The sequence below is a fragment of the Massilia consociata genome (assembly GCF_042432755.1).
Taxonomy (GTDB): Bacteria; Pseudomonadota; Gammaproteobacteria; order Burkholderiales; family Burkholderiaceae_D; genus Telluria; species Telluria consociata.
In genome coordinates, this window is the sequence record NZ_JBHLWP010000001.1 from 171,957 (window position 1) to 228,715 (window position 56,759).

General features: G+C 68.7%; 49 protein-coding genes and 1 tRNA gene (2 of these 50 cut by a window edge). 34 read left to right on the top strand and 16 right to left on the bottom strand.

The features are described from left to right. A protein-coding gene (locus tag ACFFJK_RS00780; RefSeq protein WP_379677319.1) for an indolepyruvate ferredoxin oxidoreductase family protein crosses the window boundary here: on the top strand, positions 1-2,243 show its 3' portion. It extends 1,333 nt beyond the left edge of the window; the window shows 2,243 of its 3,576 coding nt (coding positions 1,334-3,576); its start codon lies beyond the left edge, outside the window; the stop codon is at positions 2,241-2,243. A 225-nt stretch (positions 2,244-2,468) separates the two neighbouring features. After that, entirely contained in the window at positions 2,469-2,720 is a 252-nt protein-coding gene (locus ACFFJK_RS00785) for a hypothetical protein (protein WP_379677159.1), read from the top strand. Positions 2,721-2,741: 21 nt separating this feature from the next. Here the strand turns inward: ACFFJK_RS00785 and ACFFJK_RS00790 are convergent, their stop codons facing one another. The 6 genes from ACFFJK_RS00790 to ACFFJK_RS00815 form a co-directional block, all read right to left on the bottom strand. Beyond that, positions 2,742-4,673, bottom strand: coding sequence for a gluzincin family metallopeptidase (locus ACFFJK_RS00790; protein ID WP_379677160.1), 1,932 nt, complete (start codon positions 4,671-4,673; stop codon positions 2,742-2,744). A gap of 12 nt (positions 4,674-4,685) precedes the next feature. Continuing rightward, on the bottom strand, positions 4,686-7,628 hold the full coding sequence (locus ACFFJK_RS00795) for a caspase family protein (protein WP_379677161.1): 2,943 nt from the start codon (positions 7,626-7,628) through the stop codon (positions 4,686-4,688). Positions 7,629-7,932: 304 nt separating this feature from the next. Then, a complete protein-coding gene (locus ACFFJK_RS00800) occupies positions 7,933-8,832 on the bottom strand; it encodes an alpha/beta fold hydrolase (RefSeq protein WP_379677162.1) in 900 nt (299 codons plus the stop codon). Between the two features lie 163 nt (positions 8,833-8,995). Continuing rightward, positions 8,996-9,601 (bottom strand): redoxin domain-containing protein, encoded by a 606-nt coding sequence (locus ACFFJK_RS00805; protein WP_379677163.1) that lies wholly within the window; start codon positions 9,599-9,601, stop codon positions 8,996-8,998. 45 nt (positions 9,602-9,646) lie between these two features. After that, on the bottom strand, positions 9,647-11,824 hold the full coding sequence (locus tag ACFFJK_RS00810; RefSeq protein WP_379677164.1) for a protein-disulfide reductase DsbD family protein: 2,178 nt from the start codon (positions 11,822-11,824) through the stop codon (positions 9,647-9,649). Between the two features lie 291 nt (positions 11,825-12,115). After that, positions 12,116-12,460 (bottom strand): four-helix bundle copper-binding protein, encoded by a 345-nt coding sequence (locus tag ACFFJK_RS00815; RefSeq protein WP_379677165.1) that lies wholly within the window; start codon positions 12,458-12,460, stop codon positions 12,116-12,118. A 174-nt stretch (positions 12,461-12,634) separates the two neighbouring features. Between ACFFJK_RS00815 and ACFFJK_RS00820 the strand changes: the two genes are divergently transcribed. Continuing rightward, positions 12,635-12,708: transfer RNA gene (locus ACFFJK_RS00820), tRNA-Cys, on the top strand. Positions 12,709-12,860: 152 nt separating this feature from the next. Here ACFFJK_RS00820 and ACFFJK_RS00825 read toward each other — a convergent pair. The 4 genes from ACFFJK_RS00825 to ACFFJK_RS00840 all read right to left on the bottom strand — a co-directional run bounded on the left by ACFFJK_RS00825 (position 12,861) and on the right by ACFFJK_RS00840 (position 17,180). Next, on the bottom strand, positions 12,861-13,271 hold the full coding sequence (locus ACFFJK_RS00825) for a hypothetical protein (protein WP_379677166.1): 411 nt from the start codon (positions 13,269-13,271) through the stop codon (positions 12,861-12,863). 27 nt (positions 13,272-13,298) lie between these two features. After that, a complete protein-coding gene (locus tag ACFFJK_RS00830; RefSeq protein WP_379677167.1) occupies positions 13,299-13,706 on the bottom strand; it encodes a hypothetical protein in 408 nt (135 codons plus the stop codon). Positions 13,707-13,790: 84 nt separating this feature from the next. Then, entirely contained in the window at positions 13,791-16,643 is a 2,853-nt protein-coding gene (locus ACFFJK_RS00835; protein ID WP_379677168.1) for a hybrid sensor histidine kinase/response regulator, read from the bottom strand. Positions 16,644-16,715: 72 nt separating this feature from the next. Continuing rightward, the gene (locus ACFFJK_RS00840) at positions 16,716-17,180 is read right to left on the bottom strand and encodes a MarR family winged helix-turn-helix transcriptional regulator (RefSeq protein WP_379677169.1); all 465 of its coding nucleotides are present in this window, start codon (positions 17,178-17,180) and stop codon (positions 16,716-16,718) included. Between the two features lie 96 nt (positions 17,181-17,276). Between ACFFJK_RS00840 and ACFFJK_RS00845 the strand changes: the two genes are divergently transcribed. After that, on the top strand, positions 17,277-19,274 hold the full coding sequence (locus ACFFJK_RS00845; protein ID WP_379677170.1) for a glycosyltransferase: 1,998 nt from the start codon (positions 17,277-17,279) through the stop codon (positions 19,272-19,274). A 21-nt stretch (positions 19,275-19,295) separates the two neighbouring features. On the opposite strand, the gene ACFFJK_RS00850 is transcribed toward ACFFJK_RS00845, so the two are convergent. After that, the gene (locus ACFFJK_RS00850; RefSeq protein ID WP_379677171.1) at positions 19,296-20,516 is read right to left on the bottom strand and encodes a metal-dependent hydrolase; all 1,221 of its coding nucleotides are present in this window, start codon (positions 20,514-20,516) and stop codon (positions 19,296-19,298) included. Between the two features lie 161 nt (positions 20,517-20,677). Between ACFFJK_RS00850 and ACFFJK_RS00855 the strand changes: the two genes are divergently transcribed. From ACFFJK_RS00855 to ccoS, 6 genes are all read left to right on the top strand, one after another. Then, the gene (locus tag ACFFJK_RS00855; RefSeq protein ID WP_379677172.1) at positions 20,678-22,252 is read left to right on the top strand and encodes a methyl-accepting chemotaxis protein; all 1,575 of its coding nucleotides are present in this window, start codon (positions 20,678-20,680) and stop codon (positions 22,250-22,252) included. Between the two features lie 200 nt (positions 22,253-22,452). Continuing rightward, on the top strand, positions 22,453-23,457 hold the full coding sequence (locus ACFFJK_RS00860) for an oxygen-independent coproporphyrinogen III oxidase (protein ID WP_379677173.1): 1,005 nt from the start codon (positions 22,453-22,455) through the stop codon (positions 23,455-23,457). Positions 23,458-23,603: 146 nt separating this feature from the next. Next, the gene (gene hemN, locus ACFFJK_RS00865) at positions 23,604-25,046 is read left to right on the top strand and encodes an oxygen-independent coproporphyrinogen III oxidase (RefSeq protein WP_379677174.1); all 1,443 of its coding nucleotides are present in this window, start codon (positions 23,604-23,606) and stop codon (positions 25,044-25,046) included. An 8-nt stretch (positions 25,047-25,054) separates the two neighbouring features. Continuing rightward, positions 25,055-25,849, top strand: a complete 795-nt coding sequence (locus ACFFJK_RS00870; RefSeq protein WP_379677175.1) for a sulfite exporter TauE/SafE family protein — start codon at positions 25,055-25,057, stop codon at positions 25,847-25,849. Then, complete coding sequence (locus tag ACFFJK_RS00875) at positions 25,846-28,296, top strand: heavy metal translocating P-type ATPase (RefSeq protein ID WP_379677176.1); 2,451 nt, start codon at positions 25,846-25,848, stop codon at positions 28,294-28,296. The genes ACFFJK_RS00870 and ACFFJK_RS00875 overlap by 4 nt, the downstream gene beginning before the upstream one ends. Before the next feature lies 1 nt (position 28,297). Beyond that, a complete protein-coding gene (gene ccoS / locus ACFFJK_RS00880) occupies positions 28,298-28,495 on the top strand; it encodes a cbb3-type cytochrome oxidase assembly protein CcoS (protein WP_379677177.1) in 198 nt (65 codons plus the stop codon). Positions 28,496-28,548: 53 nt separating this feature from the next. Here the strand turns inward: ccoS and ACFFJK_RS00885 are convergent, their stop codons facing one another. Further along, positions 28,549-28,947 (bottom strand): TraR/DksA family transcriptional regulator, encoded by a 399-nt coding sequence (locus ACFFJK_RS00885; RefSeq protein ID WP_379677178.1) that lies wholly within the window; start codon positions 28,945-28,947, stop codon positions 28,549-28,551. Between the two features lie 198 nt (positions 28,948-29,145). Between ACFFJK_RS00885 and ccoN the strand changes: the two genes are divergently transcribed. From ccoN to ACFFJK_RS00915, 6 genes are read left to right on the top strand one after another with little or no spacing between them, the layout of a single operon-like run. After that, positions 29,146-30,615, top strand: coding sequence for a cytochrome-c oxidase, cbb3-type subunit I (gene ccoN / locus ACFFJK_RS00890; protein ID WP_379677179.1), 1,470 nt, complete (start codon positions 29,146-29,148; stop codon positions 30,613-30,615). Positions 30,616-30,630: 15 nt separating this feature from the next. Then, positions 30,631-31,245 carry a cytochrome-c oxidase, cbb3-type subunit II gene (gene ccoO / locus ACFFJK_RS00895; RefSeq protein ID WP_379677180.1) on the top strand — a complete coding sequence of 205 codons (615 nt, stop codon included), beginning with the start codon at positions 30,631-30,633 and terminating at the stop codon, positions 31,243-31,245. A 1-nt stretch (position 31,246) separates the two neighbouring features. Then, positions 31,247-31,426, top strand: a complete 180-nt coding sequence (locus ACFFJK_RS00900; protein ID WP_379677181.1) for a cbb3-type cytochrome oxidase subunit 3 — start codon at positions 31,247-31,249, stop codon at positions 31,424-31,426. Beyond that, positions 31,419-32,390 carry a cytochrome-c oxidase, cbb3-type subunit III gene (ccoP, locus tag ACFFJK_RS00905; RefSeq protein WP_379677182.1) on the top strand — a complete coding sequence of 324 codons (972 nt, stop codon included), beginning with the start codon at positions 31,419-31,421 and terminating at the stop codon, positions 32,388-32,390. Before ACFFJK_RS00900 ends, ccoP begins: the two co-directional genes overlap by 8 nt. Further along, a complete protein-coding gene (gene ccoG / locus ACFFJK_RS00910) occupies positions 32,387-33,778 on the top strand; it encodes a cytochrome c oxidase accessory protein CcoG (protein ID WP_379677183.1) in 1,392 nt (463 codons plus the stop codon). Before ccoP ends, ccoG begins: the two co-directional genes overlap by 4 nt. A 34-nt stretch (positions 33,779-33,812) precedes the next feature. Continuing rightward, the gene (locus ACFFJK_RS00915) at positions 33,813-34,331 is read left to right on the top strand and encodes a FixH family protein (RefSeq protein WP_379677184.1); all 519 of its coding nucleotides are present in this window, start codon (positions 33,813-33,815) and stop codon (positions 34,329-34,331) included. A gap of 71 nt (positions 34,332-34,402) precedes the next feature. Here the strand turns inward: ACFFJK_RS00915 and ACFFJK_RS00920 are convergent, their stop codons facing one another. Beyond that, a complete protein-coding gene (locus ACFFJK_RS00920) occupies positions 34,403-35,173 on the bottom strand; it encodes a ThuA domain-containing protein (protein WP_379677185.1) in 771 nt (256 codons plus the stop codon). 21 nt (positions 35,174-35,194) lie between these two features. Beyond that, on the bottom strand, positions 35,195-36,304 hold the full coding sequence (locus tag ACFFJK_RS00925) for a S41 family peptidase (protein ID WP_379677186.1): 1,110 nt from the start codon (positions 36,302-36,304) through the stop codon (positions 35,195-35,197). Positions 36,305-36,557: 253 nt separating this feature from the next. Between ACFFJK_RS00925 and ACFFJK_RS00930 the strand changes: the two genes are divergently transcribed. From ACFFJK_RS00930 to ACFFJK_RS00940, 3 genes are all read left to right on the top strand, one after another. Beyond that, complete coding sequence (locus tag ACFFJK_RS00930; protein WP_379677187.1) at positions 36,558-38,390, top strand: DUF885 domain-containing protein; 1,833 nt, start codon at positions 36,558-36,560, stop codon at positions 38,388-38,390. A gap of 247 nt (positions 38,391-38,637) precedes the next feature. Continuing rightward, positions 38,638-39,066 carry a VOC family protein gene (locus tag ACFFJK_RS00935; protein WP_379677188.1) on the top strand — a complete coding sequence of 143 codons (429 nt, stop codon included), beginning with the start codon at positions 38,638-38,640 and terminating at the stop codon, positions 39,064-39,066. A 54-nt stretch (positions 39,067-39,120) separates the two neighbouring features. Next, entirely contained in the window at positions 39,121-39,963 is an 843-nt protein-coding gene (locus ACFFJK_RS00940; RefSeq protein WP_379677189.1) for a metallophosphoesterase, read from the top strand. A 54-nt stretch (positions 39,964-40,017) separates the two neighbouring features. Here ACFFJK_RS00940 and fnr read toward each other — a convergent pair whose 3' ends face one another. Beyond that, positions 40,018-40,779: a fumarate/nitrate reduction transcriptional regulator Fnr gene (gene fnr / locus ACFFJK_RS00945; protein ID WP_379677191.1), complete on the bottom strand. Its 762-nt coding sequence runs from the start codon at positions 40,777-40,779 to the stop codon at positions 40,018-40,020. A gap of 116 nt (positions 40,780-40,895) precedes the next feature. Beyond that, entirely contained in the window at positions 40,896-42,533 is a 1,638-nt protein-coding gene (locus tag ACFFJK_RS00950) for a zinc metalloprotease (protein WP_379677192.1), read from the bottom strand. 428 nt (positions 42,534-42,961) lie between these two features. Between ACFFJK_RS00950 and ACFFJK_RS00955 the strand changes: the two genes are divergently transcribed. From ACFFJK_RS00955 to ACFFJK_RS01025, 15 genes are all read left to right on the top strand, one after another. Further along, positions 42,962-44,467 carry a cytochrome ubiquinol oxidase subunit I gene (locus tag ACFFJK_RS00955; protein ID WP_379677193.1) on the top strand — a complete coding sequence of 502 codons (1,506 nt, stop codon included), beginning with the start codon at positions 42,962-42,964 and terminating at the stop codon, positions 44,465-44,467. 1 nt (position 44,468) lies between these two features. Further along, positions 44,469-45,485 (top strand): cytochrome d ubiquinol oxidase subunit II, encoded by a 1,017-nt coding sequence (gene cydB / locus ACFFJK_RS00960; RefSeq protein WP_379677194.1) that lies wholly within the window; start codon positions 44,469-44,471, stop codon positions 45,483-45,485. Next, entirely contained in the window at positions 45,485-45,628 is a 144-nt protein-coding gene (locus tag ACFFJK_RS00965; RefSeq protein ID WP_379677195.1) for a DUF2474 domain-containing protein, read from the top strand. Before cydB ends, ACFFJK_RS00965 begins: the two co-directional genes overlap by 1 nt. 99 nt (positions 45,629-45,727) lie before the next feature. After that, entirely contained in the window at positions 45,728-46,438 is a 711-nt protein-coding gene (locus ACFFJK_RS00970) for a TorD/DmsD family molecular chaperone (RefSeq protein WP_379677196.1), read from the top strand. 37 nt (positions 46,439-46,475) lie between these two features. Then, a complete protein-coding gene (locus ACFFJK_RS00975) occupies positions 46,476-46,739 on the top strand; it encodes a twin-arginine translocation signal domain-containing protein (RefSeq protein ID WP_379677197.1) in 264 nt (87 codons plus the stop codon). 38 nt (positions 46,740-46,777) lie between these two features. Next, positions 46,778-49,597 carry a formate dehydrogenase subunit alpha gene (locus ACFFJK_RS00980; RefSeq protein ID WP_379677198.1) on the top strand — a complete coding sequence of 940 codons (2,820 nt, stop codon included), beginning with the start codon at positions 46,778-46,780 and terminating at the stop codon, positions 49,595-49,597. A 37-nt stretch (positions 49,598-49,634) separates the two neighbouring features. Continuing rightward, positions 49,635-50,318 (top strand): formate dehydrogenase FDH3 subunit beta, encoded by a 684-nt coding sequence (gene fdh3B, locus ACFFJK_RS00985; RefSeq protein ID WP_379677199.1) that lies wholly within the window; start codon positions 49,635-49,637, stop codon positions 50,316-50,318. After that, positions 50,315-50,530, top strand: a complete 216-nt coding sequence (locus tag ACFFJK_RS00990) for a hypothetical protein (RefSeq protein WP_379677200.1) — start codon at positions 50,315-50,317, stop codon at positions 50,528-50,530. The genes fdh3B and ACFFJK_RS00990 overlap by 4 nt, the downstream gene beginning before the upstream one ends. 11 nt (positions 50,531-50,541) lie before the next feature. Next, positions 50,542-51,654 (top strand): formate dehydrogenase subunit gamma, encoded by a 1,113-nt coding sequence (locus tag ACFFJK_RS00995; RefSeq protein ID WP_379677201.1) that lies wholly within the window; start codon positions 50,542-50,544, stop codon positions 51,652-51,654. Positions 51,655-51,680: 26 nt separating this feature from the next. After that, on the top strand, positions 51,681-52,154 hold the full coding sequence (locus tag ACFFJK_RS01000) for a hypothetical protein (RefSeq protein ID WP_379677202.1): 474 nt from the start codon (positions 51,681-51,683) through the stop codon (positions 52,152-52,154). Next, positions 52,151-52,846: a hypothetical protein gene (locus ACFFJK_RS01005; protein WP_379677203.1), complete on the top strand. Its 696-nt coding sequence runs from the start codon at positions 52,151-52,153 to the stop codon at positions 52,844-52,846. Before ACFFJK_RS01000 ends, ACFFJK_RS01005 begins: the two co-directional genes overlap by 4 nt. Beyond that, positions 52,843-53,283 carry a DUF3305 domain-containing protein gene (locus ACFFJK_RS01010; protein WP_379677204.1) on the top strand — a complete coding sequence of 147 codons (441 nt, stop codon included), beginning with the start codon at positions 52,843-52,845 and terminating at the stop codon, positions 53,281-53,283. Before ACFFJK_RS01005 ends, ACFFJK_RS01010 begins: the two co-directional genes overlap by 4 nt. Before the next feature lie 10 nt (positions 53,284-53,293). Then, the gene (locus ACFFJK_RS01015; protein ID WP_379677205.1) at positions 53,294-53,926 is read left to right on the top strand and encodes a DUF3306 domain-containing protein; all 633 of its coding nucleotides are present in this window, start codon (positions 53,294-53,296) and stop codon (positions 53,924-53,926) included. After that, complete coding sequence (locus ACFFJK_RS01020; protein WP_379677206.1) at positions 53,923-55,599, top strand: 4Fe-4S binding protein; 1,677 nt, start codon at positions 53,923-53,925, stop codon at positions 55,597-55,599. The genes ACFFJK_RS01015 and ACFFJK_RS01020 overlap by 4 nt, the downstream gene beginning before the upstream one ends. Before the next feature lie 191 nt (positions 55,600-55,790). Next, positions 55,791-56,759, top strand: the 5' portion of a protein-coding gene (locus tag ACFFJK_RS01025) for an AMP-binding protein (protein ID WP_379677207.1). Its footprint extends 726 nt past the window's final position; 969 of the gene's 1,695 nt are visible here — the first part of the coding sequence; the start codon lies at positions 55,791-55,793; its stop codon lies beyond the right edge, outside the window.

A 56,759-nucleotide genomic window follows, 5' to 3' on the forward strand; every position in this document is an offset into this window, starting at 1 on the left:
CGATCAAGCGCACGCCCTATTTCTGCTCGGGCTGCCCGCACAATACCTCGACCCGGGTGCCGGAAGGCAGCCGCGCGCTCGCCGGCATCGGCTGCCATTTCATGGCGAGCTGGATGAAGCGCGATACCGTCACGCTCACCCAGATGGGCGGCGAGGGCGTGCCCTGGGTCGCGGCCTCGCGCTTCACCCGCGAGAAGCACGTGTTCCAGAACCTGGGCGACGGCACCTACTACCACTCGGGCTACCTGGCGATCCGCCAGGCCATCGCCGCGCGCACCAACATCACCTACAAGATCCTGTACAACGACGCGGTGGCCATGACCGGCGGCCAGCCGGTCGACGGCAAGCTGACCGTGCCGCAGATCGTGCAGCAGGTGCTGAGCGAAGGCGCGGCACTGGCGCTCGTCGTCACCGACCAGCCCGAGAACTACGGGGGCATTACCCTGCCGCCCGGCGTCACGGTGCACCACCGCAGCGAACTCGATGCGGTCCAGCGCCGCCTGCGCGATACGCCCGGCGTCACCGTGCTGGTGTACGACCAGACCTGCGCCGCCGAGAAGCGCCGCCGCCGCAAGAAGAACAAGCCGGACAACATCGTGTTCCCGGACCCGCCGCGCCGCATGGTGATCAACCCGGCCGTGTGCGAAGGATGCGGCGACTGCGGCGTGCAGTCGAACTGCCTGTCGATCCTGCCGCTCGAGACGCCGCTGGGCCGCAAGCGCAAGATCGACCAGGCATCCTGCAACAAGGATTATTCCTGCGCCGAGGGCTTCTGCCCGAGCTTCGTGTCCGTCGTCGGCGGCCAGCTCAGGAAGCCGGCCGCCGCCACCGTCGAGTTGCGCCAGCTCGAGGACATGCTGGCCGCGTATCCGCTGCCGCCCCAGTACGCTTTCGAGAAGCCCTTCGAGATGCTGGTGGCCGGCGTCGGCGGTACCGGCGTGGTCACGGTGGGGGCCCTGGTCACGATGGCGGCCCACCTGGAGGGCAAGGGCGCCTCGACCCTGGACTTCATGGGCTTCGCGCAAAAGGGCGGGGCGGTGATGTCGCACGTGCGCGTGGCGCGCTCGCCCCGGCTGCTGCACCAGGTGCGCATCGACCTGCAGCAGGCCGATGCCCTGCTGGCCTGCGACCTGGTGGTGGCCGCGATGCCGGACGCGCTCGGGGTGATGCGGCGGGGCCATACCCGCGTGGTCGCCAACGAGAACGAGACCCCGACGGCCGAATTCACGCGCGATCCGGACGCCGACATCCGCAGGGACGAGCTGCTTGCCAAGATCACGGATGCCGGCGGCCCGACGCTGCGCCTGAATGCCCAGCAGGTGGCAAGCAGCGTGCTGGGCGATCCGATCGGCGCCAACATCCTCATGATGGGCGCGGCCTGGCAGCTGGGGCTGGTGCCGGTGAGCCTGGAAGCCTTGATGCGCGCGATCGAGCTGAACAACGTGGCGGTCGAGATGAACAAGAAGGCCTTCATGCTGGGACGCCTGGTTGCCGCCGACGAGACGGCGGCGGCGCGCCTGGCCGCCGGCGGCCAGCAGGCGAAGGTGGTCCAGTTCACGCCGCCGGCCTCGCTCGACGAGCTGGTGGCCTTCCGCGCCGACTGGCTGGCGAAGTACCAGGATGCCGCCTACGCCGAGCGCTATCGCGCCGCGGTGGCGAAGGTGGAAGCGCGCGAAGTCGAACTCGAGGGGCCGGCGTCGAAGCGCGCGGTCAGCAAGGCGCTCGCCCGCTCGCTGTTCAAGGTGATGGCCTACAAGGACGAGTACGAGGTGGCGCGCCTGCATACCCGGACAGGCTTCCTCGAAGGGCTGAAGGAGCAGTTCGACGGCGACTTCCGCGTCGAGTACCACCTGGCGCCGCCGCTGCTGGCCAGGAAGAAGCCCGGCAGCGACATCCCGGCCAAGATGCGCTTCGGTCCGTGGATGCGTTCGGCCTTCCGCGTGCTGGCGCCGCTGAAGGTGCTGCGCGGGACCGCTTTCGACGTGTTCGGCTACACCCACGAGCGGCGCGCCGAGCGCCAGCTGCGCGACGAGGTCCTGGCCCAGGCCGACATGCTGGCCAGGGAACTGACTGCGGAGAACCGCGCTGCCGCGCTCAAGCTGGCGCAGGTGCCCGAATCGGTTCGCGGCTACGGCCACGTGAAGGCGGCGAACATGGAGCGCGCCCGGGCCGAGACGGCGCGCCTGCTGCAGGAGTTCAGGCAGCCGTTCACCGCGACGACAGTCGTGCGCCTGCACCGTTGAACCCACAACAGCTGATCTCATGCAAGATACATTCACCGCAGCGCGTGCAAGATGATTCCCGTGGGCAAATTTTCGGGTGCGGTATAATGCAGCATGCATAGCGCGACGGGTTCGATGCCCTTCTGCCGCTCACACCGAAATCAAGCAATCGCCGGCCCGTGCCGGCGATTTGCATTTCCGGCGCCGGTTTTTCATTTTTATCATTGCCAACTTGGGAACACGTCCATGGGCCACGACATCAAGACCTTCAAGGAAGCCGCCGCGCTGATGCTGCGCGTGTGGCGCGAGTCATCCAGTTTCTTCCTCAGCATCGAACTTTGGCTGCTGGTGCTGGTGGCAGCAAGCACGGTCGGCGGATTCTGGCTGGCGGCCATGGGTGATGCCTGGAGCCTGCTCGCCTTCGCGTTTGCCTTCGGCTACATTGCCGTGCGCACCGTCCTGCATCTGAAGCGCATCCTGGCCTGGCCGTTCATCTGAGCCGGATGCCCACCGGTCCTGCTAGTGCAGCGATTGGAACATCGATTTCTCCATCGTGTAGCGATTGCCCGCCACGCTCCAGTAGCGCCGGCCCGCGGGCGAGGCCATGAAGGCCAGCCGCCGCGCCAGCCTGCCGTCACCGGCCGCGTTTTTCGACACGACGTAGCGGATCGCGCCATCCGGCCCCAGGATGACGGTCGAGCCACCGAAGACGGGGTAGGCGGGCGTGCCGCCCCGTGCCGGCACGATGCAGCGCTGGGTGACTTCCGCAACCAGGTCGAACACGATCTGCCGGTCCGGTCCGACCCGGCGCGAGGCACGGATCGAGGCGACCTGCGGCAGTTCCGCCGTCGCCCCGTCCAGTTCCGGTGCGCCGTCGGCGACCAGGCCGAATTCGTGCAGGTGTTCCGGCCGGGTGGCATATTCGCCCAGCACGGCTGCCTGCCTTTCCAGTTCCGCCGCGCTGGCCAGGCAGCCGGGGTCGCCATTGAAGCGCAGGTGGGCGAAGTCCAGCTCCACGATCGGCGGGAGCTTGCGCCGTGGCGGGCGCCATAGCAAGGCCTGTTCGGACAGCGTCGTCACGTTCTTCGGATAGATGCGGCGCTTCATGAAGGCATCGATCAGCGCTTCGCGGTAGGCCCAGGGATCGTCCGGCACGAGGTCGTGGTCGGCGGTGACCAGGGCGCGCAGGTATTCGCCCAGGTGGATGTCCACCGGCGGACAATAGTCGATCGCACGGATGATCAGGGCCAGGAAGTGGCTGGCAAGCTTGCTGGCCGTGTCCGACAGGATTTCGGCCAGGTCGTAGGCCAGTTCGCCCGGCGGAACGACGCCGGAGCCATGGCTGGCGAGACGGAGATAACGCGCGGTTTTGCGGCGGAACACGGTCAGGAAGGCTTCGAAGACGGCGCCCGCCAGGATGCTGCCGATGTCGTGCGCCTCGGCCTCCGGATCGTAGACCTGCCTGCTGTCCACGGCCATGGCGTCGCGCATGACCTGCTTGCCGTTGGCCAGCGCGAGCTGCTGCGCGAGGCCGGTCAGCAGCCGGGACTCGTCGAGCATTCCGCGCGACTTGCGGATGGCGACATTGACGACTTCCTTGCAGCTCATGCGCTGGAAGATGGCGACCAGGTCGGCGAAGCCTTCGTGAAAGCCGGGCACGTCCGGGCCGGTCGGGATGCTGAAGTTCGCGCGCAGGCCGTCCAGCAGCGCATGGGTCACTTCATGTGCGATGACGTCATGCGACAGGCAGGCGAAGACCGTCTCGCCCGGCAGCGCGCGCACGGCTTGCGGGCAGGCGGGCATCGGGGCGTAACCGAAGCAGATGCAGCCGGCCCATTTGTCGTAGTAGGCATTCGCGCCCCGGAAGGCGAACGGACGCAGGTGCAGCGCATGGTCCTGGTCGCGCCGCGTGAAACCCCAGGACATGTGGCGACCGAGGGCGTTACGAAAGCTTGCATAGACACTGCTGCATACGGCATACACCATCTGCTCGTGGAAGCGCGGGTCGGATGGCGACGGGTCGTAGCCGCCCTTGAGCAGGGCTTTCACGTCGTCGAGGTCGGCCTTCCGGTAACTCACGCCCTGGCCGTAATCGTGCACGTCCACCTTGAACAGGCGTCCCGCAGGGCCGGGCTCCAGCGGTTCGTACGGCACGTTGATGCGTGCAATCGATCCTTCCAGGCGCGACGCGGTCGGATCGGTCGTCAGGATGCTCAGCGGCCGGTACAGGGGATCGTCGGGCAGGCGCACATAAGGTGTCGGAACAGGGCGGGTGACCGACGGCGCGATCCGGAAGCGCCGGTTCAGCGCGGCTTCGACCTGCCGGCTGCGGTCCTCTTCATGGCCGCGGTGGCCGCGGTGGCCATTATCCGCGCCCGGGTCGCGGCTTTGCGCCTGCGCGGCCGAAGCCTGCGGGGTGGAGGCTTCGTGCACCGTCTGTTCGCCGGACATGGCGCCGCCCCGTCAGTGGAGCTGACCGTATTGCTGGATCAGCTGTTTCATCCGCTGGACCAGGAGATGGGCATCGCCGTTAGGCGCCGTTTTGCCGGCGCCGAAGATTTCCCGCTCCTGCAGCGGCGCCAGCAGGTCCAGTTCCGCGGCATGGTCGTTGCTGTAGAGCCGGGGCTGCTGGCGCGGCGTCGGCCCGAATTCCTGCGCGACCAGCCGGGCGAACTCGGCGTTCGTCACGTTGCCGGCGGCACGCGCAAGCACCCGCGTGGCCCGTAGCGTGAATTCGCCCTGGCCCTGGCTTTCCCATGCCTTTTCGCTGGACAGGCAGGCCGCGAACACCACTTCGCGCATGCGCGACTGGCCACGCGGCAGCGCTCTCCCGTGCGGCTGCGCCGCGCGGTAGCGCCGGTGCGCATTCTCCAGCTCCGGGCCGGCGACGATGAAGCGCGGGCGTTCGTCGTGGCCATGCGCCGTATTGTCGGGATTCTTGCCGACGCCGAAGCGCGAGACCGTCCCGGAATGGCAGCAATCCATGAAGCAGGTCAGGTTGACCCGGTCGGGGAGCAGGTCGAAGATGCGCCCGATGTCGTCGTCGATGATGAGGGCGCCGGACTCGAAATCCACCGGGCAGATCGCTTCGTCCTTGCCCGGCGTGTCGCCGCCGGCCTCGTCGCCGTCCAGGTCGGGGACCGTGGTGCCATGCCCCGCATACTGGAACACGATGACGTCGCCCGGATGGCTGTCCTGGACCAGGCGGGTCAGGTGTTCCAGGATCGTATCGTGCGTGGCATGTTCGTTGAGCAGGGTGGCGATGTCGTTGAACCCGAGCTGGTTCAGGGTGCGGGTCCAGGCTTTGACATCGGCCAGGCAGCCGGTCAGCGGATTGCTCGGGTAACGGTTGATGCCGACGCACAGCGCGCGCCGGCGCCCGCCGTGCGCCATGGGCGCCGGCGCGTTCCCGCCATTGAAGTAATTGCCGCCGTTGCCGCCATTGCCATACTGGTACTGGCGAGCCGGCGTGGCGAACTGCGGAACCGGGCGTACCCGGATGTCCGAAGGCAGGTCGGGTTCCTCGTTCCATGGATCGGCGGTGCGGCTACCACCGGCGCCGGTCCGGTACTCGACGATGCGGTCGGCATCGGACCGCCCGAGGATGCGGCGTGCGATGCTGCCCATGGTCGGGCCGTCGTCGTCGAAGCCGCCATGGGTGGTCGATTGCGATGCGCTGCGGCCCTGTTGCGCCGGGGTCGTCGACCATACCACGTCGGCATGCGCCCGCTTGCCGTCCAGGCCGAACAGCCCGACCAGCTCACGGTCCGTACGCAGGCATTCTTCCAGCCCCAGGATCGGCGTCTTGCGTTGCGGCTCGAGCGCATGGTGGATCAGGTAAAGCAGGGATTTCCGGTACAGCCCGCCGCAGCTGTCGTCGGTCTCGTAATCCTTGCGCATCGTGTACAGCGTCAGGTGATCGATGCCGCTGTTGCCGGGGCCGACGAAGCGGGCCAGGGTTGCCTTGAACAGGTCGGTGCGGATGGCGGGGGCCATCAGGTGCACGGAACGGAAGGGGCCTGCGCCGAGCTGGAGCACGCGTGGGATGAAATACGCCTGGAAGATCGATCCGGCACTGTGGCCGACGGCGTGCAGCTCGACGCTGCCGCGGTGCTGGTTGCAGAAATCCCTGAGCTTCTGCGCGACATAGAAAGCGCCGCCCGGGGTAGCTCCGGCGCCATCTCCGCTGTTGCCGGCGAGGTCCTCGGCTGAAGCGAGCTGGGCGCTCAGCTTCATGCCGCCCCAGATGCGCGGCCCCTGCAATGCACGGACCGCTTCCTGGACCAGCGGGTCGAGCGTGTAGTCGAAGACGTCGCGCGGCAGGCCGCGTGTCGCGCCGTCGCGTGCCCGCCGCAACAACTGGCCGATGGTTTCGAACGCGCCCGTTTCCCATACAAAATACAGGGGATAGATATCGTTGGCCAGCCACCAGTCGACGCTCTTGCGCGCGATTGCCAGGCCGGCCGCTTCGTTCACCAGGCCGCCATGGAGCTGAATGACGATGCGCAGGGGCATGCCGATCGCCTGTGCCCGTTCCAGGGCGCGGTTCAGGTGATCGGCGAAGATCGCGTCCACGTCGCCGGGCGAGGTCTTCCATTGGCCTTCGTCCGAGAGTGCGCCCATCGCCAGGTTGATCAGGTGCGGCCTGAGTTCCGCCAGCTGCGCCGGAGTCGGACCGGTCGCGCGCGCGCCGGCGCTGTCGGCGGCATCGTCCAGGCTTCTCTGTGCATCGGCATGCGTGCACGCTTCCGCATCGTCCGGGTCGAGCCGGGATGCCGGAACGCGCGAGAGATCCTCGATGGCTTCGTCAAGGGACCTGTGTGCGGCGTCATCGATGGCATCGTCCGGAAAGGTCGTGCTGCGGCTTGCCCGGCTCCGCGTTGCGAGATCCCGGCCGGCGTCTTCGACCTCGGCCAGCATGTCCTGGTAGTCGATGCCGCTGCCCGGACAGGTCTTCGTCGACATCATGTTGTGGAACATCAGGCTGCCCGGCGCAAGGCGGAAGCGCCGCTGCACCAGCGCGATCACGTTGACGACGGTGCGGCGCTGCTCGCCTCCGAAGGGATCGCATCCCTTGTCGAAGTCGCCGATCATTTCGAACATGAAGGGGCCGGCATGGCTGTCGCCGTTCTGCCTGGCCGCGCTTGCCGGCGGCGCATTCCAGTTGCGCCCCAGCCAGATGAAGCCGTCCGGGTCGATCGTGATGTGCTGCGCGATATCCGACCATTTCTTGTGCTGGGTGTGGTAGTGCCACATCCCGACGATCGACTCGTGGCCCTTGAACTGGCGGTGATTCGGGCGCCACGTATGGTGCATGTGGACCGCATTGATCTTGCGGGTGAATGGAAAGCGGTCCAGTAGTTCGGCAAACTGGGCCAGGTCGAGTTTCTTGAATGGTGCGGGCATGATCGCCTCCCTTGACTGGACGGCCGCGGCCCCGGCCGTTAGGGAAATCCAATTGCACAGCAAGCTTGGGGAGTCAGCGGAGAATGGCGGGCTCTACTTTATTTTTTGTCAAGACAGATTGATTCTGCTCCAAAATGCGAAACAAAAAAACATGCGCACTGCATGGCGATGCAAATGCAACAGGCGGAGCCAGCGCTGCGCCAGGGACGGGTGCGTGGCGGGCGAAAGGGGGACGTTGCGCCGGGGCCGGTGCCGCTGGCGGCGGCTGCCCGGGCAATGCCCATGGGCAGACCCAGGGCCGGACTCAGGGGGCCAGGAAGGCCTTCACTTCGTCCTGGAAGCGCTGCGGCTGGTCCCACATGATGAAGTGGGCGCTGTCCGGGATGCGCTTCAGGGTCAGCTGCTTCACCGGCGCATAGGCGCTCTTGTAGACGTAGTCGAACTGCGCCTCCGGGAGGGGCACGCTCTTCGGCTGCACATACAGCACGGTCACCGGCTTGGTGATGTTCGGCAGTTCGGGGATCAGGTTGGTCACGATCAGCTCGCGGTAGGCGCGCGTGCTCACGTCGAGGTCGCTGGCGGCCGAATCCGATACCGCCGCCGCGCGCATCGACTCGGTATTGACCATGCCGGCGATGGTTTCGCTGACGTGTCTGGCACGCTGTTCCGCGCTGGCGGCGCGGATGCCGGCGGCAAGCGCGCTCGCCACCGCCTCGACCTTCTCCGGCGTGGCGCCGGGGCCGGCGAAGAAGGTGCCCAGGTAAGGATGCATATCGACCACCATCAGGCGCGACAGCGCTTCCGGATGGCGCGCCGCCAGCATCATGCCCATGGTGCCGCCCATCGAGTGGCCGATCACGGCCGGCTGCTTCAGCCCCGCTTCCTTGATGTAGCGGGCGATCTCGTCGGCGACCGGCGCCGCGACATTGCCCTCCTTGTTGCCGCCGGCCGGCTGGCCGGCGAAGCCCGCCAGCTGCACCAGGTGGTAGCGGTAGCCCGGCAGCGCGGCGACGGTCGAGGCCCAGGCGCGCGGCGAGGAATTCAGGCCGGGGATCAGGACCACGTCCGGGCCTTCTCCCTCGGTGCGCACGCTGATGCGGCCCGATTCGAAGGGCGCCGCGAATGCGCCGTGCAAGGGCAGGAGCGCGGCAAGGGCAGCCGCGGCGGCCAGGATGGCGCGGCGCGAAAACGTGGTGTGACTCATTCGGATCCCCTTTATTATTGTTGCGGCACCGGTACCGCATTGATTTAAACCATCAGGGAATCATCATAGCAGCGGCTACCCCGGATGGATGACGGGGCTGCAACTTTATCCCGGCCGCATGCGGGCAGCCGGGTCGCCGGGCATCGCGGCTGCCCGGCACGGGTCAGCCGTACTTGACGGAGCAGCCGTATGCCTTGGTGACGGCCTGGCTCACGGGCTTGCCGGCGAGCGATTCGTCGATCGCCTGGATGACGTAGTTGGTGGAGGTCTTGATATCGGCCGGGTTGGCGGTCGGCTTGCTGTCGATCGCGCCTGCGTACACCAGCTTGCCGCTCGGGTCGATCAGGTACATGTGCGGGGTGGTGCGGGCGCCGTAGGCCTTGCCGATCGCGCCGCCGGTGTCCATGATGGTCGCTGCCGGCATGGCGCTCTTCGCCTTGACCCACTCGTTGATCGCCGCGGACTTGCCGGCACGGTCGCCGTCGGCGCTCGTGCTCACCGACAGCCAGACGACGCCCTTGTCGGCGGCATACTTCTGCACGCTGGGCATGTTGCCGCTGTCATAGTGCTTCTTCACGAAGGGGCATTCCGGGTTGACCCATTCCAGCACCACGTACTTGCCCTTGAACTGGTCGAGCGAGACCGGCTTGCCGGTGGCGTCCGTGCCGCTGAAGGCCGGAGCGGCCTGGCCGACCGCGGCCTGGGCCAGGGCCCCGCCGGCCATGGCCATGCCGGCGGCGAACAGCGAAACTGCGATGGTGCGCTTCATGAAGATCTCCTTGTGCTGTTGAATCGTCAGGTTGTCGTCAATTGGTCAAAGCCCGGCCAGTGCCTGCCGGACTTCGTCCACGGTCGGAAGCTCCGACAGCAGCTTCGGCGCCTCCCCTCCGTTCGGGTAGAGCGCATATACCGGCACGCCGCTGCGTCCCAGTTCCTTCAATGCGCCCGTGATCGTTTCGTCGCGCCGCGTCCAGTCGGCGCGCAGCAGCAGGACATTCCTGGCCTTGAAATCCTGCAGCAGCGCCGGGTCGGCGAGGGTGGTTCGCTTGTTGTACTGGCAGGTCACGCACCAGGCGGCGGTAAAGTCCACGAAGACCGGCCGGCCCTCCTGGCGCGCTGCCGCCATCGCCTGCGGCGACCAGGCCTGCCAGCTGTCGTCCGCGGCCGGTGCGCCGGCCACCGTGGCCGGTTGGTGCCGGAGCGCCGGCCACGACCAGGCTGCCGTGGCCGCGATCGCCAGGCCGGCGACGCCGATGCCGATCCAGCGGCCCGGCCGGCTGCGCGCCGGCAGGCCCAGGACCCAGGCGCCGAAGGCGCCGGCCACCAGCAGCCCGAGCACCGCGGCGACGGCGTCGGCCCCGGCCTGCTGGCCGAGCACCCACAGCAGCCAGACCACGGTGGCGAACATCGGGAAGGCCATGAAGGTCTTGAAGCGCACCATCCAGGCCCCGGGGCGCGGCAGCAGGCGCGCCAGGCCAGGGAACAGGCTGGCGGCCAGGTAGGGGGCGGCCATGCCGGCTCCCAGGGCCGCGAACACCGACAGGGCCTGTGGCGCCGGCTGCGCCAGCGCCGCGCCGAGGGCCGCGCCCATGAAGGGCGCGGTGCAGGGCGAAGCGACGGCGACGGCCAGTACCCCGGTGAGGAAATCGTCGGCCACCGGGTTGCGGGCGCGCGCGTTGACGATGCGGTCCGGGAGCAGGTGTCGGAATTCGAACAGGCCGGCCAGGTTGAAGCCGATCAGGGCGAACAGGATGGCCAGCGCGGCAACGAACAACGGCGACTGCAGCTGGAAGCCCCAGCCCAGCTGCTCGCCGCTGGCGCGCAGCAACAGCAGCAGCGCGGCCAGCAGCAGGAAGGAAGCGATGACGCCGGCGCTATAGGCGAAGCCGCCGGCCACGATCCGCCGCCGCTCGCCGCCATGCTGGGCGAAGCCGAGCACCTTCAGCGACAGCACGGGGAAGACGCAGGGCATCAGGTTCAGGATGGCGCCGCCCAGGAAGGCGAAGGCCAGCACCGCCAGCCAGGGCCGGGGCGCTTGCGCCGGCGCTGCGGGGGAGGCCGGCGCCGCGGCGGGCTGCGCGGCAGCCGCCGGCCCGGCAGCTGCCGTCCCGGCCTGCGGCCACGCACCCGCGATGTCGAAGCCGACACGGATGCCGGGCGACTGGTGGCCCACCGTGATCACCGCATGCATCGACGCCGGGCTTTCGCTGCGTTGCGCCGCCAGCGGGGCGCGCAGCACCAGTTTGCTGCCTTCCCATTGCTGGGAGAGCGGGGCCGCGGGCTCGATCACGCCGCCCAGTTCCGGGAACAGCTGCAGCGGCCCGTCGCGGTAGGCCGGCGGAAGCCCGCTCGCTTCGAGCACCAGGTTGTTGCCCTCGATGCGGGCGGCAGCGTCCAGGCCCGGCACGGGCCGGGGCGCGGCGGCGCGCGCGCCCTCGAACAGGGCCGCATGGGCGGTCGCCGGCCCGGGTGCGAGTTCGATGTCCAGTTCGGCGAATTCGGGGATGCAGGCTTCCTCGCAGATCAGCCAGTCCGCCCGCAGCTTCACCGGCACCGTGCCCCCCTGGTAGCCGGCGGGCACGGTCAGGCGCACCGGCAGCAGCAGGTCGCCCTCGTAGCCATAGTTCATCAGGGGCCCGAGCGGCAACTGCTTCGGGGTCGGCCATGCGATCTCGCCGGCCGCGAAGCCGGGCGGCAGGGTCCAGGCCAGGGTGGTCGGCAGGCCGGAATCGCCCGCATTGCTCCAGTAGGTATGCCAGCCGGGGGCATGCTGGAGGCGCAGGCCCAGCCAGACGTCCTCTCCAGGCCGGATGCCCTTGGGAGCGTGGACCAGCAGCTCGGCGCGCGCGTTCTGCGTGGTGGCGGAGGAGGCGGCATGGCTCCACGCCGCCTGCAACAGCAGCGCGAGGGCGAGCAGGAAGGCGAAGAAGCGAGGTAAAGACGGGTGCAAAATCGAGCCGCCTGCCGGGCCGTCATGACCGGGGCGTCGCATCGCGCATTCCACCGCTGGCCTCATGGTGCCGGCGGTCGGGCGGTCCAGGCGCGGCGCGCGCTGGATAGGGAAAGCAGGCGGGCGATTGCTACTGGCGTACTGGCATCCATCTCGTTGTCCTGGTTGGAAGGGCGCTGCGCGACATACCCGCAGCCAGCTTGGGCCGGCCGGCAGGTAGTTTTAACTGCAGTACCTGACTCGACCGCAATACGAGAGGAAAGGCTGGCGGGATTGCCAATAGTAGCAGGAACCGGCCGGGAAAAACTGTTTTTGTCGAGCTGGCCGCCGGACTCAGATATGACGCTCGCTTGCGTGCTTGGCACACTCGGCCGCGCAGCGTTCGCAGGCGGCCTGGCAGGCGGCGCAATGCGCGTGCATGGCCGCGTGCTTCGCACACTCCGCCGCGCAGGCCCGGCAGAGGTGGGCGCACAGGGCGCAGAAATCGCCATGGTGGACCGAGCCGCGCGCCAGCGCATTGAGGGTCGCGGTACAGATGTCGGCGCAATCGAGGTTGATCAGGGCGCAGTCGTTGTTGCCTTCGCGGATGTCCGCCGCCGCACAGGCCTGGCAGGCCCGCAGCGCTTGCGCGCAGGCGTCGATACAGGACTGCACGTTCGCCATTTCGGAACCGTTCATCGTCGTACTCCTGGTTGAAAGTGTGACAGCACATGGTAGCGCAGCATCGTCCTGTGCTTCGTTCGATTCCCGGTTGCACGCCGAACCGTGCATGGCGCGGCGCGCCTCACGCGAAAAGCAATTGATTTGAGGCGGCGCATGGCGGAACCCATCCGCCGGCGTACCATGGGTTTCGGCGAGGTAGCAAAGCGGTAATGCGGCGGCCTGCAAAGCCACCTAGACAGGTTCGACTCCTGTCCTCGCCTCCAGAATCTCCCGGACGGGCCCTGCTTGCAGGGCCCGTCCCGTTTCCGTCATCCGCTCGCGCAGTTCATCGCCAGCTTATGAATGGCAGGCTTGCAGAAGCTCGGCTTCTGATCGTCCACCATAGGCGTTGTCATGCGCCTCGACTGCCAGGGCATTATTTGCTGCAAGGGAGGGGCGCAGGCACGGGCGAGGGGACGGGCGGCTGGCCGGACACGTGTTCGTCCGCATGGCCGGGCGATGCCGCCGCCATGAAGCGTTCCCGTGCTTCCTTCACGACGAGCTGGATGGTGCGCACGCAGGCCAGCGTCGGCGCTCCCGACAGTGCATCCGCGCCTTTCGCATACTCGCGCGCGATGCGGGTGGCGACGGGCGCTCCGCCGGGCACCTGTTCGCGGTAGAGCCGCATCAGGGTGACGACGGTTTCGTGCAGGGCATGGTGCTGCGAGCGGGCGATGTTGCGCCCCGCGCCAGCCTGGCGCACCGAATCGGCAACGATCTGTTCGAGCTGGCGTTCGGCCCTGCCGATGAGCATGGCAACCTGGGCCGGTGTGAACGTGATTCGCATGGCTTTACTCCGTGTCGCGTGAAGATGTCATGCCGCCTCCTTGACGCAGGTTGCGCGGCCGGCTGCGGACTTTGGCATGATCCGCGACGGCCGCACGCGCGGTGGCGGGGGCGGCGGCGCAAACGGCCGGATCTGCGTCAGCGTGCCCTTGAAAGGCGCCAGCGTGTCGTCGATCTCGGCGCATTCAACGTGGCCTTCGCCGCGCCTTTCGCCCGCATCGCCTTGCAAAAACTGGGCAATCGCAATTCTGACAAGCGTCCGGTTCGTGAGTTCGGCCGTGAGGCCGACCTTCCGGCTGTGATACTGGAAGGTGGCGGTCACGCCGTCCGGCCCGGTGATCTCGACCTTCTTCGGCAGCGAGAATCCGTACCGGCCGCTGGCCCAGAGTTTCACGAGGCAGGCGCCGCTGTGTGGGGTGGAAAAGCTGAAGTTCATGATCAAAATCGTAATACCGAAGGCAGGTATGCACGATTCGAAATTGTTCCAAACCGTAACGGGCGAAATACTTCTTTCCGCCAGTCAGGTATGGACGGCGCCCCGGCTGTGCACCGTGTCGATCACCTCCATCAGTGCGCCGAGGTCCACCGGCTTGACGAAATGGTGGTCGAAGCCGGCGCTGCGCGCCAGGACCCGGTCGTGCGCCTGGCCGTAGCCGGTCAGGGCGAGGTAGGCGGCCTGGCGGCCGCCTGCGCGTTCGTGCAGCCTGCGCGCCAGCGCGTAGCCGTCGATGTCGGGCAGGCCGATGTCGAGGATGAAGACGTCGGGCCAGCCGGCTTCGGCCAGCGCCAGCGCCGCGTGCGGATCGTGCGCGGTGTCGACGGCATGGCCGAGCGAGCCCAGGATGTCGGCCAGCGACTGCGCCGCGTCCACGTTGTCGTCGACGATGAGGATGCGCTTGCCGCCGTGTGGGGGAACCTGCGTGGCGGCGTGGTCGGCTGCAGCGTGTCCGGCCGGTGCCGTGGCAGGGGCGCCGTCCACGGTCGGCAGCGTGACGGTGAAGGTGCTGCCCTTGCCGAGTCCCTCGCTGTGCGCCTCGACCCGGCCGCCGTGCAGCTGCACCAGGCTTTGCACCAGCGCCAGGCCGAGGCCAAGTCCGCCCTGCGAGCGGTCGGGCGTGCGCTCGGCCTGGGTGAACAGTTCGAACACGTGCGGCAGGATGGCGCCGTCGATGCCGATGCCGTTGTCGCGTACCGCGATCGCGACCGCTGCCTGCCCCGGGCCGTCCGACTGCTCCACCGACAGGGCGATCGTCCCGCCCTGGGCGGTGTACTTGGCCGCGTTGTTGAGCAGGTTCGCGACCACCTGCACCAGGCGGATGCGGTCGCCGCACACCCAGCTGCGGTGCGAGCCGATGTGCAGGTCGAGCGCATGGCCGCGCGCCTCGATGAGGGGCCGCGCCTGTTCCACGGCGCTGGCGACGACGGCCTTGATGTCGACCCGCTCGCGCTCCAGTTCCACCAGGCCGCGCTTGACGCGCGAGACGTCGAGCAGGTCGTCCACCAGCGAGGTCATGTGGCGCACCTGGCGGATGATCACCTCGCTCGACTGGCGCACGCGCTGCGGATCGAGGCTTTTCATGGCCAGCAGCTGGGCGGCGTTGCTGATCGGGGCCAGCGGGTTGCGCAATTCGTGCGCGAGCATCGCAAGGAACTCGTCCTTGCGGCGCGCCTGGGCGCGCAGTTCGTCCTCCCCGGTTTTCTTGTCGTGGATGTCGGTCAGGGTGCCCATCCAGCGCGTGGCCTTGCCGGCTGCATCGACCGAGGGCAGGGCGCGGTTGAGGACCCAGCGGTACTCGCCGGAACGGTGGATCAGGCGGTGCTCCATGTCGAACTGGCTGCCGGTCGCCAGGCTGTGGCCCCAGCGCGCGAGCAGCGCCGGCAGGTCGTCCGGGTGGACGATATCGGCCCAGCCCCGGCCGACCAGGCGTTCTTCCGGCACCCCCGTGAATTCGGTCCAGCGTGCGTTGATATAGTCGTTCAGGCCGCCGGCGTCGGCCGACCACACCATCTGCGGGATGACATTGGCGATCAGGCGGAACTTGGCCTCGCTGTCCTGCATTGCCCGCTCCGCTTCGACCTTGGCGGTGATGTCCATGTTGGCCGCGACCCCGCCGACGACGTCGCCGGCAGCGTTGCGGATCGCGGCGGCCTGCACCAGCACGGTCTTGCGGGCGCCGGGAGCGCCGAAGGGCTCGATCTCGAATACCCCGCCGGCGCTGTCCTGTCCGCCGAGCACCTGCGAAATCGGCCATTCGCCGGCAGCCACGCGCTGCCCGGCAAGGGGCGATCCGGCCGGCCACCAGCCTTTCCAGTCCGCGTAGTCGGCGACCGAGGCGGCGGCGGGATGATCGCCCCAGATCTGCCGGTTATGCGCATTCCTGACCAGCAGCTGGCCATCCGCGTCGACGTAGACGATGCCGACCGGGGCTGCGTCGAGCAGCACGTCGAGCCGGCGTGCGCTCTCGTCGGCGCGCCGTTCGCTCGCGATGCGGGCCTGTTCGGCGCGCTTGCGCCCGGTGATGTCGATCGCGATGCCGGCAAAGCGGCGCGCGCCGTTGGCGGCCCCGGCGAATACCTTGCCGCGCGCATTGACCCAGACGTCCTCGCCCGAGCGTTGCGGGATGCGGTACTCGGTGTCGTACAGCGTCTCGGCGCGGATGGCCTGGTCGATCGCGGCCAGCACGCGCGCCCGGTCGTCCGGATGGATCATGTCGGTGAAGCGCGCCAGCTCGGTGCCTTCGCGGGCAAGGGCCGCCTCGACCTGGAACAGGCGCGCGAAGCGCTCGTCGACAATGGTGGTGCCGGTCCCGATGTCGACCGCCCAGGTGCCGATATTGCCGGACGCCTCGAGCGACAGGGCCAGGCGCTCCTCGGCCTCCTTGTGCCGGGCAAGCGCATGCACCTTGTCGGTGACCTCGATGACCGTGCCCAGCACGCCGCATACGGCGCCATCCTCGTCGCGCACCGGGCTGTACGAGAAAGTGAACCAGGCCTGTTCCGGGAAGCCGTGGCGTTCCACGGTGGTGGCGAAATTCTCGAAGAAAAAGGATTCTCCCGCGAACACGCGCCGCAGGTAGGGACTGACCAGCTCCCATACCTCGGGCCAGACCTCGGGCAACGGGCGGCCGAGCGCGCCGGCGGCCTTGTTGCCGAGTACTGGTACGTAGGCGTCGTTGTAGAACATGGCCAGTTCCGGCCCCCAGGCAAGGAAGGTCGGGAAGGAGGAGCCGAGCACGATGCCGAGCGAGGTGCGCAGCGCCGCCGGCCAGCCGGGGACAGGACCGAGCGGATGCGAGGACCAGTCGTGCGCATGCACCAGGGCGCCGGTGGCGCCGTCATTGGCGAGGAAGGCAAGCTTGGGTTCGGTCGTCACGTCGGTCCGGTCGCGCAAAGCGACGATTCTACTGAATAATGCTGGCGTGCAGCGTCCGGGAGCCTGCTTCGCTCAATCGGGCGTGGCCGCGCCGCCGAGCTCGTGCAGGCCGCTGCCGACGACGGCGCGCATCGTGGCCAGGAGCTGGGCGCCGCGTTCGGCGCCGAACTGCTGGTCGAACAGGTCCTGGGCCCGGTGCCAGGCCGGCAGGATGGCCTCGACCTTGTCGCGGCCGGACGCGGTGAGCTCGACGATGCGCTCGCGCCGGTCGTGCTCGCTCGGGCGGATGCGCACCAGTTCCTCGCGCACCAGGGGCTGCAGGTTGCGCGCCAGCGTGGTCCGGTCCATCACCATGCCCTGTGCCAGCCGGGTGACGGGGGCCGGGCCCGGCCGCAGGCGGGCCAGGATCGCGAACTGCGTCACCCGCAGGCCGGAGCCGGACAGCATCTGGTCATAGAAGGCCGTGACGTAGCGCGACGCCTGGCGCAGCGACGAGCAGTAGCAGGGGGTGTCGGGGAGGGGCTGGTCGGGGTTCATGCGCGCAGTATAGCGCCCCGCGCACTGCTGACCTGCCGCAAACGGGGCGCCCGGGCCCGTCCTAATCTGGGGTGGTCGCCACTTCCCGCCAGCGCCATGTCCAGCGAGCTTTCTTCCCCGGCCCTTCGCGGCCCGCAGTCCGTCCAGCCCGCCCGCTCCAGCGGATCCGGCGCGCCGCGCGTGAGCGTCGTCATGCCGACCTTCGAACAGGCGGCCTTCATCGGCCGCGCCCTCGACAGCCTGCGCGCCCAGGATTATCCCGACTGGGAAGCCGTCATCGTCGACGACGGCTCGCAGGACGCCACCTGCGCGACGCTGGCGCCCTGGCTGTCCGATGCGCGCGTTCGCTACCTGCGCTTCGAGCGCAACGGCGGGCTGGGCCGCGCCATCAATGCCGGGCTGGACGCGGCGCGCGGCGAGCTGGTGGCCTACCTGCCGAGCGACGACGTGTTCTACCGCGATCACCTGGCGCAGCTGGTGGCCTGCCTCGAGCGCGCGCCGGACGCCGTGCTGGCCTACGCGGGCGTGCGCCATCACTACAACCGCACGGCGCCCGGCGTCATCCCCGGCGCCTGCCTGCAGCCGGTGCAATGCCTGCATCGCCGTACCGCGCTGCGCTGGCGCGAGCGCGCCGAGATCGAAAGCGACGACCTCGACCGGCTGTTCTGGTCCGCACTACGCGAGGCCGGGCCCTTCGTCGCCCTCGGCGCCGTCACTTGCGAGTGGGTCGACCACCCGGGCCAGCGCCACAAGCGCATGCGCGAGCCGAGCGGCGGCATCAATCCGTTCCGCCAGTACTACCGGGTCACGGAGCCGCTGCGCTTTCACAGCACCATGGGCAACGCGATCGACGAGGCGCGCCTGTACGGGGAAGCGGGGGCGCCGGGGGAGGCGGAACCGCGCCGTGCGGCCGCGCTGCCCGGCGCTGCGCGGCGCAGCCTGAAGATCGTGCTGTGCGGCGAACTGGCCTACAACGCCGACCGCGTGCTCGCACTGGAAGCGCTGGGGCACACGCTGTACGGCCTGTGGATGGGCGAGCCCTACTGGTACAACACGGTAGGCCCCCTGCCGTTCGGCCGGGTCGAGGACCTGCCCCGGCAGGGCTGGCGCGAAGCCCTGGCCCGCATCGAGCCCGACCTCATCTACGCCCAGCTCAACTGGCAGGCAGTGCCGTTCGCGCATGAGGTGCTGCTGCACACGCCGGACATTCCCTTCGTCTGGCATTTCAAGGAAGGACCGTTCATCTGCCTCGAGAAGGGCACCTGGCCGCTGCTGGCCGACCTGATGCGGTTGGCGGACGGCTGCATCTACAGCACCCCCGAGATGCGCGAGTGGTTCGCCGGCGCCTTGCCCGGCCTGCCTGCCGGACGGCCCGAGCACGTGCTCGACGGCGACCTGCCGCGCCGTGCCTGGTTCGGACAGGCGCGTTCGCCCTTGCTGTCGGCCGCGACGGGGCAGGTCCACACGGTGGTCCCGGGAAGGCCGATCGGCCTGCATCCGCCCACCGTGGCCGAACTGGCGCGGCGCGGCATCCACCTGCATTTCTACGGCGACTTCACGCAGGGACAATGGCTGGAATGGATCGCGAAGGCGCGCGCGCTGGCGCCGGAACACCTGCACCTGCATGCAAACGTCGACCAGGACCGCTGGGTCGAAGAGTTCTCGCGCTACGATGCCGGCTGGCTGCACGTCTTCCACAGTAAAAACGGCGGCGAGATCCGGCGCGCCGACTGGGACGACCTGAACTACCCGGCCCGCACCGCCACCCTGGCGGCGGCCGGCCTGCCGATGATCCAGCTGGACAACCGGGGCGCGATCGTGGCCGCCCAGGCACTGGCCGAAGAACTCGGCATCGGCCTGTTCTTCGAGGACATCGACGACCTGGCGCGGCAGTTGCATGACGGCGCGCGCATGGCCGCACTGCGCGAGCGCGTCTGGCAGGTGCGCGAACGCTTCTGCTTCGATACGCATGCCCCGGGCCTGGTCGACTATTTCGAACGCGTCCTGGCCCGCTTCAACGATCCGGGACGGGCGCCGGCGCGCATGCCGGCGCCGGTGCCGGTCCGGGTGCCACCGGGGCGGCGCCCGCGCTGATGCCGCCGCCGGCCGCCTGGTTTACTTCCAGCCCAGCAGGTCGGCACGCGGGTAGCCCCAGGCCGCCACAGGCCAGGGACAGGGATCGCTTGCGCGCCGGGCATACGGCAGCGTCGAGAAGTTGGGCTGGTCGGGTGGGCCGAAGCGCACGTCGGTCGCGTTACCGCCGATCAGCGCCGGCACCCGTGCGAAGCGCAGCCAGGCATCGAAGTGGCAGTTGCTCTGTTGCAGGCTGCGGAATGCCGCCAGGCTGCCGCGCTGCTCGAACTTCCAGGCGATCGCATGTGCACGGCCACCCGGTTCGCCCCCGAAGCGGGCCGGGCAGGCCGACACCGGCGTCAGGCCCGGCACCAGGCTGAGCACGCCGATGCGCACGCCATAGGTGCCGGCGCGGGCATCTTCGGTGACGGTTGCGAACGACCAGCACAGCGGGTTGGCCGGGAACGAGGACAGGGGGATATCGAGCACGCGGCTGGCCGGCGCCATCTGCGCCAGCGCGGCGCGAATCTCGCCCCGGGCCAGGTGGCCGGCGAGCGCCTGCACGCCGACGAAGCCGACGCAGGCCAGCACGGCCATTGCCAGGCCCGCGCGCGCGCCGCCGCGGCGATGGCACAGGACCACGGCCGATGCCACGGCCGCCAGCCCGGCGAGCGAGCCCCACTGCAGGAAGCCCAGCCAGGTGAACAGCGCCGGCATGGCCGCGAAGAACACCAGCATCAGCCAGCGCAGGGCGCGGCTGTGCGCCAGCAGGGCCAGGGCGAAGCCGAACGCGGTCCAGAACACCGGTTCGATGATGAACACCAGGTCGCCGTACAGCCAGCGCGAATCGAATGGATGGAAAGGATGGACGCCGTACACGTTCAGGGCGTCGAAGGACAGGTGCAGCACCATGCCGAGCAGGGCCGTGCCCAGTACGGCGCGGCGCGCCGTGCGGTCGTGCCGCAGGAGGCGGCGCGCGCCCGGCCACAGCAGGAACAGGAGCCCCAACAGCAAGGCCACCTGGGGCAGGGCGTACAGCAGGGTATGCGTGTGCCCGCGATGGTGGATCAGGTAGCCGAGTGGCGCCGGCAGCAGCGGCGTCAGGACCAGATCCAGGTCGGGGAAGTTACTGGCGAGCAGGCCGGTGGCCAGCAGGACGCGGCGGCGGGTACGGCCCGGGGTCGTATCGGGGGCCGGTGGCAGCGCGCGCTCGACCACTTCGCCCAGTGCCAGGCCGACAAGGGAATGCGTGATGTTATCCATGCCACAAGCTTACACGAACGCCAACATTTAACGTAGATCAAGTATTTATTCGACCAGTCTCTATAAATCTCGGCAAAATTTGACCTAAGTCAAAAATTTTCCGCTTCCTGCTGCTTAGAATCGTGCGCTGAATTTTGCCTATGGGCAACCAGGAGAGCGTCGTGCGAAGCAACCTGCCGGTGACCGGTATCGAATATGTTTTGAAGGAAGGCCAGTCGATCGTTTCGAAGACCGACACCAAGGGCCGCATCGTTTACGTCAACCCGAGTTTTGTCGAAGTCAGCGGCTTCAGCGAGGACGAACTGCTGGGCAAGGCGCACAACATCGTGCGCCATCCGGACATGCCGCCGGAAGCCTTTGCCGACCTGTGGGCGACCCTGCAGGCCGGCGAGCCGTGGACCGGCCTGGTCAAGAACCGCCGCAAGAACGGCGACTTCTACTGGGTGGTCGCGAACGTGGTGCCGGTCAAGGATGCCGGCCGCGTCACCGGTTACATGTCGGTGCGCACCGCGCCCACGCGCGAGCAGGTGGCGGCCGCAAGCGCGCTCTACCATCAATTTCGTACAGGAAAAGCGAAAGGGCTCGCGATCCGGCGCGGCGCCGCCGTCCGCCGTGGCTGGCGCGCCCGCCTGGCGGCGCTGCGCACCCTGCCGCTGTCGCGCCGCCTCGGCATCGTGATGGCATCCCAGGCGGCGCTGCTGGGGGCGCTCGGCGTCGTGGCCGACGGCGCCATGTGGAAGGTGCTGGCGGGGGCGGGGGTGGTCGCGACCATTGCCGCCTGGGCCGAACTGCAGCGCAGCATCGTCCGTCCGCTGCGCGATGCCACCGAATCGGTGTATGCGCTGGCGGGCGGCGACCTGTCGCATCCGTGCGAGGTGCACGGCGACGACGAGATCGGCCGCCTGCAGGCGGCGCTGCGCCAGTTGAACATCAACCTCAAGGCGATCGTCGGCGACGTGCGCGGCAACGTGGCATCGATCGAGCATGCGACCCGCGAGATCGCCGCCGGCAACGGCAACCTCGCCGCCCGCACCGAAGCCCAGGCCGCCAGCCTGGAGCAGACCGCCGGCAGCCTGGGCCGCATTGCCGCCGCCGCCGGACAGAACACCGACAGCGCCGTGCGCGCCGACGGGCTGGTGGTCGCGGCATCGGGCGTCGCCGGGCGCGGTGGCGCGGCGGTCGAACGTGTCGGCGACACCATGGAGCGAATCAGCGCCTCCGCCACCCGCATCGTGGACATCATCGGCCTGATCGACGGCATCGCCTTCCAGACGAATATCCTGGCGCTGAACGCCGCGGTTGAAGCGGCCCGCGCCGGCGAGCAGGGCCGCGGCTTCGCGGTGGTGGCCGGCGAGGTGCGCAGCCTGGCGCAGCGCTCGGCCGCCGCGGCCAAGGAGATCAAGGGCCTGATCGAGGCATCGGTCAGGCATGTCGGCGACGGCAATGTGCTGGTGGGCGACGCCGGCCAGACCATGCGCGAAGTGGTCGCCTCGGTGCGCGACGCCGCCGCCATCATGCATGGCATCACGGATGCCAGCCGCGAGCAGGGCGACAGCATTGCCGAGGTCAACCTCGCCATGGCCCAGCTCGACACGATCACGCGCCAGAACGCGACCCTGGTCGAAGAGGCGGCCAATGCGTCGGCCAGCGTGGCCGGGGAGGCCGCCCGGTTGATGCAGGCGCTGTCGGTCTTCAAGTTCGACGACCGCCCATCCTCGCGCATCGCCCGGACCTGAGCCGGACCTGAGCCGGACCTGAGCCGGCCCCGGCCGCTCTCGGGCTGCGGCTCCGCCGAGGCGGCGAAGGATTCCCGCCCCTTCCGGGCCGGCAAGCATTTGATCAAAATCAAGTGTTCACATGAAATTGATCAATAGACTGAGTGATGGTCGAGCCGGTTTGCAGTTCCGCAAACCGGTCGCCGCCGGAGGCGATAGCCATGCATGTTGACACGCTCGAAGTGGGATCCGTCTTCCCGCCCTCCCTGGCAAGCCAGGCAGGCCCGCGCCCGCCCGCGACCGTTTCCTCTCTTGCCGGCTGTGTCCAGGCGCGGCTCCCGGCCGGCTCGCGCGGCGCGCCCTTCGGTTACCGCGGCTATGTGGACGCCGTGGCCGGGCTGCCGCCTGGTGGCGCCTGCCCGCTGGCGCTGCACCTGCATATTCCCTTCCTGGTCCGGGTGCCCGGCGCTGCGGGCGTCGCGATGGACGCCTACTTCGGCTACCTCAAACGCGAAGCGGCGATGCACGCGGCGCTGTTCGCGGGAATGGACGAGATCGGCGAGCTGCGCTTCGCGGGGGCCGCGCCGGCAAGCCTGCACGTGGCACAGCTGGAAAGCCTGATGGCGCAGCTGCGGCGCAGCTTCCGCTTGCTGGACGATGACGCCGGCGATTATGAGGCGGCGGTCGACCCGGGGCGGATGACGGCCGCCGGCCTGGAACGCTTGCGGCGTGCCGGGTTCAACCGGTTGGCCCTGGCGCCGTGCGATGGCGGCGGTCGGGAGCAGATGCTTGCGCTGGCCCGCGCCGCTCGCGCCGCCGGCTTTCGCGGCCTGCGGGTCATGTTCGCGTACGGCCAGCCGCAGCAGGAACCCGGCGCCCTGCGCGAAATGCTGGCCCGGGCTGCGGCGCTCGGTGCGGAGCGCATCACGCTGTGCTGGCATCCTGGGGGCACCGTCGATGTCCGGCGTCCTGGCGGTCCGGCAGGCGGGACGGCAGGGCAGCGGCCGTCCATTCCTTCTTACCACGGCGCCCATCTCATCGGATGCGGGACCGGCGCGGTCGGGGTGGCCGGCGCAGCCTGGAGCCAGAACGTGGCCTGCCTGCGCGACTACGCCATGCTGCTCGACCGTCACGAACTGCCGCTGGCGCGCGGCGGGCCCCTCGCTCCGGGACAAGCCGCGGAACCCGCCAGGGGAAATTCGACGCAATACGTGCTGGCAGCATGACACGGTTGCCATTCGAATAAGCCTGCTTTTCTACAGACTCGGCCGTATTTGATACAGGTCAAGGATTTTGGTGACGCTGATCAATAAACTGGCTACTTATCAAGCCTAATTGCATTTCCGCAATACGGCAGCTGGAGTTGATCGACATGCATGCAGACGCCTTCACGGCCACGGTCGCGCCCGTGGCCCCCATCGCCGCTTATCCGACCGTCGAGTTCGATGGCGAACTCCTCCAGCGCCTCGGCAAATCCGGTCCGCGCTATACCTCCTATCCCACCGCCGACCGTTTCGATGCCGGTTTCGGCTACCGCGACTACCTGCTCGCGGTGGCGGGCGTGCTGACCCGCGGCGGGATGCGCCCGCTGTCGCTGTACCTGCACATCCCGTTCTGCGACACGGTGTGCTATTACTGTGCCTGCAACAAGATCGTCACCAGGAAGCGCGACAAGGCCGCCACCTACCTGTCCTACCTCAAACGCGAGATCGCGATGCAGGGCGCGCTGTTCGCCGGCATGAACGAAGTCGCGCAACTGCACCTGGGCGGCGGCACGCCGACCTACCTGTCGGACCAGCAGATGGGCGAACTGATGGCGCACCTGAGGCGCACCTTCCGCTTCGCGCCGGACGACAGCGGCGAGTACGGCATCGAAGTCGATCCGCGCACCGTGTCGGCCGGGCGCGTGCACAGCCTGCGCAGCCAGGGTTTCAACCGCCTCAGCCTGGGCGTGCAGGACTTCGACGCCGACGTGCAGCGCGCCGTCAACCGCGTGCAGCCCGAGGCCGGCACCCGGGCCATCATCGAGGCCGCCCGCGCCGCCGGGTTCCGCTCGATCAGCATCGACCTGATCTACGGCCTGCCGAAACAGTCGCTGGACACGATGCGCCAGACCATCGACAAGGTGGTGGCGCTCGACCCTGACCGCATCTCGGTGTACCACTACGCGCACATGCCGCACCTGTTCAAGCCGCAGCGCCGCATCCTGCAGGCCGACATGCCGTCGGGCGACACCAAGCTGCAGATGCTCCAGCTGTGCATCGAGCGCCTGGCCGCCGCCGGCTACGTCTACATCGGCATGGACCATTTCGCCAAGCCGGGCGACGACCTGGCGGTGGCGCAGCGCCAGGGCCGCCTGCACCGCAACTTCCAGGGCTACTCGACCCATGCCGACTGCGATCTGGTCGCCTGCGGCGTGTCGGCCATCGGCGCCGTCGGCGCCACCTACAGCCAGAACGCCAAGACACTCGACCAATACTACGACCTGCTCGACCAGAACGAGCTGCCGGTCGTGCGCGGCACGCGCCTGGCGATGGACGACCTGCTGCGCCGCACGCTGATCCAGCAGCTGATGTGCCAGTTCGAGGTGTCGGCGCGGGCCATCGAGCAGGCCTTCCCGATCGTGTTCGCCGACTACTTCGCGCCCGAGCTGGCGCGCCTGCGCACGCTCGAGCGGGACGGCCTGGTCGGCATCGGCCCGGACTGGATCAGCGTCACGATGAAAGGGCGCCTCTTGATCCGCAACGTGTGCATGGTGTTCGACCGCTACCTCTCGGCGCCCGCCGCGGGTCCGCGCCATTCGCAGACCATCTGAGCGCGGCCATGGACGGCATCAGTCTGTTTCCCGTTTTCCTCGCCGGCCTGCTCGGCAGCGTTCACTGCGCCGGCATGTGCGGCGGCATCGTCGGCGCCCTGAGCCTGCCGGCGCGCCGCCCGTTCCCACTGCCGGTGCGCGCCGTGGCGGCGCCCGCCCCGGCTCGCGCTCCGGTCGCGGCCGGCGCAGCGGCCTGGGTCGTGGCCTACAACGCCGGCCGGATCGCCAGCTACGCGGGCGCGGGCGCCCTGGCCGGCGCCACCGCGGGAGGCATGGCCGGCGGTGCCGCGCTGGCGGGCCTGCCGGCGGCGCAGGCCGGCATGGCCTGGATCGCCAACCTGGTGCTGGTGGCGCTGGGCCTGTACCTGCTCGACGCCTGGCGCGGCCTGGCGCGGCTGGAAGCGGGCGGCCGGGCATTGTGGCGCCGGCTGGCGCCGCTGCTGCGGCGGATCGGGCCGCCCGATACGCCGGCACGGATGTTCGCGGCCGGGGCAGTGTGGGGCTGGCTGCCGTGCGGGATGGTCTACAGCATGCTGGTCACGGCGATGCTGACCGGCTCGGCGCCGGGCGGGGCCGCCGTGATGCTGGCCTTCGGCCTGGGTACCCTGCCGATGCTGGGCGCCCTCGGACTGGCCGGCGCCCGGCTGCGCGCGGGGTTCCAGCAGCGCGGCGTGCGTACGGCATGCGGCCTGCTGGTCCTCGGTTTCGGCCTGCTCGGCTTGTGGCGCTCGTCCGCCGCATCCGGCGCCATGGCCGCCGGCTGGTTCGACGCCCTGTGCGTGGCCCCGGGAGCGACCCGATGAGCGCCGTGCTGGCACAGGTCGCGCCGGCCGCCGCAGGCATGGCCGCGCAGTGCTTCCATTGCGGCTTGCCGGTGCCTCCCGAGGCCCGCTGGCAGGCGCAGGTCGGCGGCGTGGCGCGCAGCATGTGCTGCCCCGGCTGCGCGGCTGCGGCGGAGGCGATCGTGGCGGGCGGGTACGGCGACTACTACACCAGCCGCACCGAATATGCTGCCCCGGTGGTGGGCGAGGCCGACGCCCCGGAGCTGGCGCTGGTCGACGAGCAGGACCAGGGGTCCGCGGGCGCCTCCGGCGCCGAGCTCGTCTTCACGATCGACGGCGTGCGCTGCGCCGCCTGTGTCTGGCTGGTCGAGCGCCGGCTGGGCCAGCTGGCCGGGGTGCGGGAGGTGTCGCTCAACGTCGCCACCGGGCGCCTGTACGTGGGGCGCGATCCGGCCTTGTGCCGGCCGAGCACCATCCTGCGCGCCCTGCGCGCGATCGGCTACACCGCCTACCTCTACGACCAGCGCCGCCATGGCGAGCGGCTCGAGCGCGAGCGGCGCACGATGTTCCGCCAGCTGTTCGTGGCGGGCCTGTCGATGATGCAGGTGATGATGTACGCCGTGCCGGTCTATCTCGCCGGCGACGGCACGATGGACGCCGACATGACGGCGCTGATGGGCTGGGCGTCGCTGTTCCTGACGCTGCCCGCCGTTTTCTATTCGGCGCTGCCGTTCTTCGCCGGCGCCTGGCGCGGCATCCGGCACGGCATGCCGGGCATGGACGTGCCGGTGGCGCTGGGCATTGCCGCCGCCTTCGGCGGCAGTTGCGCCGCCCTGGCCGGCGGGCACGGCGACGTGTATTTCGATTCGGTGACGATGTTCATCTTCCTGCTGCTGGGCAGCCGCTATCTGGAGCTGGGTGCGCGCCGCCGCGCCACCGAGGCGCTGGAATCGCTGCGCCAGGGCCTGCCGGCATCGGCCCTGCGCCTGCGCGGCGACCCCGCCGCCCGCCTGACCGAGATCGTCGCGGTCTCCAGCCTAGCGGCCGGCGACCTGGTGCTGGTGCAGCCGGGCCAGGCGGTGCCGGCCGACTGCGTGGTGGTCGAAGGCCTGACCGATGTCGACCTGGCGCTCCTGAGCGGCGAGAGCCGTACCCAGCGCAAGGGCGTGGGCGACGCGCTGCCGGGCGGTGCGGTGAATGTGGCCCAGGCCATCGTGGTACGTATCACTTCCGCTGCGAACGACAGCACGCTGGCCATGCTGGTGCGGCTGGTGGAGCGCGCCGGCCAGGGCAAGCCGGCGCTGGCCTTGTGGGCGGATCGCGTCGGTGCCTGGTTCGTGCTGGGGCTGCTGGCCCTGACCGTGGTCGTGTACTGGATCTGGAGCACGGTCGACCCGGCGCGCGCCTGGTTCGTGGCGATCGCCATGCTGGTGGTGTCCTGCCCGTGCGCGCTGTCGCTGGCCACCCCGACGGCGCTGGCCGCCGCCACCGACCGCCTGCTGCGGCGCGGCGTGCTGGCGGTCGCCCCGCACACGCTGGAAACCCTCGAGCGCGCCACCCATATCGTATTCGACAAGACCGGCACGCTGACCCTCGGCCGCCCGACCCTGCGCCACGCGGTGCCGGTCGGCCCGCTCGACGGCGACAGCTGCCTGCGCATCGCCGCGGCGCTCGAAGCGGAAAACGCCCATCCCATCGGCGCGGCGCTGCGCGCGGCGGCGGGCGAGCACGGCCTGTCGCACGGACTGTCGGCGCGCGAGCTGGTCTACCAAGTGGGGCAGGGCATCGAGGGTTGCATCGACGGGGTCGTCTACCGCGTGGGCAGCGTCGCCTTCGTCGGCGCGCTGGCCGGCGGCCGGGCACGCTCGGTCACGCCGGCCGGCACCTCCTCGGTGTGGCTGGGCAGGGAAGGCGCCTGGCTGGCGCGTTTCGACCTGGCCGACGGCCTGCGCCCGGAAGCGGCCGACGTCGTGCAGCGCTTCCGCCGCAGCGGCAAGAACATCATCCTGCTCAGCGGCGACCACCACGGCGCCACCCACGCGGTCGCTGCGCAGCTTGGCATCACCACCGCGCTCGGCGGCCAGCTGCCGGGCGAGAAGCTCGACTTCGTGCGCCGGCTGCAGCGCGACGGCGCGATAGTGGCGATGGTCGGGGACGGAGTGAACGACGCGGCGGTGCTGCGCGGGGCGGACGTTTCCTTCGCCATGGGCCATGGCGCGGCGCTGGCACAGCTGCATGCGGATGGCGTGCTGCTCGGCGACGGCCTGGCGCCGCTGGCCGATGCCGCCAGCACCGCACGCCGCACGCTTGCGGTGATCCGCCAGAACCTGGCCTGGGCCATGGTGTACAACGTCGTCGCGATCCCGGCGGCTGCCACCGGCCTGCTCAATCCGTGGATGTCGGGCATCGGCATGGCGGCCAGTTCGGCGGTCGTGGTGCTCAATGCGCTACGGCTGCGCAAGGACTGACATGGAAGCCTTGTACCTGCTCGTGCCGCTGAGCGTGATCCTGGTGGCGCTCGCGTTGTGGATCTTCTTCGGGGCCGCGGACAGCGGCCAGTTCGACGACCTGGAGGGACCGGCGTGGCGCATTCTGGGGGATGACGACCGGGCGGCCGGGGCGGGGACCGTCGAACGCGTGGGCGGCGCGCGCGACACCGGCAGCTAGGCCACCACGCGGGTGGAGCCACCCTGGGAGGCCAGGGCCGCGCGCTGACATGCCTACATGGTCGGGCCGCGGCCGGTGCCCTGTTCCTTCTCGATCTGCTCCTGGCACCCGATGCAGGTGCGGACCGTCGGCGTGGCCAGCAGCCGCGCTTCCGGGATGTCGCGCCCGCAGGATTCGCAGATGCCCGCGCCGCCCGATTCCAGGCGGCCGATCGCGACGTCGATCTCGTGCAACAGATTGGCTTCGTGTTCGGCGAGGTGGGCCTCGTCGTGGCTGATCATCTCCGCGGTGACGCGGTCGTCACCCGGCACTTCGTGTGCCAGTGGTCCGATGGCCGGGGCGTCGCCCTCGCCGGCCACGGTGCGTGCGCGCACCGTGGCCAGCAGGTCTTCGCGCGCCTGATGCAGGCGCTTGCCCAGTTCCTGGGACACCGATTGCGATAAAGGCGGCATAGTTTTTCCCTTTACGAACCTTGATGCACCTCAGCTCCGCATCCTTGTTCTTGATGGCGGCCCGGCTGCGTACTCGGACGCAACAGGCTGCTGCATATCTCATCCGATGCTGAACAATTTGATTCACATCAAGGATTTTTACTGTGCGAAACACGACACTCCTGAGCGTCATCCAACGAAAGTTTTCAGGAGAGCATCTTGGACACCAGTCTAAACTATAACTACAAGATCGTGCGCCAGTTTGCCATCGCCACCGTCGTGTGGGGCGTGATCGGCATGGCAGCCGGCGTCTTCATCGCGGCGCAACTGGCCTGGCCCGCGCTCAATTTCGACATCCCCTGGCTCAGCTATGGCCGCCTGCGTCCGCTGCACACCAATGCGGTGATCTTCGCCTTCGGCATCTGCGGCCTGTTCGCCACCTCGTACTACGTGGTGCAGCGCACCTGCCAGGTCCGCTTGTTCTCTGACCGGCTGGCCAGCTTCACCTTCTGGGGCTGGCAGGCGGTGCTGGTCTCGGCGGCGATCTCGCTGCCGATGGGCTTCACGCGCGGCAAGGAATACGCCGAGCTGGAATGGCCGATCGCGATCCTCATCACGGTGGTCTGGGTCGCCTACGCGGTGGTGTTCTTCGGCACCATCGTCAAGCGCCGCGTGCAGCACATCTACGTGGCCAACTGGTTCTTCGGCGCCTATATCCTGGCCGTCGCCATCCTGCACGTGGTCAACGGCGCGGTGGTGCCGGTGTCCGCGATGAAGTCGTATTCCGTGTACTCGGGCGTGCAGGACGCGATGATCCAGTGGTGGTACGGCCACAACGCGGTGGGCTTCATCCTGACCGCTGGCTACCTGGGCATGGTGTACTACTTCATCCCGAAGCAGGCCGAACGCCCGGTGTACTCGTACCGCCTGTCGATCGTGCACTTCTGGGCCCTGATCTTCACCTACATGTGGGCCGGACCGCACCACCTGCACTACACCGCGCTGCCCGACTGGACCCAGTCGATCGGCATGGTGTTCTCCCTGATCCTGCTGGCGCCCTCGTGGGGCGGCATGATCAACGGGATCATGACCCTGTCGGGCGCCTGGCACAAGCTGCGCTCGGACCCGATCCTGAAGTTCCTGATCGTCTCGCTCTCGTTCTACGGCATGGCCACCTTCGAGGGCCCGATGATGTCGATCAAGACCATCAACTCGCTGTCGCACTACACCGACTGGACCGTCGCCCACGTCCATGCCGGCGCGCTGGGCTGGGTCGGCTTCATCACGATGGGATCGATCTACTACCTGCTGCCGCGCCTGGCCGGCAAAAAACAGATGTGGAGCATGCAGCTGGTCGACGCCCACTTTTGGGTGGCCACCATCGGCATCGTCCTGTACATCGCCTCGATGTGGATCGCCGGCGTGATGCAGGGCCTGATGTGGCGCGCCGTGAACCCGGACGGCACGCTGACCTACACCTTCGCCGAAAGCGTCAAGGCCACCTATCCGTACTACGTGATCCGCTTCACCGGCGGCCTGCTGTACCTGTCGGGCATGGTGCTGATGGCCTACAACACCTGGATGACGATGCGCGGCACCGAGAGCGTGGACGCGAAGATCCCGACCGGCCCGGCCAAGCCGCAGCGCGCGGCTGCAGAAGTCGCCGATGCCGAACCCGCGCACGCCTGAACCCTGGAGCACACAATGAAATTCACCCATGAATGGATCGAGAAGAACCCCTGGCTCCTGATCGGCCTGGTCCTGCTCGTGATCTCCTTCGGCGGCCTGGTCGAGATCGTGCCGCTGTTCTTCCAGAAGTCCACCACCGAGCCGGTGGCCGGCCTGAAACCGTATTCCCCGCTGCGCCTGGCCGGGCGCGACGTGTACATCCGCGAGGGTTGCTACAACTGCCACTCGCAGATGATCCGCCCGTTCCGCGCCGAGACCGAGCGCTACGGCCACTACTCGGTGGCCGGCGAATTCGTCTACGACCACCCGTTCCAGTGGGGCTCGAAGCGCACCGGCCCGGACCTGGCCCGCGTGGGCGGGCGCTACAGCGACGAATGGCACCGCACCCACCTCGACAACCCGCGCGACGTGGTGCCGGAATCGAACATGCCCGGCTACCCGTGGCTGGCCACCACCAGGCTCGACCCGAGCCTGATCATCCCGAAGATGCGGGCGATGCAACGCCTGGGCGTGCCGTACTCGGAGCAGGAGGTGCGGGGCGCGCCCGCGGAACTCGACGGCAAGACCGAGCAGGACGCGCTGGTCGCCTACCTGCAGGGCCTGGGTACCCAGATCAAGACGAGGAACTGACATGGCACTCCACTCCCTTTTCGACGACGCGAGCAGCGTCATGACCGTCATCAGCTTCGTGACCTTCCTGGGCATCGTCGGCTGGACCTACGTGCCGCGCAAGCGCGGCGATTTCGACACGGCCGCGCTGCTGCCGTTCGCCGACGACGCCGCCTGTGAACGGGAGGCCGGCCATGGCTGACTTCTTCAACGAATTCTGGCACTGGTACGTCGCCGTCATCACCGTGCTGTCGATCCTGGGCTGCGGCATCCTGCTGTGGTCGCAGTCCAGCTACCGGGTAAAACTGCGAGCCGACGGCACGCCGGATGCAAGCACCGGCCACGTCTGGGACGAAGACCTGACGGAACTGAACACGCCGATGCCGCGCTGGTGGATCGTCCTGTTCTACCTCACCATCGTGTTCGGTTTTGCCTACCTGCTGCTGTATCCGGGCCTGGGCAGCTATGCCGGTGCGCTCGGATGGCATTCTTCGGGCGAATACAAGGCGGAAATCCAGCAGGCCACGCGCGAATACGGGCCGCTGTTCGCGAAGTACGCGGGCCAGGACATCAAGGCGGTGGCGGCGGACCCACAGGCGCATGCCATCGGCGAACGCCTGTTCCTGACCTACTGCGCGCAGTGCCACGGCTCGGACGCGCGTGGCAGCAAGGGCTTCCCGAACCTGGCCGACAAGGACTGGCTGTACGGCGGCGCGCCCGAAGCCATCAAGGCCACCATCCTGCACGGCCGGGTGGGCACGATGCCGCCGATGGGCGCCGCGCTCGGCTCGGACCGGGACATCGAGCATGTCGCGGCCTACGTGCGCAGCCTGTCCGGCCAGACCGTCGACCCGGTCAAGGTGGTGTTCGGCAAACCGAAATTCGCGGCCTGCGTGGCATGCCACGGGGCGGAAGGCAAGGGCAACCAGGCGCTGGGCGCGCCGAACCTGACGGACAGGATCTGGCTCTACGGCGGCACCCAGGAGAGCGTGATGGAAAGCATCCGCAAGGGGCGTACCGGCACCATGCCCGCGTTCGGCGAGTTCCTGGGCGAGGACAAGGTACACGTTCTGGCCGCCTATGTGTGGAGCCTGTCGAACGAGCCCGTAGTGGAGCCCTCCATGCAGCCCGCCATGGACCCGGCCCTGACGGCGGCGGCAAGATGAACGCGCCACGGGAAGCGGTGGTGCGCATGTACGCCGCGCGCGAGGAAATCTACCCGCGCGAGATCACGGGCCGCTTCGCGTCGCTGCGCTGGGCCTGCGTCTGGCTGACGCAGCTGCTGTTCTACGGCCTGCCCTGGATCGAGATGCACGGACGCCAGGCGGTGCTGTTCGACCTGGCCGGCCGCAAGTTCCACCTGTTCGGCCTGGTGCTGTGGCCGCAGGATTTCATCTACCTGGCGGCACTGCTGATCCTGTGCGCCTACGGGCTGTTCCTGGTGACCGCGGTGGCGGGACGGGTGTGGTGCGGTTTCGCCTGTCCGCAGACGGTCTACACCGAGATCTTCCTGTGGATCGAGCGCCAGTTCGAGGGCGCGCGCAGCGCCCGCATCCGGCTCGACCGCCAGCCCTGGGGCCTGGAGAAGCTGGCGCGCAAGGGCGGCAAGCACCTGGCCTGGGGCCTGGTCGCCTTCTGGACCGGCTTCACCTTCGTGGGCTATTTCACGCCGGTGCGCACGCTCGGCGCCGAGGCGGCGGCCTTCGGGCTGGAACCCTGGGAGACGTTCTGGGTGGGGTTCTACGCGCTGGCCACCTACGGCAACGCCGGCTGGCTGCGCGAGCAGGTGTGCAAGTACATGTGTCCGTATGCGCGCTTCCAGAGCGCGATGTTCGACCGCGATACCCTGGTGGTCACCTACGACGCGGGCCGGGGCGAACCGCGCGGCGCGTGGCGCAGCCTGCCCACGGATGGGGAAAGGGTGGGCGACTGCATCGACTGCAGCATGTGCGTGCAGGTGTGCCCGACCGGGATCGACATCCGCAATGGGCTGCAGTACGAGTGCATCGGCTGCGCCGCCTGCGTGGACGCCTGCGACAGCGTGATGGACAAGGTCGGACGGCCGCGCGGCCTGATCCGCCATGCCACCGAGAACGCCCTGGCCGGCAGGCTGTCGCCGGCCCAGGTGCGCAGAAGCATGCTGCGCCCGCGCGTCCAGGTGTACGCCGTGGTGCTCGTGGTGCTCGGCACCGCGATGGCGGCCTCGCTGGCGCTGCGCAACCCGCTCAAGCTCGACGTGATCCGCGACCGCGGTTCGATGGGGCGCGAAGTCGAGGACGGAACGATCGAGAACGTCTATCGCCTGCAGGTGATGAACACGACGGAAGCGGCGCAGCGCCTGCGTGTGACGGCGGCGGGCCTTGCGGGCGCCACCGTGGTCGAAGGGGACGAGATCGCCATCGATGGCGCCACCACCCGCGCGGTGCCGGTGCGCGTGCGCATCGCCCCGGGTGCCGGCAGGCCCGGCTCGAACCCGATCGCGTTCACGGTGAGCTCCGGCGACGGGCACGGCCTGAGCGTGACCGAAGACGCGGTGTTCCTCGTGCCGAGGTAATCGACGACATTGAAGCCATATCGAGGAGAACGACATGCAAGCAAACCCGATCCTGCAGCCGGCCGCGCCGTGGTACAAGCACCGCTGGCCCTGGTTCCTGATGATCGGCCCGGTGCTGGTGCTGGTCGGCGGCGCCGTCATGGGCTGGCTCGCCACCAGCCGTCCCGATGCGATGGTGGTGGGCGACTACTACAAGCAGGGCAAGGCGATCAACCAGGAACTGCGGCGCGACCGCGTGGCCAGCGCGATGGAGCTGGTGTTCGAGGCCGCGCACGAGCCGCAGCAGGGGCGGATCACCGGCAGCCTGGCCAGCCATGGCAAGCCGCTGGTGGCGCCATTCCACATCCGCCTGGCGCACCCGACCCAGCCCGAAAGGGACCGCGTGCTCGAAGCGCTGCCCGATGCGCACGGCCGCTTTGCCACTGCCGCCCCCGGGCTGGAACCGACCCACTGGCAAGTGGTGGTCGAAGGCGGGGGAGAGGGGGGCGCCTGGCGCCTGGCGGGCAGCTGGAGCCCGGCACGCGACCGGGTGCTGCGCATCCGCGCGGACTGACACCGCGGCGTGACCGTGTCGCCGACCGGCGCGACTACCCGGGCGGGAAGCAGCTTGTGCGGAAGGCATCCTCAGTCGGCCCGGAATCCGCGCCCCGTCGCCGCCCAGTAGATGCCGCCGTACAGGTGGTGCAGGAACACCGGGTCGCGGTAGGTCGCCGGCAGGTGGCCCAGCGCGGTGTAGAACGCGCGGCCGCCGTCATAGGGCTGGTACCAGCTGATCGGGTGGAACTTGCCCAAGCCCTTGCCCTGGCGGTCCGGCCAGACGGTTTCCGGCTTGTAGGTGCTTTCGTCGACGCTGAGCAGGTAGCGCAATGAGGTCGAGGTCGCGGGACCGAACTCGTACCACTCGTCGGTGAACAGGCTGCGCCGCGCGAAGCGCTCCATGCCGGGGAAGTTGCGGTCCTCCACCTGCAGCACCGCGGTCTGCACCGCCGGATGGACGCGGAACATGTGGCCGACCATCTTCGTGTACCACGGCCAGCCGTACTCGGTGTCCGCGGCGCTGTGCACGCCCACGAAGCCGCCGCCCTTGCGGATGTAGCGCTCGAACGCGGCCTGCTGCGCCTCGTCGAGCACATCGCCGGTGGTCAGCAGGAACACCACGGCCTGGTACTTCGCCAGCTCGGCGTCGTTCATCACGCGGCCGGCGTCGGCGGTCCAGGACACGCTGAAGTCGTGCAGCTTGCCCAGCTCCTGCACGGCCGTCACGCCCGCGTGCACGGCCTCGTGGTGCCAGCCGGCGGTCTTGGTGAACAGCAGGATCTTGAACTGCTGGGCGTGTGCGAGGGGCGTGGCCAGCAGGCCTGCCGATGCCACCAGCGAGATGAAAGATAATTTCATTTAATTGATCTGGGTGAAATATTATTTCAAAGCGGCCGTGCTGGTTCGCTGTGCCTTGCACAGCGGCGACTCGCTGGCTGCCCACTGTGCAGCGCGAAGCACGATGGCGCTGCGCGGCTCGTCGGCAGTAGCCGCTTGCTGCGGGACGATGCCGCCACGGATGGGGGCCGCATTGCCCACCGCGTAGCGTTTCTCCGATAGCATGAAGTAGGAGCCGTCGTCCAGGGTATAGGTCCGGTTTGCGGTCGTCATTCCCTGCGAGGTCCGGCCGAAGCTGCGCGTCCGCCCGCCCTCGCCAAGCAGTGCCACGAGCAGCATTTCGCCCGCGCTGGAGGTGAACCTGTCCACCACTACCGCCAGGGGCAGGCCGGCGAAACGCGACAGGGGGTTGGCCGTCCCGCCGGTCAGCTGCCTTTGCATGTCCTCCAGGCTCGGCGGGTGGACGAAGCGCGTGCGCTTGCCGTCGCGGTCGACGAAGGCGCCGGAATTCGTCGTACTGAAGAGCGGCCGCATGGCGATCAGCGGCGGCCAGGCATTCCCGCCGTGCTGGGCGCTCAGGTCGACCACCAGCGCACAGGTCTCTTCAAAGCCCGGCAGGGCCGAGGCGTCGTCGATAAAGCCCTTCAGGTAGGCGGCGCGTGCTTCGGTTGCGCCATCCACCGTCTGGGGCGGCGTCCAGTGCAGGACCTTGCCCGCGGCCGTCTCCACAAGCGCGAAGCGCGGCGCCTCCATGCCGGCCATCGGGCGCTTGTTCTGGTACTTCCGGACCACGGGCGTCATGATGAAGGAGTGCCCGTCCGCATCGAGCGTGTCGAGCATGACCTTCACCCGGGCATACAGGGTGCGCCGGTCGACCGCCTCGCCATCGTTTTCCACGATCGCCGTCACGGCACGCTTGGCCTGCGCATAGGCTTGCGGCTCGCGCGGCGGCAATCCCCTGGTCTCGACCAGGTCGACGATGCGCGCGGCGATCTGCCGGGCCTGCGCGGCCGGGATCGGATCGGCAGGGGGCGGCGCGGCGCCGGCCATGGCGCAGGCTGCCGCCGTCGCGAGCGCCGCCGTTCGCTTCGCCCACCGTTTCGCTGACCCTTGCGCATCCCTGACCATGCTTCGTCTCCTGTCGATTGTCACGTGCTAATGGCGACACGCAACGCCAGATGATAGGCCACGCCGGGCAGGGCGCGACCAGGAGCGGGGCGCGGCGGCGCATTTTATCCGTACCGGGTAGGTGCGCGCGGCCCTGCATTGCCGTTTCGACCGCCCGTACATACGGCGCGCGCCAGCGGCAGACGTTGTTGAACTGCTCTTTTCCATGTTAGATTCCTGCGCGGCAAGCACGGTTTCGGTGCGGCCCATCTGATCAATCACAAGGAAGAGACAAACGATGCCATCCATCCGCCAGCGCGGCCTGCGCGCCCTCATCGCCGCCCTGTTCATCCCCGCCGCGATCGCCGCCACCGCGATGCCAAGCGCCGCACTTGCCGCGCCAGCGGCGCAAGCCGCCGCCGTCAAGCCGAACAAGGCCTTCGACACCTGGGCCGACAAGTTCGCCGAGGATTGGGTGCGCCTGAACCCGCAGATGGCAACCGCCACCCAGTACTTCAGCGGCGCCGAGCAGGCAAGGCTGGACCGTGAACTGACGCCGATCACCAGGGCGCACCGCCAGAAGATGCGGGCGCTAGCCAAGACCGGCCTGGCACGCCTGGACAAGTGGATGGCCGGCCCGCTCGACGAGAACCAGCGGATCTCGGCCGCCGTCATGCGCTGGTCGCTGGAAAACGTGGTCGCCAACGAACCTTTCGAGGACCATTCCTTCGTCTTCTCGCAGTTCAGCGGCGTGCAGGTCGGCCTGGTCAACTTCATGAACACCACCCACCCGCTGCGCAACGCGGCTGACGTCGACAGCTACATCGCGCGCCTGGAGCAGGTCGGCACCCGCATGGACGAAGCGCTGGCACTCGGGCGCGAAGCCGCCGCCAAGTCCCTGATCCCGCCGCGCTTCATCCTCGAGCGCGCCCAGTTCCAGGTCGACACCTTCCTCAAGCCGGCCGCGCCGGAAAACGTGCTGGTGACCTCGCTGGCGCAGCGCACCGAGAAGATCGAAGGCCTGAGCCCGGCCGCGCGCAGCGCCGCGATCGCGCGCGCGACCCGCATCGTCGAGGAGCGCATCCGTCCGGCCTACAGCCGCGTGCGCGACTTCCTGGCCGAGATCCACCCGAAGACCGGCGACGTGGCCGGCATCTCGCGCCTGCCGAACGGCGCCGCCGCCTATGCGCGCGCGGTCGAGAACTTCACCAGCACCAAGCTCACGCCGAACGAGATCCACGAGATCGGCCTGCGCGAAGTGGCGCGCATCGAAGGCGAGATGGACCGCCACTTGCGCTCGCTCGGCCTGACCGAGGGCGACATCGAGACCCGCATGAAGCAGCTCGACGCCCGCTTCCAGCCGAAAGGCGAGGGCGACCCGCGCCCGGCCATCATCGCCAGCTACCTCGAGATGGTGAAGGACGCCGAGCGCCGCAGCGCCCCGCTGTTCAACCTGAAGCCGCGCGCCCCGGTCGACGTGCGCCGCGTGCCGCCCTTGACCGAGCCGTCGGCCGCCGCCCACTACACGCTGCCGGCGCCGGACGGCACCCGTCCGGGCATCTTCTGGGTGCCGCTGCGCGGCCCGACCTTCGACATGATCCGCATGCGCAGCCTGGCCTACCACGAAGCCGTGCCGGGCCACCACTTCCAGCTGGCGATCCAGCAGGAACTGACCGGCATCCCGAAGTTCCGCAGCCAGCGCATCTTCAGCGGCGGCAGCGCGCACGCCGAAGGCTGGGCGCTGTACACCGAGCGCCTGGCGGTGGAGCAGAACTGGTACGAAGGCGACGTGCCGGGCCTGCTGGGCGCGCTCGGTTCGGAACTGTTCCGCGCCCGCCGCCTGGTGGTCGACACCGGCCTGCACTCGAAGGGCTGGACCCGCCAGCAGGCGATCGACTACGGCATCGGCGCCCAGGAAGTCGAGCGCTACGTCGCCTGGCCGGGCCAGGCCAACGCCTACATGATCGGCATGCTGCGCATCATCGACCTGCGCGAGAAGGCGAAGAAGGAACTGGGCGAGAAGTTCTCGCTCGCGGGCTTCCACGACCTGGTGCTGGGCGCCGGCTCGGTGCCGCTGGACGTGCTGGGCGAGCTGGTGGACGGCTGGATCGCGCGCCAGAAGAAGGCGTAAGGCCTTGAGACGGTCCGGTGGTGCCGGCATGCGTGCCGGCGCCACCGGCCTGCGGTCTGCATGCATCGATCGGTGCGGGAGGCATGACGGGGCAAGCTTCCCGCCGTTTGGCGATAACGTTGGCGCTGAGGCAGGCGGTAATGTCCGCGAAGCAGCCGTTGTCGTGACAGGGTTTTGCTTTTATACTGCCGGGAAGCTGCTCGGTTCCCACGATCGACTTTCACGACGGACTTCGCAGGAGCACACCATGGAAACAAACGAGATCTACCGCGGGCGCCTGATCGACCACATCCAGCTGGTGGTGCGCGACCTGCCTGCTTCACGCAGGTTCTACAGCGCCGTATTCGAGGTGCTGGGCATCCCGCTCGGCGGCTCGGGCGAGGATTATTTCTGGGCCGACGAGCTGTTCATCTCCAGCCGCGACAGCGAGGCGGCGCAAGGCGTGCTCACCGGGCGCCATCACCTGGCCTTCCAGGCGCGCGACCGCAAGATGGTCGATGCCTTCTACTACGCGGCCCTGAAGGCCGGCGGCAGGGACAACGGCCGCCCCGGCGAGCGCGCCTATCACCCCGGCTACTACGGCGCCTTCGTGCTCGACCCGGACGGCAACAACATCGAAGCCGTTCACCACGGCGAGGCGAGGCAGAGCGCGCCCTACGTGCGCGTGACGTTCTAGGCAACCGGAGCAGGCGGCGCGGCGCGGCGGCGAAAGCCGCTATACTCGTCGACCATGCGCATCCAGCTTTTCTCCGACCTGCACCTCGAACGCTACCCGCACTTCGTGCCGCTGATCCAGGACGATACCGACATCGTCGTCCTGGCGGGCGACATCGGCTCCTACCAGTCGGGTTCCCGGCTGGCGTCCCTCGACTTCGGCCTGGAACGCTTCTCGCCGCTGCGCGAGGGCGCACCGCGTGCCCGCGTGCTGTACATCCCCGGCAACCACGAGTTCGACGGCCTCGAGTTCGACGAGGCCTACATGCGCCTGCGCGCCACCTGCGAACGCCTCGGCATCGAATGGCTGGACCGCGAGACGCTGGCCATCGGCCACGTGCGCTTCGTCGGCACTACCCTGTGGAGCGACTTCGACGCCCTGGCCGTGCAGGAGCAGGACCTGACGAAGCAGTTGCAGCGGCGCGAAAAGGCGTTCCGCGCGGCGAATTACTACCTGTCCAAGAACACCACGCTGAAGGACGGCGCGCCGGTGCTGGCCGAAGGCATCCGCACCATGTCGCTCGCGTGCCAGGCCTGGCTGCGCGAGGCCTTGTCCACGCCCTTCGACGGCGTCACGGTGGCGGTGACCCACTTCGCCCCGAGCCTGCAAAGCGCCGACCCGCGCTACGGCCTGACGCCCGGCACCGCAGGCTTCTGCAACGCGATGGACGACCTGTTCCCGCTGGCCGACGTGTGGATGCACGGCCACCTGCACTGCGCCAACGACTACGTGGTGCGGGGTGAGGAGGGAGGCAAGGGCGGCAAGGCGTGGTCCTGCCGCGTGGTGGCCAATCCGCTGGGCTACCTCAGCAAGGGCGAGCAGGAGGCCTTTCGGCCGGGACTCGTCATCGAGCTTTGAGCTGCTGCGCACATGGCGCGATGGACGGAAGGACGGCCATGCCGTTCGACCGTGTCAGGCCGGGCTGCAGACGTCCGTGCCCGCCGCCACGGCCTTCAGTTTCGCCGGGTCGAGCAGCGTGACCTCGCGCTTGTCGACCTGGATCCAGCCCTGCTTCTTGAAGCGCGACAGCAGGCGGCTGATGCTCTCGATGGTGAGCCCGAGGTAGTTGCCGATATCCTCGCGCGACATGCGCAGCTGGAAGCTGGTCGGCGAGTAGCCGCGCGCGGCGTAGCGCGCCGACAGGTTCACCAGGAACACGGCGAAGCGCTGCTCGGCGCGCATGTTGCCTAGTAGAAGCATCACGTTCTGCTCGCGCGTGATTTCCTGGCTCATGATGCGGTGGAAGTGGCGCAGCAGCGCCGGCACCTCGCCGAACAGTTCTTCCAGGCGTGAGAACGGAATCTCGCACACTTCGCTGTCCTCGAGCGCCACCGCGTCGCAGTGGTGGGTGCCGCTGATGGCGTCCATGCCCAGCAATTCGCCCGCCATCTGGAAGCCCGTGATCTGGGCTTCGCCGGCCGCGTTGACCTGGTAGGTCTTGAAGTGGCCGAAGCGCACGGCGTACAGGCTGCCGAACGGCTCGCCCATCTGGTACAGGCGCTCGTCGCGCGCGAGCCGGCGGCGGCGGCCGATGATCTGGTCGAGCCGGTTGATGTCGGCGTCTTCCAGCCCCATGGGCAGGCACAGCTGGTGCATGCTGCACGCGCTGCAGCTGGTCTTGAGGGCCTGGATGCTGACCGGTGGCGTGCCCGGGAGCGACATGGGTTGGTTCATGGCGGAAAAGGTAGTGCGGACGCAGCCATTATAGACAAGCGGCAGGCAGGCGGCGCATAAGCGCCGTGGGGCAGGCGCCCGCCGCTGCCGGCCGGGCGCCCGCCCACGGCGGCGTGCTACAGGTGGTTCCTGTGTTCTGCCTTCATCCGGTAGTACTCGCGCTGGCCCCGGGCACGGACGGTCCGGCAGATCTCCGCCGCCTCCACCGCCGCCTGGTTCACGGAGGCAAAGGCGTCGGGGTCGTCGATCAGGCGTTCGATGGCCTGCTCCGCTTCCGGCGTGCCCGCCAGCGACAGGCCGAAGGTCGCGGACACGGCCAGTTCTGCCCCCAGCGCGTCGATGCCCGGCGCCGTGACGCCTGCCGCAGCGGCTTCGGCCTTGGCCGCCGACGCCTGGGGCGCGGCCAGGGCCTTGGCCGCGTCCATCCCGGCCGCGACGCCGGCAAGGAAGTCCAGGGCGGCCCTGCTGCCGGACTTGTTGACCAGGTCGCCGAGCCGGACCAGTGCGGCATTCTTCGCATTGAACACCGCACGCCCGGACCGCGGGCTGCGCACGAAGTCGATCAGCGGCTGCACCGCGACCTCGCTCCCGATGAAGCAGAGCGTGCTCACGATCTGCGGCAGGAACTCCTCGTGCTGTTCCGGTTCGTCGACCAGCCATGCCAGCAGGCGGCGGGCGTCGTCCTCGGTATAGCGCGACGCGGCCTCGTAGGGCACCCCTTCGATCCAGTGCAGGGAAACGAAGTCGCGCACATCCCGGGGCGGCTGGATCGCTTCGCCGTCGCAGCAGCAGCCGCTTGCGGGCAGCACCTTGCCGGTCGCCGCGGTCGGGCCGCTCAGGAAGCGCTCCGCTTCGGCGTTGTTGACCACGTTGTGGTCCGGACCGATGGCGGGATACATCAGGGCCCGGGGGTCGTCCGTGCGGTGGCCGTTGCCCGCGTTGTGGCCGTACTCGTGGGCCCAGAGGATGCCCTCCTGGCCAGGCGTGAAGCGGACCACGGCCAGGTTGACCGACGGGCTGCCGACCGGTGCGCAGCCGATGATGCTGTCGCCCGGGCCGCCGCACCAGCGGATCGCCTGGACCACCTTGATCCCGGTGCCGGCGGTCATCAAGGTGGTCCATTCGGCCTGGGTCTGGATCGTGCCCGCGACCGTCGGCGGCAGGACCCGCACCGCCCCGTTGCGCACGAACCGCACCGGGGTCGCCACGTCGGCAGGGGAGTCGTCGCTCTGCAGGATGGTGCCCATGTCGGCGAGGATGCGGTCGGCCTCGGCGTCGCTCAGGGGGACACTGCTGTGGCGGTGCACCGTGACCTGGACCGTCCTGGTGGTGACGTCGGCCGGGTTGACCACCAGGTAATCGGCGTAGAGCAAAAGATCCGTACTCCATTCGATGTTCACCCAGATGTCGACGCCCCCGGCGCGCGGGGCCACGTTGTGCACGGTGTAGCGCGCTGCGCCGATGAACTTGCCGGTTTCCGGCCCGCCGGAAAGCCCTTCGGCGACCGATACGAACACGCGCGAGCGCGGGGTGACGTCCCCCCAGTTCAGGCGCAGCACCACCTGGCCGCGCCGGGCGCCCCAGTCATGCCGGTAGGTGAAGCCATTCCCCTGGAGTGCGGGTTGCAGCAAGGCCGCGTCGGCCTGTGCATGGACCTCGGCCCAGGCGGTCGGGAAGGCGGACGATCCGGCGGGCTGCGCGGGTTCGTCCAGGGCCATCACTGTACTGCTGTCGAGACGATCGTTCGGCGACATGGGTTCTCCTTTGTAGAGTGCGGCAGGGGGGAGCAGGGCAAGGGGGAAGGCAGCGAGCACGGGTTCACGACCAGGCAGTCGGCATGGAGCAGGATGTCCTCGCTCCACGCGATGTCCGGTGTGCTCGCGGTCAGCGCGTGAGCCTCAAGAAAATATAGACGAGTCAATTGCGCAGGTATTCGGGATTTGGCACGGTGTTGCCCTGAATCAGTAGCTACGGTCGCAGGACGGAGAAAACCGTGGCCGGCTGGCACCGCGCGGCATGCGCTAGCCGCCGCATTCCCCGCAAAAGCCGGCGCCATCCGCGCCTGGCGTAGCAAATAAACATCTCCCAACCGTGCGCGCCCGCCATGCGTGCTAGATTCCGCACACGCCTTGACGCAGTACGACCAGGCAGCAGCCCAGGCACGCACAACTGAGGAGCCCGCATGTTCGGTTTGTCCGCGTTGGATCTCGCGCGCATCCAGTTCGCGTTCACGATCTCGTTCCACATCATATTTCCTGCGATTACGATCGGCATGGCAAGCTATCTTGCGGTGCTCGAATTGTGCTGGCTGCGCACCAAGCGCCAGGTCTACGTCGACCTGTACCATTTCTGGCTCAAGATCTTCGCCGTCACCTTCGGCATGGGCGTGGTGTCGGGCATCGTGATGGCCTACCAGATCGGGACCAACTGGAGCTACCTGTCCGAGTTCGCCGGCAGCATCCTGGGGCCGATCCTGTCCTACGAGGTGCTCACCGCCTTCTTCCTCGAAGCGGGCTTCCTGGGGGTGATGCTGTTCGGCTGGAACCGCGTCGGTCCGGCGCTGCACTTCGCCGCCACCTGCGCCGTGGCGATCGGCACCCTGATCTCGTCCACCTGGATCCTGGCCGCCAACAGCTGGATGCAGACGCCGCAAGGCTATGCCATCGAGGGCGGGCGCATGGTGCCGGCCGACTGGCTGGCGATCGTGTTCAATCCCTCGTTCCCATACCGCCTGCTGCACATGGTGATCGCGGCCTACCTGTGCACGGCGCTGATCGTCGCCGCCGGCGCCGCCTGGCAGCTGTTGAAGCGGCGCGACAACCCGGCGGTGCGCAAGATGCTGTCGATGGCGCTGTGGATGATCCTCATCGTCGCTCCGATCCAGGCCGTGGTCGGCGACTTCCACGGCCTGAACACGCTCAAGCACCAGCCGGTCAAGCTGGCGGCGATGGAAGGGCACTGGGAGAACGAGCCGGGCAAGGCGGTGCCGCTGCTGCTGTTCGGCATTCCCGACATGGAAGAAGAACGCACCAAGTACGCGGTCGGCATCCCCCACCTGGGCAGCCTGATCCTCACTCACACCTGGGACGGCCATATCCCGGCAATGAAGGACTTCCCGCGCGAGGACCGGCCCAACTCGCTGATCGTGTTCTGGAGCTTCCGCCTGATGGTGGGCCTGGGCCTGCTCATGATCGCCCTGGGCGTGTGGAGCCTGTGGCTGCGGCGCGGCGGGCGGATATTCGGGCAGCGCCTGTTCCTGCGCTTCGTGCTGCTGATGGGGCCGGCCGGGCTGGTCGCCATCCTGGCCGGCTGGACCACCACCGAGGTCGGGCGCCAGCCCTGGGTCGTGTACGGCGTGCTGCGCACGGCCGACGCCGTTTCGCCGCACGGCGCCGGCACGCTGGCGCTGAGCCTGGCGCTGTTCGTGGTGGCCTACATGTTCGTGTTCGGCGCCGGCACCGCCTACGTGCTGCGCCTGATCCGCAAGGGGCCGCAGCACTTCGAGGTGCACAAGGCGCCCGAGGGCGGGCCGGGCGAGGGACGCACGCCGATGCGGCCGCTGTCTGCGGCCGACGTGCAGGACGACGACGAAGCCGGCGCCGTCCCGGACCAGCTCGACCGGCATCCCGACATGCGCCGCGGCGACCCGGGCAGCGCACACCCTGACGACAACAAGCCGGAGCGCTGACATGGGCATCGACACCACCGTCATCTGGGCGGTCATCATCTTCTTCGCCGTCTTCATGTACGTGCTGCTGGACGGCTTCGACCTGGGCATCGGCATGCTGTTCCCGTTCACGCCGAAAAAGCGCGACCGCGACACCATGATGAACACGGTGGCGCCGGTCTGGGACGGCAACGAGACCTGGCTGGTGCTGGGCGGGGAGGGGCTGCTGGCGGCCTTCCCGGTGGCCTACGCGATCATCCTGTCGGGCCTGTACCTGCCCTTGATCTTCATGCTGATCGGCCTGGTGTTCCGCGGGGTGGCGTTCGAGTTCCGCTTCAAGGCCAAGGAGCACGAGCGCCATTGGTGGGACAAGGCCTTCATCGGCGGCTCGGTGGTCGCCAGCTTCTTCCAGGGCGTCTCGCTCGGCGCCTTCCTCGACGGCATCGCGGTGTCGGGGCGCAGCTATGCCGGCGGGCCGCTCGACTGGATCGCGCCGTTCCCGCTGCTGGCCGGCGTGGGCGTGATGATCGCCTATACGCTGCTGGGCGCGACCTGGCTGGTCATGAAGACCGAAGGCGAACTGCACGCACGCATGGTGCAGGTGGCGCGCCCCTTCGCCCTGATGCTGCTCGCCGCCATCGTCATCGTCAGCATCTGGACCCCGCTGCGCGACCCGGCGGTGGCGGACCGCTGGTTCACCTTCCCGAACATCGTCTTCCTCGCGCCGGTGCCGGTGCTGGTGCTGGTGTTCATGACGTTGCTGCTGCGCTCGCTCGGCCGCAAGGACCGCGAACCGCACCGGCTGCCCTTCGTGGCCGCGCTGGCTTTGATCTTCCTCGGCTACAGCGGCATGGCGATCAGCATCTGGCCGCACATCGTGCCGCCGGCGATCACGATCTGGGAAGCGGCATCGCCACCCGCGAGCCAGGGCTTCGCGCTGGTGGGCACGCTGTTCATCCTGCCGATCATCCTGATGTACACGGCCTGGTCGTACTGGGTGTTCCGGGGCAAGGTCAAGGCCGACGCGGGGTACCACTGATGGGCGACAGGCAAAAGGTGACCCGGCGCGAATGGATGCGCAGGCTCGGCTGGATGGCCGCACTCTGGGCCGGCGGCGTCGTCGCGCTGTCGGCGCTGGCCTACCTGATCCGCATGATCATGCAGGCATTGGGGATGCGCTAGCGGCGCGCGCTCTTGTAAACACGCACGTCAACCGTGCGCGGCCTGCTGCTGCGGAGGACTACACTCCCCATGAAGCTTTGCCAACAGGAGAGTAGCCCCGTGTCCCACCCTGACGCGCCCTCGTTCGACCGTTCCGCCACCCCGGCCGCCCCGGCTGCGCCGGCGCCGGCATTCACCGCAATCCCGCTGCCGCTGTCCGGCGAGGACCAGGCGCGTGCCGACCTGTACGCGTTGCTGTCGCGCCTGCTCCTGGCGGCGCCCGACGCGGTGCTGCTCGATGCGCTCGCCGGCGCCGATCCCATCGTGGCCACCGGCGGCGACCTGGCGCTCGAACAGGCATGGGAGCAACTGACGCTGGCCTCCGGCGTGATGGACCCGCAGGCGGTGGCCGACGAGTTCGAGGCGCTGTTTATCAGCATCGGCACGCCGCCGGTCAACCCCTACGGCTCGCGCTACCTGTCCGGCTACATGAACGATACCCCGCTGGCCGAGCTGCGCGCCGACCTGGCCCGCTTCGGCATCAAGCGCGTGCGCGGCGTCGGCGAGTTCGAGGACCACCTGGGGGCGCTGTGCGAGATCATGCGCGTGCTGATCGCCGGCGCGCCCGCGCCCCTGGCCATCGCACGCCAGCCGGTCGAGCGCCAGCGGGCCTTCTTCGAGGCCCACATCGCGCCCTGGTATGCGCGCTGCGTGGCCGACATCGCCTCTGCCGACGGCGCGAACTACTACCGGCTGGTCGCCCGGCTCGCCGGCACCTTCCTGGCCATCGAAGCGGAAGCCTTCGTGATGGGCGAGGCGGTCGCGGGCTGATCAGGTCAAGCGACGGCGCACCGAGTACACATCAACCATGAGCGAACACGAGGTAACAGGCATGGAAAAGCATTCGCAGGTCATCCCAGAAACAAAGGCGGCGCCAGGCACCGGGGCGCCGGATCCCGCTCGGCGCAGTTTCCTGAAGGCCGCGCCGCTCGGCGCGCTGGCCGTGGCCGCCGGCGGTGCTGGGGCGGCCGAGGCGCCCGCCGTGCCCGCCGCGCCCGACCCGAAGGTCAAGCGCGGCTACCACGAGACCGACCACATCCGTCGTTATTACCAGACCGCCGCCTATTGGTGATTCGGTGATTACACCTTGAGCACAACCGGAGACTCAGCATGTCCCTCGTGAAGACCACCCGCGACAGCGGGCTGAAACGGCGCCGCTTCCTGGTCGGGGCGGGCGTCGCGGCCGGCGCCGGCGCCCTGGCCCGGCAGCTGCCGCTGAACGTGATCGAACCGGCCAAGGCCGACCAGGCGCCGGACGCCCCGGTCCCCACCGAAGTCAAGCGCACCATCTGCAGCCACTGCTCGGTGGGCTGCTCGGTCGACGCGGTGGTGGCCAACGGCGTCTGGGTACGCCAGGAAGCCGCTTTCGATTCGCCGATCAACATGGGCGCGCACTGCGCCAAGGGCGCCTCGGTGCGCGAGCACGCCTTCGGCGAGCACCGCCTGCGCTATCCGATGAAGCTGGTCAACGGCAAGTACCAGCGCATCTCCTGGGACCAGGCCATCAACGAGATCGGCGACAAGCTCATCGACCTGCGTCAGAAGGCCGGTCCCGATGCGCTGATGGTCATCGGCAGCTCCAAGCACAACAACGAGCAGGCCTACCTGTTGCGCAAGTGGGTGTCGTTCTGGGGATCGAACAACTGCGACCACCAGGCGCGCATCTGCCACTCGACCACGGTCGCGGGCGTGGCCCAGACCTTCGGCTACGGCGCGATGACCAATTCCTTCAACGACCTGCACTACAGCAAGGCCGTGATGTTCATCGGCTCCAATCCGGCCGAGGCGCACCCGATCTCGATGCTGCACTTCCTGCACGCCAAGGAACTGGGCGCGAAGATGATCGTCATCGACCCGCGCTTCACCCGCACGGCGCGCTTCGCGCACCATTACGTGCGGGTGCGTCCGGGCACCGATATCCCCTTGGTCTGGGGCATCCTCTGGCACATCTTCAACAACGGCTGGGAAGACAAGGAATTCATCGCCGCCCGCACCTACGGCATGGAGGATGTGCGCAAGGAAGTTGCAAAATGGACGCCGGACAAGGTCTCGGACATCACTGGCGTGCCGGAAGCCTCGGTCAGGCTGGCGGCCGAGATGCTGGCCAAGAACAAGCCGTCCTCGGTGGTCTGGTGCATGGGCATCACCCAGCACACCGTGGGCACCGCCAACGTGCGTGCGCTGTCGATCCTGCAGCTGGCGCTGGGCAACATCGGCAAGCCGGGCGGCGGCGCCAACATCTACCGTGGCCACGACAACGTGCAGGGCGCCACCGACGTCGGCCCCAACGGCGACTCGCTGCCGGGCTACTACGGCATCGCCGAAGGCGCCTGGAAGCACTTCGCGGACGTATGGGGCGTGGACTACAACTGGATCATGTCGCGTTTCGGCTCCAAGGAGCTGATGGAGAAACCCGGCATCACGGTGTCGCGCTGGTTCGACGCCGTCAACGAGCAGAACGAGTTCGTCGACCAGCCGAGCAACCTGCGCGCCGTGTTCTACTGGGGCCATGCGCCGAACAGCCAGATGCGCCTGCCGGACATGAAGGCCGCGATGCAGAAGCTCGACATGCTGGTCGTGATCGATCCCTATCCGAGCATGACGGCCTCGATGCACGGCCGCACCGACGGCGTCTACCTGCTGCCGGCCGCCTCGCAGTTCGAGACCCAGGGCTCGTGCACGGCATCGAACCGCTCGATCCAGTGGCGCGAGCGCGTGATCATGCCGCTGTTCGAGTGCAAGACCGACCACGAGATCATGTACCTGTTCGCCAAGAAGCTCGGCTTCCACAACGAACTGTGCAAGAACATCAAGGTGGTGCTCAACGAGCCGGTGGTCGAGGACATCCTGCGCGAGATCAACCGCTCGTGCTGGACCATCGGCTACACGGGTTGCTCGCCGGAGCGCCTCAAGCTCCACATGGAGAACAAGCACACCTTCAACCCGACCACCATGCGCGCCGACGACGGCCCCTGCAAGGGCGACTACTACGGCCTGCCGTGGCCGTGCTGGGGCACGCCGGAGCTGAAGCACCCGGGCACGCCGATCCTGTACGACACCAGCAAGTCGATCGCCGAGGGCGGCCTGCCGTTCCGCGCCAACTGGGGCGTCGAGCACAACGGCCAGTCGCTGCTGGCGGCCGACGGTTCCACCAACAAGGACAGCCAGCTCGACACCGGCTACCCGGAGTTCGACCACGTCTTCCTGAAGAAGCTCGGCTGGTGGGCGGAACTGACGCCGCAGGAACAGGCCATGGCCGAGGGCAAGAACTGGAAGACCGACAATTCCGGCGGCATCATCCGCGTCGTCATCTCGCATGGCTGCTCGCCTTTCGGCAATGCCCGCGCGCGCTGCAACGTCTGGAACTTCCCCGACCCGGTGCCGACCCACCGCGAACCGCTGGCGTCGCCGCGCCGCGACCTGGTCGCCAAGTACCCGACCTACGACGACAAGGCCAATTTCTGGCGCCTGCCGACGCTGTACAAGTCGGTGCAGGACGTCGATTACTCGAAGGATTACCCGCTGATCATGACCTCCGGCCGGCTGGTCGAATACGAGGGGGGCGGCGAGGAAACACGTTCCAACCCGTGGTTGGCCGAGTTGCAGCAGAACATGTTCGTCGAGATCAACCCGCGCGACGCGGCCCAGATCCGGGCGGCGGTCGGCGACTACGTCTGGGTCGAGACGCCGACCGGCGCGCGCATGAAGATGATGGCGATGGTCACGGAACGGGTGCCGATCGGCCTGGTCTGGATGCCGTTCCACTTCGGCGGCTGGTGGATGGGCGAGGACCTGGAGCGCCATTACCCGGAGGGCGGCGCCCCGACCGTGCGAGGCGAGGCCTGCAACACGGGCTGGACCTATGGCTACGACGCCGTGACGATGATGCAGGAAACCAAGGTATCGCTGTGCCGGGTGGTCCGCGCCTAGCGCGTGCCCGAAGGCAGGAGAAGAAAGGGAGGGTGGCATGGCCGCGAGGATGAAATTTATTTGCGACACCGAGCGCTGCATCGACTGCAACGGCTGCGTGACCGCATGCAAGAACGAACACGAGACCCCGTGGGGCGTCAACCGGCGCCGCGTGGTCACGATCAACGACGGCATCCCGGGCGAGCGCTCGGTCTCGGTGGCCTGCATGCACTGCACCGACGCGCCCTGCCTGGCGGTGTGCCCGACCAACTGCATCTACCACACCGAGGACGGCATCGTCCTGCACAGCAAGGACCAGTGCATCGGCTGCGGCTACTGCTCCTACGCCTGCCCGTTCGGCGCGCCGCAGTTCCCGGAGACCGGCCTGTTCAACCACCGCGGCAAGATGGACAAGTGCACCTTCTGTGCCGGCGGCCCGGAGCCGGACACGTCCGAAGCCGAGTTCAAGAAGTACGGCCGCAACCGCATCGCCGAAGGCAAGCTGCCGGCCTGTGCCGAGATGTGCGGCACCAAGGCCCTGCTGGGCGGCGAAGCCAACCAGATCGCCGACATCTACCGCCAGCGCGTCGAGACCCGCGGCTACGGTCCCGAACTGTGGGGCTGGAAGATCGCGTATGGCCGGCCCAAGCGCGGCGGCGAGATCCAGGCCAAGGGCGACCATCCGCGCGAGAACCTGATTCCGAACGCCGCACAGAACGATACGGGGAGGTTCCCGCAATGAAGAAACTTCGCTACCTGGTGCTCGCGCTCCCCTTGGTCCTGGGCGGCTGCCTCGAGGTCGAGCAGCATCCGGAATGGCTGCACGGCGAGTACGCCGGCAAGAAGGACAACCGCCATTTCCAGACCCGCTTCCACAATGACCGCCTGGCCTGGTCGGCCACCATCCAGAACCGGGCCATGAAGCAGAACGAATACAACCGGGCCAATCCGTAGAGGAGCCGACGATGCGAGCGAACCCTTTGCAGGCGAATCTGTTTTCCTTGCGCACCATGCTGATGCTGGTGCTGGCGCTGGCGGCGGCCCTGTTGCTTTCCCCGGCCTGGGCCGGCGTGCCGAACAAGGACGCCAAGCCCGCGTATGCCGAGGAGCAGACCATGCTCCAGATCGAGCGCGATTCGGTGGTCCCGGAGCCCGGCCTCCTGAACCCGGCATCGGGCCGGGTCCACATGGACCGTCATTACCTGGGCCAGTACGGTTCTTCGGAAGGCAACGTCATCGTCCAGCGCGGCGGCAACACCTGGCGTATCCTGCGCAACGGCCCGATCGCCACCATCGCCGGCACCATCCTGCTGGTCGTGCCCTTCCTGATCTTCGTCTTCTACAAGGCGGTCGGCCCGGCCCGCGAAGAGCCGGGCTCGGGACGGCGCATCCAGCGCTTCACGAACTGGGAGCGCAAGGTGCACTGGGCCACGGCCTATACCTTCATCGCGCTGGGGATCACCGGCATCATCATCATGTACGGCAAGAACATCATGCTGCCCTGGATGGGGCACGACCTGTTCTCCTGGGTCGCCATCATCTCGAAGTACGTGCACAACTTCGTCGGGCCGCTGTTCATCGTCTGCTCGGTGCTGATGTTTATTACTTTCCTGCGCCGAAACTTCTTCAACCGCAGCGACTGGCACTGGGTGAAGCAGGGCGGCGGACTGGTATCGCACAAGCACGTGCCGGCCGGCTTCTTCAACGCCGGCGAAAAGACCTGGTTCTGGCTCGGGGTCACCCTGCTGGGACTGGTCATGTCGATCAGCGGCCTGATCCTGAACTTCGTCAATTTCGGCCAGACCCGTTACGTGTTGCAGGTCGCGAACTACCTGCACATCGCCGGCGCCACCTTCTACATGGCCGCGGCCATGGGCCACATCTACATCGGCACCTGGGGCACGCCGGGCGCCTACCGGGCCATGCGCGAAGGCACCGTGGACGAGGAATGGGCGAAGGCGCACCATGCGCTGTGGTACGAAGAGGTCAAGAACGGCAACGCAGGAAATGCCGGCCCGGGCCAACCGGCCGGCGGCACCCCGGTACGCCCGGCGCCGCGTCCGGGTCCGGCCCATTGAGGCCACCGCGGCCACGGAGGAGCACCATGAAACCAACGAACATGACGAGCAAGGGCGTACTGGCGGCGCCGCTGCTGCTGGCACTGCTGGCATTGCTGGCCAGCGGCTGCGACCGTGGCGGCCACCCGACCGTCGACAACGTCGCGCAGACCAAGTATCCGGGCCAGGTGTCGGCCGGGGGCGCCACCAGCGGCACGATCATCGCGCAGACCGCCAAACCGGTGACCGACGCCACCTATGCCGGTGGTACCCCGGGCATCGCCGGCGGCTCCGGCGGCACCACGTCGGGTGCGGAAACCGGCGGCACGGTGCGTGAGACCGGGCAGGGGCCGACCTCCGGCGTGACGCCACCTTCCGGCGCCCAGGAGGGGACGCGCCAGCCGCCAGGCGATTATGGCAGCCCGAAGGCGCCCGCCCCCGGCACCGTGGAGGCGCCGGCCGCGACCAATATCGCGCCGAATCCACCGGCCCCGCCGGGCAACTTGAGGAATACGCAATGAACAGACTGACTCGGAGCGCCTGCGTGCTGGCAGGCTTGCTGGGCTTCGGCGCGGCGGCGTGGGCGGCGCTGCCCACACCCACGCCGGCCCAGCAGCAGGAAGCGGCGGCCAAGAAAGCGGCGGCAGACGCCAAGGCGGCCAAGGACAAGGAAGCCCTGATGGCCTCGATGGACGCGCTGAGCAAGCGCTGGCGTGAACAGGCCCCGGAAAAGGGCTGGAAGATCAATCCGCCGGTGACGGTGGCTGCGGCGCCGGCGGGCGCTACTGCGCCCGGTACCAATGCGCCGGGAACCACTGCCCCGGGGGCCGCCCCCGGCGTGGCCGGGCCAGGCACGATGGGGCCCGGCCAGGTCGCCAATCCGGTGCCGCCGGGCGAAGCGCCGCGCGGAGCGGCCCGAGCCGCCGCCGCGGCCGGCATGGTGCCGCCGGGCGTGACGCCGCCGTCGGCCGGCATGCCGGCGGCCCCCCCGGCCCATGCGGCGCCCGGCACGGCGGCCGCGGCGCCCGCCACCGGTGCCGCACCGCTCAGCCGCCAGGCCCTGAACGCGGCCAACGTGCCCATCAAGAGCGAGAAGCTCGGTACGGCGGCCCCGAGCGAAGACGTCAAGCAGGGCCCGACCAGGTCCGTGCCGAAAGGCGCCGCCCCGGCGGTGGAAAAAGAACACTCACCGAAAACGGCGAACAAGCAATGAAGATGGGAAGCATGCCGATCGCGGTCATCATGCAGCGCCGCACCGTGCAGCACCGCTGGGCCGACGAAGCCTGGGCGGCGGTGGGCGTGGTGCCCGACCGCGGCAACCTGCCGCGCCTGCAGGTGCTCAGCGAGAGCCCGGAGCGCGACTATTACCTCGTGTCCGGGCTCGAGCTCGAGCTGTACACCGACGAGAACGAAGGCTACTACGAGAACTGCGTGGCGCCGGAGTCCAAGGTGTTCGTCCTGTGGCGGATGGAGGAGGGCAAGGCGATCCCGGCGCGCGCCTCGGTCAGCTATGTCGAAGGCACGCGCATGTTCGATTCCGGCGAGCAGGCCGACGGCGTGACCATGCCGGCCGAGATCTATGCCTGGGTGGCCGGCTACCTGCGCGAGCACTACCAGCCCAAGCCGCGGCGCGGGCGCCAGCACGGATGACGGGGGGCTGATGTCGGGAGAGGGATTTTTCCGGCGCTGGTCGCGCCTGAAGGCATCCGGCGAGACGGTGGCGGAGCCGCAGGCACCGCCTGCAGCCAGGGCCGTGCCGCAGCCGGCAGGCGCACCCGGCGCACCGGTGGACCAGCCGGTGGCCGTGCGTGCACCGGCGGCGCCCGGCACCCAGGACCGCCCGCAAGGTCCGCTGCCGACGCTCGAGGACGCCGCCAGGCTGACGTCCGACGCCGATTTTTCGTCCTTCGTCGCACCCGGCGTGGACAAGTCGGTGCAGCGCCTGGCGCTGAAAAAATTGTTCGCCGACCCGCATTTCAATGCGGTCGACGGGCTCGACATGTACATGAGCGATTACACCAAGGCCTCGCCGCTCACGCCCGCCATGCTGGCCTCGCTCCAGCATGCGCAGGGACTGGTGGCCCGCCTGCTCGACGACCAGCAGCGGGCGGCCCAGGAGCAGGCAGCCGAAGCACGGACAGCCGAAGCACAGACAGCCGAAGTACAGACAGCTGATGCGCACGCAGCAGAAGCGCCGGCGCCTGCATCGCAGGCAGACGCGCTCGCAGAAGAACCAGGGCCGGCGCCGGAACAAGGCGACCCGCCCCCGTCCACACAACAAGGGAACGCATGAACATCCGATTCACCGACAATCCGCCGCTCGACCCGGTCCAGGAAGGACGCGACATCCAGGCCAGGACGGCCGCCATCCTCGCCGCCGACGCCATTCCCCTGTTCGAGCCTTCCGTCACCGTCAGCTACCGCTCCGCCGGCCGTACCCTGGTCGTCGGCTCCGGAGCACATGCCCTGCCATGGGCCGACCGCCTCGCCGCTGCGCTGCCGGTCACCGTCCTGCTGCTCGACAGCCAGGACACGCTGCCGGTCCGCCCGTACCCGGTGCATGCGGCGCGCACTGTTGCCGTGGCCGGCTGGCTGGGCGCCTTCGAGGCGCGCTGGCAGGCACCCGGCCAACCCGTCGGGCAGGGCAAGTTCGACCTGGTGCTCGATCTCGGCGCGAGCCGCCTGATCCCGAGCCACCAGCGCCCGCACGGCTACTACGCGCCGGGCGACGGCGATGCCGCCCGCCTCGATGCCGTCGAGGCCATGCTCGACATGGTCGGCGACTTCGAGAAACCGAAGTATTTCGCGTACAAGGAACGCACCTGCGCCCACGGCCGCAACGGCCAGAAGGGCTGCAGCGCCTGCATCGACATCTGCTCGGCCCACGCGATCGCCGACGACGGCGACCGGATCAAGGTCAACCCCTACCTGTGCGCCGGCTGCGGCGCCTGCTCCACCGTCTGCCCGACCGGCGCCATCAGCTACGCCTTCCCGCCGGCCGCCCTGACCGGCAAGCGCATCCAGGCCGCCCTGCGCTCCTACCGCGAGGCCGGCGGGCACGATCCGGTCCTGCTGCTGCACGATGCGGAGCACGGCGCCGCGCTGCTGGCCCAGCTCGGCGAATCGATCCCGGGCCGCGTCATCCCGCTGGCGCTCCAGCACACGGCCTCGGCCGGCATCGACGTCTGGTTCGCCGCCATCGCCTATGGCGCGGCCGGGATCGTGGTGCTGAACACCGGCCACGAGGCGCCGCAGTACATCGCCGCCCTCGACCAGCAGATGGCGATCGCCCAGGCCGTGCTGGACGGCCTCGGCTACGACGGGCCGCACCTGCAGCTGCTGCGCATGGAAACGCCGGCGGCGCCGGACGAGCTGGCGGTGGCGCTGCGCCACGCCCCGCGCGGCCAGACCCCGCTCGAGGCCGCCGTCTTCCACCTGGCGAACGACAAGCGCAACACCCTCGACTACGCGCTCGACCACCTGCACCGCCATGCGCCGCGCAAGCCCGAAGTGGTGGCGCTGCCGCCCGGCGCGCCCTTCGGCGCCATCGAGGTCGACCGCAAAGCCTGCACCCTGTGCATGTCCTGCGTCGGCGCCTGCCCGGCGGGCGCGCTGCAGGACGGGCAGGGTGCGCCGCTGCTGCGCTTCATCGAGAAGAACTGCGTCCAGTGCGGCCTGTGCGCCACCACCTGCCCGGAAAACGCGATCGCCCTGGCGCCGCGCCTGTCCTTCATGGAAACGCGCAACCAGGCGGTGGTGCTCAACGAGACCCAGCCCTTCCACTGCATCCGCTGCGACAAGCCCTTCGGCACCCTGCAGATGGTCGAGAACATGCTGGGCCGTCTCGGGATGCACCCGGCCTTCGCCGGCCACCTCGACCGCCTGCGCATGTGCGGCGACTGTCGTGTCATCGACATGATGGAGCCGCAGGGCGAGATGCGGGTGACGGCGCTGCGGCGTAGTTGATCGCGGCGTCGCTTCGTAGGTTGGCCGGCTTTGCCGGCCGCGCGTCAAGCCACCGTTTGCCTGGCAGCAGAGCATCAATCGCGCCTGGCGACCTCCCCAGCCACCGAAAACGATGGCAGAATGAACACGACCACAAGGCCGGAGCCCCTTGCGGCATCCGGCCGTTCACCGCACCGCGACCAGGAGACACCATGACGCCAACCCAGCGCTTCGTGCAAGCGCGCGACTTCCTGCAGCAGCACCGCCTCGACTACGAGACCGCCTACAAGGGCTACCAGCCGCCCCAGCTGGACACCTTCAACTGGGCGCTCGACTTCTTCGACCAGCAGGCCAGGGACAACCACCGGCCGGCGCTGTGGGTGGTGGAAGAAGACGGCTCCGAGCAGAAGATCTCGTTCGCCGACATGGCATCGCGCTCCTGCCAGGTGGCGGAATACCTGCGCCTGTGCGGCGTCAACCGCGGCGACCGCGTGCTCCTGATGCTGCCGAACCGGGTCGAGCTGTGGGAGATCATGCTGGCCGGGATCAAGATCGGCGCCGTGCTGGTGCCGACCACGATGCTGGTGTCCGGAGCGGACCTGCAGGACCGCCTCGAGCGCGGACGGGTGAAGCACGTGATCGCGCTGGCCTCGGAAGCGCACAAATTCGAATCCATGCAGGGCAACTTCACCCGCATCGCCGTCGGCGGCAAGCCGGAGGGCTGGCACGACTTCGCGGATTCGCGCGACGTCCTCTCGGTCTTCACGCCCGAGGGTGAAACCCGCGCCACCGATCCGCTGCTGCTGTATTTCACCTCGGGCACCACGGCCAAGCCCAAGCTGGTGCTGCACAGCCACCAGAGCTATCCTGTCGGCCACCTGTCGACCATGTACTGGATCGGCCTGCAGCCGGGCGACGTGCACTGGAACATCTCGTCGCCGGGCTGGGCCAAGCACGCCTGGAGCTGCTTCTTCGCCCCGTGGAACGCCGGCGCCACCATCTTCATCTACAACTACGAACGCTTCAGCGCGAAGGCGGCGCTCGACACCATCGGGCGCTGCGGCGTGACCTCGCTGTGCGCGCCGCCGACGGTCTGGCGCATGATGATCAAGGAAGACCTCACTGCCTGGCGCCCGCCGCTGCGCGAGCTGGTCGGTGCCGGGGAACCGCTCAACCCGGAA

What these genes read in the sequence shown, in the direction of transcription:
- ACFFJK_RS00850 (WP_379677171.1), bottom strand. Translation starts at nt 20,516, where the DNA reads ATGGATAACATCACGCATTCCCTTGTCGGCCTGGCACTGGGCGAAGTG.
- ACFFJK_RS01010 (WP_379677204.1), top strand. Translation starts at nt 52,843, where the DNA reads ATGAAGATGGGAAGCATGCCGATCGCGGTCATCATGCAGCGCCGCACC.
- ACFFJK_RS00825 (WP_379677166.1), bottom strand. Translation starts at nt 13,271, where the DNA reads ATGCGAATCACGTTCACACCGGCCCAGGTTGCCATGCTCATCGGCAGG.
- ACFFJK_RS00790 (WP_379677160.1), bottom strand. Translation starts at nt 4,673, where the DNA reads ATGTCCGGCGAACAGACGGTGCACGAAGCCTCCACCCCGCAGGCTTCG.
- ACFFJK_RS00955 (WP_379677193.1), top strand. Translation starts at nt 42,962, where the DNA reads ATGTTCGGTTTGTCCGCGTTGGATCTCGCGCGCATCCAGTTCGCGTTC.
- ACFFJK_RS00995 (WP_379677201.1), top strand. Translation starts at nt 50,542, where the DNA reads ATGCGAGCGAACCCTTTGCAGGCGAATCTGTTTTCCTTGCGCACCATG.
- ACFFJK_RS00800 (WP_379677162.1), bottom strand. Translation starts at nt 8,832, where the DNA reads ATGAGTCACACCACGTTTTCGCGCCGCGCCATCCTGGCCGCCGCGGCT.
- ACFFJK_RS00860 (WP_379677173.1), top strand. Translation starts at nt 22,453, where the DNA reads ATGCATGTTGACACGCTCGAAGTGGGATCCGTCTTCCCGCCCTCCCTG.
- ACFFJK_RS00940 (WP_379677189.1), top strand. Translation starts at nt 39,121, where the DNA reads ATGCGCATCCAGCTTTTCTCCGACCTGCACCTCGAACGCTACCCGCAC.
- ACFFJK_RS00990 (WP_379677200.1), top strand. Translation starts at nt 50,315, where the DNA reads ATGAAGAAACTTCGCTACCTGGTGCTCGCGCTCCCCTTGGTCCTGGGC.
- ACFFJK_RS00840 (WP_379677169.1), bottom strand. Translation starts at nt 17,180, where the DNA reads ATGAACCCCGACCAGCCCCTCCCCGACACCCCCTGCTACTGCTCGTCG.
- ACFFJK_RS01015 (WP_379677205.1), top strand. Translation starts at nt 53,294, where the DNA reads ATGTCGGGAGAGGGATTTTTCCGGCGCTGGTCGCGCCTGAAGGCATCC.
- ACFFJK_RS00930 (WP_379677187.1), top strand. Translation starts at nt 36,558, where the DNA reads ATGCCATCCATCCGCCAGCGCGGCCTGCGCGCCCTCATCGCCGCCCTG.
- ACFFJK_RS00915 (WP_379677184.1), top strand. Translation starts at nt 33,813, where the DNA reads ATGCAAGCAAACCCGATCCTGCAGCCGGCCGCGCCGTGGTACAAGCAC.
- ACFFJK_RS00935 (WP_379677188.1), top strand. Translation starts at nt 38,638, where the DNA reads ATGGAAACAAACGAGATCTACCGCGGGCGCCTGATCGACCACATCCAG.
- ACFFJK_RS00965 (WP_379677195.1), top strand. Translation starts at nt 45,485, where the DNA reads ATGGGCGACAGGCAAAAGGTGACCCGGCGCGAATGGATGCGCAGGCTC.
- fnr (WP_379677191.1), bottom strand. Translation starts at nt 40,779, where the DNA reads ATGAACCAACCCATGTCGCTCCCGGGCACGCCACCGGTCAGCATCCAG.
- cydB (WP_379677194.1), top strand. Translation starts at nt 44,469, where the DNA reads ATGGGCATCGACACCACCGTCATCTGGGCGGTCATCATCTTCTTCGCC.
- ACFFJK_RS00920 (WP_379677185.1), bottom strand. Translation starts at nt 35,173, where the DNA reads ATGAAATTATCTTTCATCTCGCTGGTGGCATCGGCAGGCCTGCTGGCC.
- ACFFJK_RS01000 (WP_379677202.1), top strand. Translation starts at nt 51,681, where the DNA reads ATGAAACCAACGAACATGACGAGCAAGGGCGTACTGGCGGCGCCGCTG.
- ACFFJK_RS00785 (WP_379677159.1), top strand. Translation starts at nt 2,469, where the DNA reads ATGGGCCACGACATCAAGACCTTCAAGGAAGCCGCCGCGCTGATGCTG.
- ACFFJK_RS00980 (WP_379677198.1), top strand. Translation starts at nt 46,778, where the DNA reads ATGTCCCTCGTGAAGACCACCCGCGACAGCGGGCTGAAACGGCGCCGC.
- ACFFJK_RS00830 (WP_379677167.1), bottom strand. Translation starts at nt 13,706, where the DNA reads ATGAACTTCAGCTTTTCCACCCCACACAGCGGCGCCTGCCTCGTGAAA.
- ACFFJK_RS00950 (WP_379677192.1), bottom strand. Translation starts at nt 42,533, where the DNA reads ATGTCGCCGAACGATCGTCTCGACAGCAGTACAGTGATGGCCCTGGAC.
- ACFFJK_RS00810 (WP_379677164.1), bottom strand. Translation starts at nt 11,824, where the DNA reads ATGCGACGCCCCGGTCATGACGGCCCGGCAGGCGGCTCGATTTTGCAC.
- ACFFJK_RS00795 (WP_379677161.1), bottom strand. Translation starts at nt 7,628, where the DNA reads ATGCCCGCACCATTCAAGAAACTCGACCTGGCCCAGTTTGCCGAACTA.
- ccoG (WP_379677183.1), top strand. Translation starts at nt 32,387, where the DNA reads ATGAACGCGCCACGGGAAGCGGTGGTGCGCATGTACGCCGCGCGCGAG.
- ACFFJK_RS00805 (WP_379677163.1), bottom strand. Translation starts at nt 9,601, where the DNA reads ATGAAGCGCACCATCGCAGTTTCGCTGTTCGCCGCCGGCATGGCCATG.
- ccoO (WP_379677180.1), top strand. Translation starts at nt 30,631, where the DNA reads ATGAAATTCACCCATGAATGGATCGAGAAGAACCCCTGGCTCCTGATC.
- ACFFJK_RS00900 (WP_379677181.1), top strand. Translation starts at nt 31,247, where the DNA reads ATGGCACTCCACTCCCTTTTCGACGACGCGAGCAGCGTCATGACCGTC.
- ACFFJK_RS00875 (WP_379677176.1), top strand. Translation starts at nt 25,846, where the DNA reads ATGAGCGCCGTGCTGGCACAGGTCGCGCCGGCCGCCGCAGGCATGGCC.
- ACFFJK_RS01005 (WP_379677203.1), top strand. Translation starts at nt 52,151, where the DNA reads ATGAACAGACTGACTCGGAGCGCCTGCGTGCTGGCAGGCTTGCTGGGC.
- ACFFJK_RS00815 (WP_379677165.1), bottom strand. Translation starts at nt 12,460, where the DNA reads ATGAACGGTTCCGAAATGGCGAACGTGCAGTCCTGTATCGACGCCTGC.
- ccoP (WP_379677182.1), top strand. Translation starts at nt 31,419, where the DNA reads ATGGCTGACTTCTTCAACGAATTCTGGCACTGGTACGTCGCCGTCATC.
- ccoS (WP_379677177.1), top strand. Translation starts at nt 28,298, where the DNA reads ATGGAAGCCTTGTACCTGCTCGTGCCGCTGAGCGTGATCCTGGTGGCG.
- ACFFJK_RS00975 (WP_379677197.1), top strand. Translation starts at nt 46,476, where the DNA reads ATGAGCGAACACGAGGTAACAGGCATGGAAAAGCATTCGCAGGTCATC.
- hemN (WP_379677174.1), top strand. Translation starts at nt 23,604, where the DNA reads ATGCATGCAGACGCCTTCACGGCCACGGTCGCGCCCGTGGCCCCCATC.
- ACFFJK_RS01020 (WP_379677206.1), top strand. Translation starts at nt 53,923, where the DNA reads ATGAACATCCGATTCACCGACAATCCGCCGCTCGACCCGGTCCAGGAA.
- ACFFJK_RS00870 (WP_379677175.1), top strand. Translation starts at nt 25,055, where the DNA reads ATGGACGGCATCAGTCTGTTTCCCGTTTTCCTCGCCGGCCTGCTCGGC.
- ACFFJK_RS00885 (WP_379677178.1), bottom strand. Translation starts at nt 28,947, where the DNA reads ATGCCGCCTTTATCGCAATCGGTGTCCCAGGAACTGGGCAAGCGCCTG.
- ACFFJK_RS00845 (WP_379677170.1), top strand. Translation starts at nt 17,277, where the DNA reads ATGTCCAGCGAGCTTTCTTCCCCGGCCCTTCGCGGCCCGCAGTCCGTC.
- fdh3B (WP_379677199.1), top strand. Translation starts at nt 49,635, where the DNA reads ATGGCCGCGAGGATGAAATTTATTTGCGACACCGAGCGCTGCATCGAC.